Source organism: uncultured Flavonifractor sp. (assembly GCF_944385615.1).
GTDB lineage: Bacteria > Bacillota > Clostridia > Oscillospirales > Oscillospiraceae > Flavonifractor.
Genome location: NZ_CALWXV010000011.1, coordinates 1 through 55393, shown reverse-complemented (window position 1 = coordinate 55393; position 55393 = coordinate 1). Strand labels below are relative to the sequence as shown.

Genomic DNA, 55393 nt, shown 5'->3' with positions numbered 1-55393 from the left:
GAGGGCATATTGGCGCCCTCGGCCACGGCGAAGCAGCCGTGCTCCACCAGAGCCTTGGCGCCCTCCAGGGGCAGCTCATTCTGGGTGGCGCAGGGAAGCGCGATACCGCAGGGGACGGTCCAGATGCCCTGGCAGCCCTCGTAGTACTTGGCGGTGGGAACATAATCCAGATAGGTCTTGATGCGGTCCCGCTTGACCTCCTTGATCTCCTGGATGACCTTGTAGTCGATGCCGTTCTCGTCCACAATATAGCCGTTGGAATCGCTCATGGCAATGACCTTGCCGCCCAGCTGGGTGGCCTTCTGGTTGGCGTAGATAGCCACGTTGCCCGAGCCGGAGATCACCACGCTCTGGCCCTGGAAGGACTTCCCGGCGGCCTTGAGCATCTCGTTGGTGAAGTAGCACAGGCCGTAGCCGGTGGCCTCGGTACGGGCCAGGGAACCGCCGTAGCTCAGGCCCTTACCGGTGAGCACGCCGTTGAACTCATTGCGGATGCGCTTATACTGGCCGAACAGATAGCCGATCTCACGGGCGCCCACGCCAATATCACCAGCGGGTACGTCGGTATCGGGGCCGATGTGGCGCTGCAGCTCGGTCATGAAGGACTGGCAGAAGCGCATGACCTCGTTGTTGCTCTTGCCCTTGGGGTCAAAGTCGGAGCCGCCCTTGCCGCCGCCCATGGGCAGGCCGGTCAGAGAGTTCTTGAACACCTGCTCAAAGCCCAGGAATTTGATGATAGACAGGTTGACCGAGGGATGGAACCGCAGGCCGCCCTTGGAGGGACCGATGGCGGTAGAGAACTGCACCCGATAGCCCCGGTTTACCTGAACATTGCCCTTGTCATCCACCCAGGAAATCCGGAACAGCAGGCTGCGCTCAGGTTCTACCATGCGCTCAATGACACCGGCCCGGGCCAGATCGGGCTTCTGATTGAACACAGGTTGAAGGGACTCCAGCACCTCGCCCACAGCCTGAAGGAACTCGGGCTCATGTGCGTTTTTGGTGCAGACGTTCTCATAAATGCCCTGCAGGTACGAATTGGTAAAAGTAAATGCCATGTTGCCAAACCCCTTTGCCTGGCGGCCCATAGTGGCCGGACCAGCCTGATTTTGTCACATTGAACGCGGTATGGAAGGATACGCGCCGTCATGTTGGTGCTATTATAATGCGTTATCCCAAAAAATGCAAGAGAAAAATGCGAAGTTGCAAAAACCGCCGAGTATTTTCGTGAAAGCTGGCAACTATTGCACCAATCTGCACTTTAGCGTGCAACGGAATGACGGAATGTAACCTTTTTCCCGTTGGAGCGTTATATGGTTGAAAGGGGGGAGAACATTGGAGCCCCATCGGTTGGAAGAGCTCTACCAAAGGTATGCCGGGGAGCTGTATCTCTATGCGTTTTCCCTCTGCCAGGAGCGCGCCCAGGCCCAGGACCTGATGAGCGAGGCCTTTTGCCGGGCGCTTCTCTCCCTGGAGGGAACGGAAGACGGCTGGCGGGGATGGCTCTTCAAAGTGTGCCGCAATCTGTGGCTGGATCAGCTCCGCCGCTGGAAGCACCTGACCGGGGAACCGCCTGACCCGGACCGGCTGGCGGGGGACGGGGATCTGCTGGCGGACTTGATCCGGGAGGAAACACGGCGGACGGTTTACCGGGCGGTTCAGGATCTGGCCCCTCTGGACCGGGAGGTCATCACCTTATACTACTATGGTGAGCTATCTCTGAAGGAAGTGGGAACGGCTATGGGCATCAGCCCCGGAGCGGCCCGGACTATGCTGTGCCGGGCCCGGAAAAAGTTAAAAATCAGATTGGAGGGAGCACTATGACATTCCGGGAATTGCTGGAGAAATACAAAAACGGCACCGCTACGGAGGATGAGCGGGCCCTGGTGGAGGAAGAGCTGGAGAAAAGCGAGGCCATTGCCGACTATCTGGCAGAGGGCCTGGAGGAACTGGAGGAAGGCGGAGGCTCCCCGTCCGCCGCCAGCGCGGAGGTCAGACAGGTAAAACGGACTGTAAACCGCAGGCTGCGCCGCACCGCTCTGTGGGCGGCGGCCGTGGTGCTGGCAGCGGTATTGGTGGTGCAGTTGGTGGTCAACCCCCTGGTGTCCTCCTTCTATTACCGGCCCAATGCCCAGACGGTGGGCCAGAACGAGGTACGGGAAGAACAGGTAGACTTTGTAATCGACAAAACCTCTGTGGCTGTCGATCAGACCATCACAACGGTGGACAACGGCAGTGATGTGGAGGTGGACCTGCCCGCTCTCTATGAATTGATGATGCCGGGCCTGACCCCCACCAATATTCAGACCGAGGCCGAGGGTTTTGGGCGATACACCATTTCCTATGATGCGGTGGATGGGCTGACCGGGACCGCTGAGCCTGTAACCCGGAAGCTGGGGCCCGGCTCCTACAGAAGCGAGGCACAAAGGCGCTGGGGGGACTATACGTTGTCTATGCTGGATCACACAGCCCCTGCCTTGAACCCGGAAGAAGATGGACGCTCCAATTCGACCACCCAGGCCGTGGAGCACCTGACCATGCTGCCAAAGACGGCCTTTGTGGCGGCCTGGGTCCACTTCCCGGAGGATCTGACCTGCGTCCAGTTTGCCAAACTGGCGGACTCCTATGAATCAGGCGGCAGCAGTGAGATTTTCTTCCGTTGGGCGGGTGTGCGAGTCTCGGATTGGAATGCATCCACCGGCAGTTTGGCGCAGTTCCTGGGGATTGTTCCGGAGGATGCGGCCATGGAGTGTGAGCGGGTATCCCCCTCCTGGGAGGAATACCCCATGTTTGATTACTGGCAGTACCTGGCCGAGGGCGGAAGAAGTTCCTTCGGAGACAGGGCCTATATGCATACCGGCGCATTGGCGGAGGAGCACTTCAAAAGCGTACTGGCCTATGCGGCCGACCGGACCGAGGCGGTCCAGGCACTGGTAGGACCCATCCAGGAAGGCAAACTGTGGGACTTTGGTACTGCCCAGAGCTATATAGAGGAGAACGGCGTGCGGATCGGCGGCGCACTGGTTTACAGTGAGCCCCAGGCTCTGCTCAGACTGTATGAGAACGGGGAGATCGACAACCTGTCCCTGGAACAGGTCCTGCCCTCCCGCTACTCGGCCAGGCCGGAGTTCCACCGGTAAAAAGTGCTTTGACGAATGCCTCCAACTGTATTATACTAAAGTCAGGATAGGAGGTGTCCTTATGAAACACATCGTCATTACCATCGGCCGTGAATATGGCTCCGGCGGACGGCTCATCGCCAAAAAGCTGTCCGATGAGATGGGCATCACGTTCTACGACAAACAGCTGATTACCGACGTGGCGAAAAAGACCGGCTTTTCGGAACATTTTATCCGCAACGCCGAGCATCAGCGCCCCACCAACAGCTTCCTCTACGATCTCTATACCAGCGTGCAGACCCCGTCTATTCCGGACCAGGTCTTTATCGCCCAGGCCAAGGTCATCAAAGAGGCGGCTGCCCGGGAATCCTGTGTCATTGTGGGCCGCTGCGCCGACTACATTCTCCGGGATCAGCCCAACTGCCTGAAGGTGTTTGTCAACGCGCCTTTGGATCAGCGGGTCCGCCGGGCCCGGGAGGAATACGGTGTGCAGGAGAACAATCTGGAGAGCTTTGTCCTCCGTCAGGATAAGGCCAGAGCCTCCTATTATAACTACTTCGCCACCGGACGCTGGGGCCAGAGTCGGGAATATGACCTATGCATCAACAGCCGGATCGGCATTGACGCCTGTGTGGCAGTCATCCGGTCCGCCGCCCTGGCCATTACGGAAACTTGAGCTTCTTGAAACGGCCTGTACCCGCTGTGCCGCAGCGGGTACAGGCCTCTTTATATAGGCAAAATCAGATAAATTGTAAACAAATATTGTGGATTGTGTGAATATTAGCACTCTCTGCTTGACAGTGCTAATATCAGTGCTATAATAAGGGTGTCCTTGAGAGAGGGGGCCGAAAGGAACCCCATCCAGAGACGATGTACCATATCAGATGTCCGGCCGACACACCATTGGCCGGGAACAGGTAACAAAAGCTCGCCACCGCGAGGGTTCTTCCCCTCAGCTACGAGCCGTCGAGAATGAATGGAGGTATGACTTATGTTACCTAGCATTTTTGGTGAGAATCTGTTCGATGACTTTTTCCAGGACCCCTTTGATATGATGCCTGCCTTTCCCTCCCACAACCCGCTGTATGGGAAGCACGGCAAGAACCTGATGAAGACCGATGTGCGGGAGACCGAGAGCACCTATGAACTGGACGTGGATCTGCCCGGCTTCAAGAAGGATGAGGTCCAGCTGGAACTGAAGGACGGCTATCTGACCATCAGCGCCGCCAAGGGGCTGGATAAGGACGAAGAGGAAAAGAACGGCCGCTATCTGCGGCGGGAACGCTATGTTGGTCAGTGCAGCCGCAGCTTCTATGTAGGCAAGAGTGTGGAGCCCAAGGATGTGTCGGCCAAGTTTGAAGACGGCATCCTGAAGGTCACTTTGCCCAAGGTGGTGCAGCAGCAGCTGCCGGAGAACCATACCATTGCGATTGAGTAAGCGGTCGATCCAAGCGCCCGCCGCGAACCTGCGGCGGGCGCTTTTCTTATAAATTCCGAATTTTGTAAAAGCAACCTCTTGAACACGCCATTCCCATTGTGTTATGATAATTTTGTCTTTGATTCGCCTCCGCAACCAGCGGTTGCGCAACTCTCTTTTTAGCTACCATCAATACGCATTATTTTAATGTAATCTCTACTTATTTGAGAACTATTTTTCTTGTATTTTATGCCGCTATTTTCTCGTGTCAATTTGCTTTAAGGGAAAAAATAAGGGAAAACAAAAGGGTCTTGCCGACGCAAGGCCCTTTTCCTTTAGATCAGGCAGAGGCCTACTCCTGAAAGTTACACTCGCCAGGGATCACCACCCGCTCGTTTCGCTGGTGTAAAAAACGGACGCCACCAGTTCACCGGGGGTCCATGCATCGCTCTTGGAGCAGGAGTAAACACGGGACCGCCGCGCCGATCAGCGCGGCCAGGGGCACTGTAGCCCCGCCCCTGGCCGCCTGGGCACATTATTCCAACCCTTGCGCCCGATCTAATTATGTGGTATTCTGACTTTGGCGTTGTCGGATAGTAGCGGTCAGCCCTCTTGATGGAGGGCAGCTTCTTTGTCCTCCAATCTTCGGAAAGGAGGGCTGCCCAATGGTTACATATTCTGACCTTATTCAGATTGGTATTCTCATTGTTGGTATTATAGGCCTCTTTATGAGCCGTAAAAAGAAATGACCGCCGGCACCCTGACAAGTACGGCGATCACTTCAAACTACTCTAAGGGCTGACCGTATCCGGCAACGCCTCTTTCTATTTTCATTATAGGCCGATATTGCCATACTGTCAAGCCCCGGGCCTCGCCAGGGGCCTTTTCTTTGCCCCTGGTAGGCATCCACTGTCCCCACGCTACCCTTCTGGAGCGGGACAGGTTGAGAGATACCCGCATGGCCCAACAGCACCGCCAAGACGGCCAGGAGCCCGCCACGGGAAACTTCCACCCAGTCAGCCCCGGGCGCTATGTCTGGTGCATTTCCTTTTCTCTCTGCCCGCCGCCAGCAGCAGCCACAGAAGCGGCGTTGTCCCGCTCCATGGTTTCCCCTATGGCCCTGTTGATAAAGCCGTTCACACTCTCGCTGTGGGCCTCTGCATGGGCTTTAATTTCATCTTTTCGGCCTTTGGGGACGGTCAGGTTTATGCGGTCGTAGGTTTTCTCAATCCACTTGTTCGTTGCCTTCTGCTGTGCCTTTGATACAGTCATGATACACCTCCTTTTCATTGTACTATTACACATATTATATTTCGTTTGTATACTTGCGTAAATATATAAAATCACCAAATATACTTGCGCAATTATGTATATTGTGCGCATTGATATAATTACGCAAGTATATTATACTTTATTGTGTCAGAAGGGCAACGCCCCCCAGACAAAAAGCCCGCCCCACCTGCTGGCACAGGGGAGCGGGAGAAAGGAGGCACACCATGAACACGTTGAAGCGGTTCGGCGGCACATGGTACGCCAACGGCAAGCCCTATATGGACTTGCACAGCGCTGTAATCACCTTACACGGCTAATACAGCGGGCCGGGGGAGCAATCCCCCGGCTACTCTTTGATTTTATCAGAAGCCAATCAAAAATGCAATAGGAAGGACTATACATGAACATTGATGAAACCCGGGTGGAGATTTCCGCACTGCTGGAGCGGGCCAACCTCCGGCAAGTGTCCCTTGTACTCCGCATTGTACGTTCTATCGTTGGAAAGGGGGCGCAAGTATGACCCGTGTGGATAAAATGCGCCGCTATATTGAACTTACCGGGGTTACATACAGCGATTCCACCCCGTATCAAATGAACATTGCAGAAATGATGGACCTCCGCGCCCTGGTGGAAGAGGCCCCTATGGACGCCTTGTGCCTTGCGTTTACCTATGGTCGGGCCAAAGGGGAACGCCACGCAAGAGCGGAGAGGCGGGCCTAAACTGTACACTTTCGATTGAGCCGTTCCGGCCTTGTGGCTGGGGCGGCTCTGTTTTTTATTCCCACTGGTCTGTTCTTCCAAGGAGATAGTCCGTTGATACCCCGAATACGTCCGCCAGGACGCACACAGTTTTTGTAGACGGATCAGCGTCTCCCCGCTCGTACAGTCCTATCATGTTTCGGCTAAGGCCGCATAGCTGAGAAAGGGCGCTCCTGGATACATGTTTTCTTTCCCGCAACTCCTTAATTCTCCTTCGCAAGGTTCTATTCACAGACCTACCCCCATTTTGCATTTGCCGAAAATTCTAAATTCCCAAGCGCTTGGCATTTTCTCCGAAAAGCAGAACGGCCAGCAAAAGCATCCTCACGGGCAGCGCTGCGCGGCCTAGATCACCGCCCGCTCGTTCTGTCAAAGAGCTGGCCGCTCAGCAGCCGTACGAGGCCCAGGTTGCACCCAGCGGCCATTCCCCCCACCAGCGAGCGGGGGGCCATGCTCCTGGCCTTCAGAGGTCCACTCGGGGCAATGCTGCGCAGCCAGGAGGCCACCGCCCGCTCGCTCTGTCAGAGAGCCGACCGCTCAGCAGCAGCCGTATAGGCCCCCCACGCTACACTCCAGGAGGGGAAGTCCACCAACCTCCACCGGTAAGCTGGCACCCATGTTCAGGGCCTACCAGAGCTCAGCCCGGGGCAATGTGGCACGGCCAGGAGACCGCTGTCCGCTTGTTCTGTCAGAGAGCCGACCGCCCAGCAGCCGTACAGGGCCCCCATGCTACACTCCAGAAAAGGGAGCCCACTACTCCCACCCGGCGAGCGGGCGCCTACCACCAAAACCCCGCCCCGAGCAGCTTGCGCGGCCAGCAGCACCACCAGTTATTCACAGGTACTCCCGTAACCCCCGGGACACGGCGGGCCGTCTCAGCGCCCGCAAGGCTTCGCGGTGTATCTTTGGATCAACAGGCAGCCCGGCCCAATAGCGTAGGATTACCGCCCGGCGCTGGTCCTCTGGCAATCCCACCAGGGCCTGCCGCACGGCTGCCCGCCTACGCTCTACAAAGTCCCGCTCCACCACCTGCTCCACATCCCGCTCCGCCGATTTATCCGGGATCACATCCGCCAGGGAAATTTGTTTCCCATCTCCGTCCTGTAGCGGCATTTCAAGTGACATACTTGTTTGCAGCGGGTCCATTCTGTCCCGCTGGGTTCTCTGTCCTGACGACGCGGTAAACGCCGCTTTTAACCGCATGGCATACCAGGTGATAAAGCGCCCTTCTTCGCTTTTCCAGCTGCCCAAGGCGTCCAGCATGGCTAAAAAGCCCACCTGGGCGTAGTCCTCTATTTCCATGCCATGGCTGTGGTATGCTGCCCACTTTTTACCCTGCTGCCATGCAAACCGCCGTACCTGTCCCCACAGTTCCAGAACCTTGCCACGCTCCCCGCTCTGGATCATGCTTGCGAGTTCTTCATTGGTCATGTAGATGCACCCCGCCTTTTCAAAACTCCCGTGTCCAAACAGCCCCACGGCGGCCCCTTCGCCCTCCAAAGTGTGAGGGTGCGACGCCGCCTGACTGCATCTTAATACGAGCGGGATTCCGGGGGCTGCCAGCTCAACGGCGGCCAGGATCACCGCCCGCTCGCTTTATCAAAGTGGAGACTCCGGCTCCCATAGGTGGGCCGTAGTCTGCTCCCTGGGCCCGCTGGAGGGCCACCCGTGGTATGCGGGGCGGCCTAGGCAATGCGCAGCACCAGGGGATCACCGCCCAGCTGCCGCCGGATAGAGGCCCACGCTACCCCACTGAAGGGGAAGGCCACCACCCTCCACCAACGAGCGGGTTCCCATTCCCTTGGCTCACTCCGGGAATACTGGGCCGACAGGGGCGCAATACGGCCAGAATATTGCCAGACATCTGCCACTGGCTAGATGCCTGTAGGCTGCCTTGCTAAGGCGTTTCCTGGATTTCTGCACCTGGCCTCAGATGAACCGCGCCCGCGCACCTCCGCGCAAGGGTCTTAGCAAATCTTATCCTGTTTACGCCTCTAGCATAGCGCATGGTGTAGCGGCAAATCAATGCCCAAACCACCGATTCTACATGCCCTGTTCTAAAGTTATATCTTATTATAAACAAGACATAAGAGGCCACGGCTCGCTTTTTTGCGGGCGTTCCTCTCCCCAGTATTTAGGTGGAATATAATATTTGATGTAGCAGTAGCTCCCGAACTCTGTAACCTTTTCCTCCTTCTCCAGCACATGCGCACCGATGGGCGCGGTCAGTGTCTCATCGTTGTCCACATAGCTGTATGTAACCTTCGGTTTTTCCAGATTTTTGCTTGAAGTCCACAGCTGCGCCCCGACCTGGCGGCCTTCTACACCCTCTTTTGTCATGTACTCTGCCCAGGTCACATATTCCCGGCACCCAAGGTATTCAATATCAATGACATCCCCATAAGGCCACAGGCTGCGGATTGTCTCAATGTCCCGCTCGGTGGCATTCATGATGATATGATGGTGTAATTTACCGTCTCCGTGCTTTTCCTCCGTGACGTAAATATATTTAAATGGAATCCCTACGGATTTCCTGTATTCCCTCATGTTCCGCAGGAATTTGCGCACATTGATTACCGCTCCTTTTCGATTGGCCGGAAGATCTTTTGGGCGATAGGTCAAGGTAAGGAAAAGATCACTCCGCTTGAAGGCGGCCGCAATCTGCATTTCCAACTTCCCCCGCGCGGTTTTATCGTTCATGGCCTTCTGTGCGGCGCTGGTCATACGGGACTTGGCCGCCCGTACCCGGGGGCCGTCCCTGGGCTCCGGAGCTGTATAAATCACGGTCTTTATCAGGTCGCCGGCCACTATGGTCTTTTTCCGCTTTGCCATATGCTGCCCCTTTCTCTGGTGTACCGGTGTCCTGGCTCTGGCATACTTACTTGAAGAAAGATAAGTCCACGCCGTCAACAGGGAAACGGTAATATCTGCCGGGAATCCCCCAAAACCACGCACCCCGCTCTATTCCTTCAGGGCCAAGAATCACGATGCTTTCATCGTGCCCGTCCACAATTCCGGCTGATCCGGCGGAATATTCGGGGTGTTCCAGGTATACTGCCCGTCCGTGCATCCGCTTCAGATGTTCCCTGGTCAGAGGCGGGTTTTCCATCCGCAGGGCCGCATATCTGGCCGCCTCCAATGCTGCTGCCAGTATGGCCCGTTCCCGTTCCTGCGCTTCTCTGCTGCGCTGGTTGTCAAAGGGGATATTTTGCATAATCTTTAGTGCTTTTACCGTGTTGCGGTAATCCTCTGCCGTGTATGTCAGGTATTGGTCCATGCTCATTCTGTCCTCTGTTTAAACGTCTGCGGGGGTACGGCGATCTTCCATACCCCCGCAGATTTCTCGTTTCTCCTATTTTGTGGCTCTGTTCTTGGTTGCTCTCACGCCCTTTGCCCGCCCATACTCAAAAGCAAGGCACAAGGCGTCCATAGGAGCCTGTTCCGCCAGAGCGCGGAGATCCATCATTTCTGCAATGTTCATTTGATACGGGGTGGAATCGCTGTATGTAACCCCGGTGAGCTCAATATAGCGGCGCATTTTCTCCAGACAGGTCATACTTGTGCCACCTTTCCCACGATAGAACGTACAATGCCGAGCACAAGGGACAGTTGCTTGGCATCTGCCCGCTCGGTCAGGCAGGAAAGCTCCGTCCGGGTTTTATTAGTGGTCATGTGCGATAACTCCTCTCTTCAACTTCCAGCTGGTATGGGGGGCTCTCTGGATGGGCTTAAAATCCCCATTATCGCCGGATTCCCTTTACAGTGTCAAACTTCCCACCGGAAGCTGGTGCGTGCTCTAGCTGGTTCGGGAGCTCCGCATAGTGCTGTTCCTGAAATGGCCTGCCCGGTGCTCACAACGCCGGACAGGCTCTTTTGCGTCCTCACAGTCGCAGCGTTCACCCGGATCCAGATGCGCCCCACAATTCGGGCATACTTTGAAGTACATGGAAAAGCCTCCTTTTTTGAAATTCACAATCGCTTGGCAATTTGCCAGGCCCACACACAGGTACGCCGCGCCTACCAGGGCTAGCCGGCAACCATGCGCTCCAGGGCGGCCCGCCTCATGGCTGTGCTTCCACCTGAGCCTCCAGCCACCGGGCCAGGCTCTCGCAGGGGATCAGGATTCGATTGCCCACCCGCACCGCCGGGAATCCGGCAACGTGGGCCAGGTTATAGACGGCCTGCACGCCCACGCCCAGCACTTCCGCTGCCTCCGGCACCGAATACGCCAGTTTTTCCATGACTTACGCCTCCTCTTCCAGAATCTCCTGCCCCAGAACGGCGGCCAGCTTCTCCGCTGTCGTTCTGGCACACGATTTTCCGTGTTTTACGCCGCTTATTGTTACCCTGGATACTCCTGATAATTTCGCTAAGCGAAGTATGTTAATATCCTTCTTGGCAAGAGCGGTCGCAAATTTTATTCGATCAATTCTCATGTCTACACCTCACAATCATTTCCTTGTGTCCATAACTATAACACAAGGAAAAACTTTTGTCAATTTGTTAAAACAAAAGGTTTTCCTTGTGTTTTGCTCTTTCAAATGTTATTATATTTGTGGGGTGATTTTAATGACCACCGGACAAAAAATAAAGTCAGCAAGATTAAAAGCCGGTATGACGCAGGCAGAACTTGCAAAAAAGCTTGGTGTTTCCTATCAAAATATAGGACAATTTGAGCGCGATATACGGAAACCAAAGATTGACACTTTGAACCGTATTGCTTTCGCACTTGGAGTTTCTTATGTAGAACTTCTTTCAGATGAAGATAGTAATCGCCTTGATTTAATTACTTCTGAAATAAACGCATATACCAATGCTATTGAGCGGTCAGCCAGTATTATTGATAAGTGCGTCAACGAGCTTAACAGTCTTATGGGGAGAAGTGCTGATACATCTTCTGAGCCCCTGATCAAAGAAACAGGTCTCGCCGGTGATGATGCATTTAATCATCTTGGCGCCGCACAGCAGCGTTTAGATGATACCCTCGAATCTATATCAACGTATATCAATACCGAGCTGGACAGTAAGAATCCAGAAGATAGGGACGCGTTTATAAAGATGGTAGTTCCCATTCTTGAAGAATGTAAAAAGATCATCACTTCCAGTAAGCCTCAGTCCAAAGATCCCGCCATCGATCCCACAGGCAGTAAAGAATGACAGACATGAAAAAAGCCGCCCCTGGTGCTGGAACACCAGAGGCGGCAAGAGCGATTATGACCCCTCACAAGAATCAAAACCGCGCCCATATTGTACCATAGAAGGACGAGCGGGCGCAAGTGGCAAGTGGAAAGGAGAGCCGTATGAGCAGAAAGGCAGCGTCGGGCGCTGGCACCATACGCAAGAAAACTGTGACCCGCTCGGGAAAGGAATATACCTATTGGGAGGCCCGCTTCACCGTTGGCCGTGACCCCGGCACCGGCAAGCAGATCCAGCGGAGCATAACCGGGAAAACACAGAAAGAGGTAGCCCAGCGCCTCAAAGCAGCCACTCTGGCTGTTGACCAGGGCACCTATACCACACCCACAAAAATGACCGTTGGAGTGTGGCTGGACACATGGACTGCGGAATACCTAGGAGGTGTGAAGCCCGCTACCGTTCAGGTGTACAAGAATAATGTCCGTCTGCATATCAAGCCGGCCCTGGGCGCGGTGGGGCTTTCTGAGCTGCGGCCTCATATGGTACAGAGGTTTATCAACGGCCTGGAGCTCTCCCCGGCCTCCGTCCGGCTGGCCTATAAGGTACTTCATCAGGCGTTGCAAAAGGCCGTGAAGCTGGACTATATACCCAGGAACCCGGCGTCTGATTGTCAGCTCCCCAGAATGGAACAAAAGGAAATTTGCCCGCTGGATGATGAGCAGGCCGCCGCACTCCTTCTAGCTGTCAAGGGTGGCCGCCTGGAGCTGCTGATATCTGTCGCCCTGTTTACTGGCTGCCGCCTTTCCGAGCTGCTGGGTCTGACCTGGGATTGCGTGGACTTCCAGAAAGGGACGATTCTAATCTGTAAGCAGCTGACTCGGCCCGAGCACCGGGCGGAAAGCGGCCTGTTTATCTCCCCTAAGAACGGCAAAAGCCGGACGATCACCCCTGCCCCCTTTGTTTTGAAAAACCTGAAAGAGCAGCGGCGGCGGCAAGCCGAAATGCAGATCAAGGCCGGCCCTTTGTGGGATAATCCCCACAACCTAGCGTTTACAGATCAGATTGGTGGGCCGCTGCTCCAGCAGACTGTGGAAGGGTGGTTTTCCGCCGCCATTAAGGCCGCCGGTCTGGATAGTGTGAGATTCCACGACCTCCGACATACATACGCCGTCAATGCGATTCGAGCGGGTGACGATATCAAGACAATTCAAGGCAACTTGGGCCATTCCAGCGCGGGCTTTACTCTGGACAGATACGGTCACTTTACGGAGCGTATGAAGCAGGACAGCGCTGCCCGCATGGAGGGCTTCATCAAGGCGGTTTTCAGCTCGTAAGGGAAAACATAAGGGGAAAACAGCCCATATAGAGGCTAAAAACATCCGTGTAAGCATTGCAATTACTAGACTTCCTTCTTTTATTCATTCGCAACCAGCGGTTGCGGAAATTCCAGCCAAACTTGATGGTAAGAAACCGCCTGGTCTGATAGGCTGGACTCATCCGGAAGGGCCGGAAGAAAGGAAGGCGAACCAAAATGACATTGGGAGAACGGATTCAAACACACCGAAAACGGGCGGGCCTGTCTCAGGAGGCGCTGGCGGAACAACTGGGGGTATCCCGGCAGGCAGTCAGCAAATGGGAGGTGGACGCCGCCCAGCCGGAGCTGGATAAAATAGTGGTTCTGGCCAGGGTATTTGGAATTACCACCGACGAGCTTCTGCTGGGAGAAGCGCCGGACCCTCAGCCTGCGGAGGGGGGCGCTCCTAAAAGCAATCCGCCCCGCTGGTATCTGTTGGGGATCATTCCCCTGGCACTGGGGATCTGGATGCTGGTGCGGGGGATCATGGGCCTGATTACCATGATGAGCTTTTTACAGATGACACAGGTACCCATGGGATAAGGAGGGACAGAAGATGACTGTTGGTGGTATTGATACGAGCTACATGACGTTCGCTCTCTCTATCCCTGTCTTTGGGCAGATTGTGATGGGAGCCATCCTGGCAGGGGTAGGCATTTCGATCCTGGTGCTGGGACACCGGAAGTATGGCCGCCGGAATAAGAGGTAAGACGGGAAAAACTTTTCCCAATTTTAAAAAAGGGCTTGACGAAAAAGTTAAGTTGTGCTATCTTAATATCAGAAATGATAATCATTACTGATTAGCACTTCCGCTAACCCTAGATACATGAAAATTTAAGTAAAATTAGGAGGAAAAACACATGAAAAAGTGGGTCTGCTCTGTTTGCGGTTATGTTCACGAGGGGGATTCCGCCCCTGATTTCTGCCCCATCTGCAAGGCTCCCAAGGAGAAGTTCGTGCTCCAGGGCGGCGACAAGACCTGGGCTTCTGAGCATGTGGTAGGCGTGGCCAAGGGCGCTCCCGAGGAGATCATCCAGGGCCTGCGCGAGAACTTCCAGGGCGAGTGCTCTGAGGTCGGTATGTACCTGGCTATGGCTCGTGTGGCTCACCGTGAGGGTTATCCCGAGATCGGCCTGTACTGGGAGAAGGCCGCCTACGAGGAGGCTGAGCACGCTGCCAAGTTCGCCGAGCTGCTGGGCGAGGTCCTGACCGACTCCACCAAGAAGAACCTGGAGATGCGTGTGGACGCCGAGAACGGCGCTACCCAGGGCAAGACTGATCTGGCTAAGCTGGCCAAGCAGCACAACCTGGACGCCATCCACGACACCGTCCACGAGATGGCCCGCGACGAGGCCCGTCACGGCAAGGCTTTCGAGGGCCTGCTGAAGCGTTACTTCGGCTAATTTGTCAAGCAAAGGGTTCCCCGGTCCATTGGACCGGGGAACTTTTTTGCCATTGGGCTTTGAAAGTGCCCGTACTTTTGATATACTGCAACTTGGCGATTACAAGCCTTCCCATTACAAACTGGTAGAAATCCCTTCAATTCTGAATGACGAGGTAATTCTATGCTCCGGATTCAAAATATCCCCCTGCCTATTGACGGCGGAAAGGGTCAGTTGAAAAAGAAGGCCGCCCGGATTCTGGGGATCAGGCCTGATGCGATCCAGAGTCTGACCCTGGCCCGGCAGTCCATTGATGCCCGCAAAAAAAGCGACGTCCACTATGTCTGTACCGTGGACGTTACTCTGGCGGATGAAGCCAAGGTCCTCTCCCGGTGCCGGGACAAAAACGTCAGCCTGTTCCAGCCTCAGCCCTATGTCTTTCCAACCGTGCGGCGGATTTCTCCCCTGCCGCCGGTGGTGGTGGGCATGGGTCCTGCCGGCCTGTTTGCCGCCCTGTTTCTGGCCCGGAACGGTCTGGCCCCCATTGTGCTGGAACGGGGCCGCCCGGTGGAGGAGCGGACGGCGGACGTGGAGCGGTTCTGGTCCATCGGCGTGCTGGACCCTTCCTCCAATGTCCAGTTTGGCGAGGGGGGCGCGGGCACCTTCTCCGACGGCAAACTGACCACCGGCACCCACGATCCCCGGATCTCCACCGTGTTCCGCACGCTGGTAGAGGCGGGGGCTCCGGCGGACATTCTCTACCAGCACAAACCCCACATCGGCACCGACATCCTGCGGAACGTGGTAAAAAATATGCGGCAGGAACTGCTGCGGCTGGGCTGTGACGTGCGCTTCGGCCACAAGCTGGCCGGGCTTACCCTCCGGGGTGAGGCAGTGGCCGGGCTTACTGTGGAGGGCCCCCAGGGCCCCTACGACCTGCCCTGCGACGCCCTGGTGCTCTCCCCCGGCCACTCCGCCCGGGATACCTTCCAGATGCTCCTGGAGGCTGGGGTACCTATGGAGCAGAAGCCCTTTGCCATTGGGGTGCGGATCGAGCACAGACAGGCCGCGCTCTCTCTGGCCCAGTTTGGCCCAGCTTGGGAAAGTTTACCTGCCGCCGACTACAAGCTGGCCTGCCACCTGCCCAATGGCCGCAGCGCCTTTACCTTCTGCGTCTGCCCCGGCGGGCAGGTGGTGGCCGCCGCTTCGGAAGAGGGGCGGCTGGTGACCAACGGTATGAGCTGCCGGGCCAGAGACGGTCAAAACATCAACGGCGGCTTTTTGGTTGGCGTAAATCCAGGTGACCTTGGCTCCGATCACCCTCTGGCGGGGGTGGCCTTCCAGCGCCGTTGGGAGGAAGCCGCCTTCCAGCTGGGCGGCGGCCATTATCATGCCCCCGCTCAGACGGTCAAGGACTTTTTGGCCCGGCAGGCATCCAAAGCCCTGGGGGCCCTCTCCCCCACCTACCTGCCCGGCGTCACGCCTACCGATCTGGACCGGTGCCTGCCCGGCTATGTTACCGATACTCTGCGGGGCGCTCTGCCGGTTTTTGACCGAAAGCTCCACGGCTTTGCCGCTCCGGACAGTGTGCTCACCGGCGTGGAGACTCGCTCATCCTCTCCGGTGCGTATACTCCGCGGAGAAAATTATCAATCAGTCATCACCGGACTCTATCCCTGCGGAGAGGGAGCCGGGTACGCTGGCGGCATCACTTCTGCCGCTGTAGACGGTATCCGGGTCGCCGAAGCGGTAGCTCAGGGATGAAAAAAGCCGCATCCATACGGATGCGGCTTTTTGCTCTGTTTAGCGGTTCTCCATGGGCACATAGTCGGCATGGGTGCCCACATACTTATAGGCAGGACGGATGATCTTGCCCATGTTGATCAGCTCCTCGATGCGGTGGGCGCTCCAGCCCGCCACACGGGCCATGGCAAAGATGGGGGTATACAGCTCCAGAGGCAGGTCCAGCATGTGATACACAAAGCCGGAATAGAAGTCCACGTTGGCGGATACGCCCTTGTACATCTTCCGTTCGTCGGCGATAACCTCGGGACCCAGCCGGGCCACCATGGAGTAGAGCTCGTATTCCTCGTTGCGCCCCTTCTCCCGGGACAGCTTTTCCACAAAGGATTTGAAGATGTTGGCACGGGGATCGGACAGGGAGTAGACCGCGTGGCCCATACCGTAGATGAGGCCCGCCTTGTCAAAGGCCTGCTTGTTCAGCAGAGCCCGCAGGTAGTGGCGCACCTCGTCCTCGTCCTTCCAGTCCCGCAGGTGCTCCTTCATGTCCTCAAACATCTGCACCACCTTGATGTTGGCGCCGCCGTGCTTGGGGCCCTTCAGAGAGGCCAGAGCGGCCGCCATACAGGAATAGGTATCGGTGCCGGAGGAGGTGACCACATGGGTGGTGAAGGTGGAGTTGTTGCCGCCGCCGTGCTCGGCGTGGAGGGTCAGGCAGATATCCAGCACGTGGGCCTCCCAGAAGGAGTAGGAGGAGTCGGCCCGCAGCAGAGAGAGGATATTCTCCGCCGCCGACAGCTCAGGCCGTGGGGCGTGAATGTACAGGCTGCTGCCGCTCTTGTAGTTCCAGGCCTGATAGCCATAGACGCTGAGCATGGGGAACAAAGCGATCAGCTGGAGGCACTGGCGCATCACATTGGGCAGGGAGATATCATCCGCCCGGTCGTCATAGGAGGCCAGATTGAGCACACTCCGGGCCAGAGAATTCATAATATCATGGCTGGGCGCCTTCAGGATCACATCCCGCACAAAGTTATTGGGCAGGGAGCGGTAATAGGACAACTGCTTGGTAAAGCCGTCCAGCTCCTCCTTAGTGGGCAGCTTACCCAGCAGGAGCAGATAGGCAGTCTCCTCAAAGCCGAAACGGCCCTCCTTCAGAGCGCCGCCCACCAGCTGCTCCACGTCCACGCCACGGTAATAGAGCTTGCCCTCGCAGGGAACTTCCTGGCCATCCACAATCTTCTTGGCAACAATGTCGGAAACCTCCGTCAGTCCGGCCAGAACGCCCTTACCGTTCAGATCCCGCAGGCCCCGCTTGACGTCATACTTTACGTAATCCTCCGGATCAATCCGGCTGTTTTCTCTTGCCAGCCCCGCCAAAACTTCAATTTCAGGCGTAATATCACAATAGTTGGGATTGCTTGCCATGAATAACCTCCGTTCTCTTTACCATACCCAGGGACCGGGGCCCCTTTGCCAATTCGTTCAATGCTAATGATTATGCCATAAAAATGTTACCACAGTATGAATCAGATTGGATTTTTCCAATAAAATTTTCTCCGTTAAAGTAGTAAAGACCCGCCGCGGGCAAGCCGTGCGGCGAGTCAATGGCTTAAAACAGATCCTTCTTCTTCAGGATAACGCCTGTCACCACAATGACGCCCAGGGACAGAACCAGCGGGAACCACCAGAATTGATCCAGAGGCAGGTTGGCCACATTCATGCCGTAGAAGCTGAAGAAGATATTGGGGATGGTGAGCAAAATGGTGATGGAGGTCAGCACCTTCATGATGACGTTCAGGTTGTTGGAGATGACGGAGGCAAAGGCGTCCATCATACCGGAAATAATGGAGGAGTAGATGTTGGCCATCTCAATGGCCTGGCGCACCTCGATGAGCACGTCCTCCAGCAGGTCGTGGTCCTCCTCATAAAGGGTGATGATGCGGCCCCGGAGGATCTTTTCCAGCGTGACCTCATTGGCCTTCAGAGAGGTATTGAAGTAGACCAGCGACTTTTCCAGGTCCAACAGCTGGATCAGCTCCTTATTCCGCTGGGACTTGTAGAGCTGGCGCTCCATATAGTTATAGATCTTATCGATCTGCTTCAGGTATTGCAGGAAGCGTTTGGCCACCTGGAGCAGCATATAAAGGATGAACTGGGTCCGTTTCTGGGTGTCGGCATTGCGCACCAGCCCGTCCTGAAAATCCTTGAGGATAGAAGTCTCCTTCAGGCAGACGGTAATGATGTGCTTCTCGGTCACAATAATACCCAGAGGGAGGGTGGAGTACACCACCGCGTCGTCCTTTTCCACCGAGGGGGCATCGATGATGATCAGGGTCTGACCCTCCTCGGTGTCGATACGGGAGGTCTCCTCCTCATCCAGAGCAGCCCGCAGGAAGGTGGGCTCCACGCCCAGGGTCACCGCCACTGAGTTCAGCTCGTCCTCGCTGGGGTAGGTCAGATTGACCCAGCAGCCGTCCTGTACCGCGTCCAGCCGGGTCATTTTTCCGTTGATGGTCTTGTGAATTGAAAGCATTCTCTCACGCCTTTCCGGGCGCAGGGGTCAAAAAGGCATAAAAATCCCCGCACACCTATTGTCTCGCTGGTCCGCCCCTGCTATACGGGTGGACCAAAAAAGGGCACAGGCGTGCGGGTGCTGCCGGCGGGGCCGGTCACACACGGAACAGATACGCCGTGCCAGTTACGCTGCATTCTCGACTCAGAGGGTCACCGCTCACGGCGCATATCACTCCCTTACGGATCAACATTTTGTGGTCAGACCGGCCGCCTCTTCCATCGGCCGTCGAACCGTCCCCTATTATATGCTATTTCCCGCCGGATTGCAAGCCTGGAGGCATAGAAAAGGAGGGTCCGCCGCGTAGCGGCGGCCCCTCCATGAGAACCTCAGTGATTTCGGTTAAAGATCTTGAAGATATCCTCAAAGGGATCGTCCTCAACAGGAGCGGCAGGCTGGGGCTGTCCGCTTGCAGCCGTCTGAGGCTGCTGGGCCACCGCCTTCTTCTCCGCCGCGGCGGTGAAGGGCTTGTTGGGCATGGCCCCCTCCAGCTCCTCAAAACCGGTGGCAATAACAGTGACCCGGATCTCGTCCTCCAGGGTGTCGTCGAAGGCGGCGCCGAAGATGATGAGGGCGTCGGGATGGGCGGCCTGCTGTACCAGGTTGGCAGCGGTCTCCACTTCCTCCAGGCCGATGTCCACAGAGCCGGTGACGTTGACCAGCACGCCCTTGGCGCCGTTGATGGAGGTCTCCAGCAGGGGGCTGGAAATGGCCATCTTGGCGGCCTCCTCGGCCTTGTTCTTCCCGGCAGCCCGGCCCACGCCCATGTGGGCCATACCGGCGTTCTGCATGACGGCGGTGACGTCGGCAAAGTCCAGGTTGATAAAGCCGGTATTCTTAATCAGGTCGGAGATGGACTGCACCGCCTGGCGCAGCACATCATCGGCGATTTCAAAGGCATTCTGGAAGGTGATCTTCTGGTCAGTGGCAAATTTCAGCCGCTCGTTGGGGATGATGACCAGGCTGTCCACTCGGGTACGCAGCTCCTCAATGCCCTTTTCCGCCTGCATCATCCGCCGGCGGCCTTCAAAGTTGAAAGGCTTGGTGACCACGCCTACGGTGAGGATCCCCATTTCTTTGGCGATATCGGCCACAATGGGGGCCGCGCCGGTACCGGTGCCGCCGCCCATACCGGCGGTGATGAACACCATGTCGGCGTCCTCCAGGGCCTTGGAAACGGCGCTGCGGCTCTCCTCAGCGGACTTGCGGCCCACCTCGGGGTCGCTGCCGGCGCCCTGACCGCCAGTCAGCTTTTCACCGATTTGAATCTTCAAAGTAGCGCTGGAAACGGCAAGCGCCTGCTTGTCCGTATTCACAGCGATAAAATCAACACCCTTTGTTCCGGTCTTTACCATGCGGTTGACTACGTTATTACCGCCGCCGCCAACACCGATTACCTTAATGGTAACCACGTTGTCCGGCCCGGTATCCAGTCCAAACGCCATAACTGCTCCTCCTATGTAGAACGTATTCGTGAAAAGGCACGTAGAAAAAATCCCTCTTATTTCTGGTCTTCCTGGCTGGAAGATACTATATCTAGTTGATTTATTGTATCTCTCTTTTGCTTCGAGGTCAATAGTTCCCGCCGGATTTTAGCAAAGTTTTGAAACATGCGTGCGCCAAAAACGACCACCGCGGCCAGGTACAGCGGGATGCCCAATTTCTGTCCCAGCCAGGTAAGAAAAGCGGCAATGGCGGCATTTCCGATGATACCGGACAGAAATACCGGCAGGTGAAACTCCCCTTTGATCCGGGCGCAATACCCGCCCAGGGCCGAGTCCAACGCCGCCAGCAGCCCGGCGGCCACATAGAGGGAGTACTGGCTGGGGATGGTCCATGGGACCAGGCTGCCCGCCGCCAGACCCACCAGCAGTCCAATCAACTCCAGCATTTACTCTCCCCCCTCTTCCTGCGGCTCCGGCGCGGCTGTTTTGGCATAGTGATACTCCACCGTACCATTGTACTTGGGGATGAGCAGCAAATCGCTGGTGGTCACCTTCACCGAGATTCCCCACTGGCTGAGCACATCCACCACCCCATTGCGCATGGTCAAGGCGCTGTACAGGGTATCGCTGTCTCCGATGGCGAAGATCACATAGGGGGCGGCGTACCGCCGCCCGTTGACTGTCACCACCGCGCCGGTACAGCGGATCTCACTGGTGGCCAGCAGCCGCTCTCCGTTGAGGGAGATGGCCTCCGCTCCCGCCGAGCGCAGTTCGTTGACCACCGAGAGCAGGTCGCTATCATGAATCAGATAATCGGCCTCGTCGCCGGTCACATTGGTCTGCGCGGAGTCCTCCAGGATCACGGTCACGCCCGGCCCCTCCACATCGGTATACCCGGCGGTGATCTCCAGCTGCTCCACCTCCTGGCGCAGGGCCTCACTGCCCGAATCGCCGGAGGCGGCCTGATCCCGGTAATGGCTCAGTTCGCTTTGCAGCTGGGCCACCTGGTCCTCCAGGGCGTCCTTCTGTTCGCTCTGCTCATTATAGAGCTCCTGCAAGGTCTCCAGCCGGCTGGCACTGGCGGCGTCTGCCGCACCGGTGAGCCGCACGCTGCGCAGCTGCGCCGCCAACAGGTAGCCCACAATGATGCACACCACCACTACCGCAAATTCGCCTTTGCTGCGTCGTCTCTTTCCCGTCATAATCCGCTCCTCGCTGTTATTCCTCCGTCTCGGGCGCCTGCTCCGGTACCTCAGGCGTTTGGACGGGCTCTGTCACCCCGTTTTCCTGGGTTGTGCTCTCTCCCCCGGTCTGCTGCTGGGCGGGCTCGGTGGGGACCTCCAGAGGGCTCCACCCCTCGGGCATCCACCGGTCAGGCAGCAGATGGACCTCCCGGCTTTCATAATTCAGATCCAAGGTGCCGGTGCGGGTGATCCCCCGCTCGTCCATGGTCTCCAGGGTGCGCTTGAGCTCATAAGTGGCGTCATCAAAATCTCCATTCAGCGGAAAGACCACCGTCAGATTTTCTCCGTATCCAAACCGGATCTCATTGCCGGAGCTCAGATCCAGGAAAGCCGTCAGGCTGCCTGTCATGCCCCGGGCCTGGATGGCCTCCAGAAAGGCCTGGAGCCGTTCCAGTTTGTCCTGCTCCTCCGCAGCCACAGTCAGGGTGTTGCCCACCGAGGGATTCACCGGGGTTAGCCCCAGCAGCTGGGGCTTGTCCTTTGTCAGCGTGGCGTCCCCCATCTCCAGCAGTTTACAGCTGCCGTTGAGCAGCCAGTAGGACCCGCCGCTCTCCACCCAAGCCACACCGGCGCTCTCAGTCACCTCAAAGATCAGGGTGTCGGGGAGCTTGCGGCTGATGGTCACATCGTCCACATAGGGCAGCTGGGTCAAGATCCGTCCGGCGATCTGATATTTATTGAGGGTAAACAGGTTGTCCCCCTGTTCTACCCCGGCGGCGGCAATGATCTCCTCCTGGGTGTACCGGGAGTTGCCCGTCACCACCATGGTATTGGCCCGAAAAAAGATGATACAGCCCATCAAAATGGCGGCAAAGATGACCAGAATGGACAACAGCTTATAAAGGCCGCCAAAACGCCCTCGGTTCCGCCGTCGTCTTCCTCTGTTTCGTCTTGCCGCCATTCTGTCGATCTCCTGTTCTTTTTTCTTTATCCTCACACAGAATCGTTGAATTTTTGAAAAGAAATTCTTACGATTTTCTCAAACTTCTATTCATACCCGCCGGATGTCCGCCCCCAGACGCTGTAAGTCGTACTCCAGGGACTGATAGCCCCGGTCGATGTGGTGCAGTCCGGTGATGGTGCTTTTCCCTTCCGCGCCCAGAGCAGCCACCACCAGGGCGGCCCCGCCCCGCAGGTCGGAGGCCAGGACGGAGGCCCCATGGAGCCGGGAGGCCCCGTACACCACAGCCACCCGGCCCTCCACCCGGATGTCCGCCCCCATGCGGATCAGCTCATCCACATGGCGGTAGCGGCTTTCAAACATGTTTTCCACAAAAACCGTACAGCCGGTTCCCCTGGCCAGAGCGGCCATCAGCGGCGCCTGGGCGTCGGTGGGAAAACCGGGATAGGGGGCGGTGCGCACCGGGCGCACCCCCTTCAGAGGGCCGTCGGTCTGGAGGCAGATCCGCTGGTCTTCGCTTTTCACCCGGCAGCCGGCCTCTTTCAGCACCGCCGTCACCGTAGACAGGGTGCGCCAGTCCACCCCGGTGACCTCCACGCTGCCCCCCGCCGCAGCAGCAGCGGTCAGATAGGTGGCGGCCACGATCCGGTCCCCCATGACCCGGTAGGCCCCGCCGTGGAGGGGAACCCCTCCTTCCACGGTGATGACCGAGCTGCCCGCTCCCCGGACCTTGGCCCCCAGAGTCTGTAAAAATCCCTGAAGATCAACGATTTCCGGCTCCCGGGCGGCGTTGGTGATGGTGGTGATCCCCTGGGCGCACACCGCCGCCAGCATAGCGTTCTCGGTGGCCCCCACACTGGGCAGAGAAAGGACGATATCCGCCCCATGGAGCTGCCCGGAGCAGGACAGGCCGCCCCCCTCCTCCTCCACCCTGCCCCCCAGGGCGCGGATGGCGGCCAGGTGCAGGTCGATGGGCCGGGGTCCCAGCTCACAGCCGCCGGGGGCGCACATCTGTGCCTGTCCCATGCGACCCAGAATGGCCCCCAGAAAGATAACAGAGGAGCGCATCTCCCGCATGAGGGCGTCGGGCACGTCGAACCGGGTGGGGGCGGAAGCGTCCACCACCACCGCGTCCCCCTCCCGCTCTGCCCGACAGCCCAGGTGGCGCAGGATGGCCAGGGATGCCTCCACATCGGAGAGGCGGGGACAATTCTGGATCACACAGGCCCCCGGAGCCAGGAGACAGGCCGCCAGGATGGGCAAAACGCTGTTTTTTGCTCCGTGGACCTGTACACAGCCCTGTAACGCCCGTCCGCCCTCTACGATATATGCACACATAGCTTCCATCCTCCGCAGTTAGGATTTAGAGCCCCCGGGCTCTTATGTATGCCATCCTATGCGTCGGAGGAAAGGCCGGTTCATTTTGCCCGCTTTTCCAGCAATTCCTTCAGGGTCTGGTAAATTTTTTCCGCGGCGTCGGGAGAACCCATCTCCCGCAGGGCGCGGCTCATGCTGTCCCGGCGGCTCTGGTCGTCCAGCAGCTGCCCTACCAGATGGTACAGCTTTTCGCCGCTGGACTCGCTCTCCGGCAGGAGCACTGCCCCCCCGGCGTTGGCCAGCACCCGGGCGTTCTTGGTCTGGTGGTCGGCCACCACGTTGGGGGAGGGCACCAGCACCGCCGGCCGGGCAATGGCGGTGAGCTCCGCAATGGTGGAGGCCCCTGCCCGGCACAGCACCAGGTCGGCCGCCGCCATCACCAAAGGCATATCATAGATGTACTGCCGCACCTCCACGCCGGGGTATTGGGTCAGGTTGATCCCCTTCCCCTTCAGGCCGTCCAGCACCTGCTGGTAATTGCGGCCCGCCCCGTGGATATGCCGCCAGGGAGCGCCGTTCTGACACTCCAGGGCGATGCACTGGGTGATCTGGTCGTTCATCACCTTGGCTCCCAGACTGCCCCACACCGAAACCACCAAAGGCCGGTCGTCGGTGAAGCCCAGCTTGGCCCGGGCCTCCTTCCGGTTATAGCGGAAGAAGTCCTCCCGTACCGGAGTGCCGGTGACCACCACCTTGGAGGGGTCGTCGTAGTGGCTGCGGCTCTCCTCAAAGCCTACCATCACCACGTCCACCACCTTGGACAGGGTCTTGGTGGTAAGACCGGGGACAGCGTTGGACTCGTGAACGGCGGTGGGGATGCCTCGGGCCGCCGCCGCGTTGACCACCGGATAGGAGGCGTAGCCTCCGGTGCCCACCACCAAATCGGGCCGGAACCGGTCTAGAATGGCGTTGGCCTGCTTTTTGGATTTATTCATGTTCAGCAAGGTTTTGAGGTTGTGCCCGATGGCCGCCGGAGTGAGGGAGCGATGGAAGTTGGTGATGGTCACCGTCTCAATGGGGTAGCCCTCCTTGGGCACCAGCCTGGTCTCCATGCCGCCGTCCGCCCCCACAAAGAGCACCTCACACCCCGGATTGCGGGCCTGAAACATCTGAGCCAGGGCCACGGCGGGATTCACATGGCCTGCGGTCCCGCCGCAGGTAAAGAGGATTTTCATTGGCGTTTTTTCCCCTCCTCATAAAGTAGGGACGGTCTCCGACCGCCTGCGGATAAAAGAAATTGAAATTCTGTCTTTCCGGGAATTCACTTCCCGGAAAGACACCTCGACCCGCGCCACAGGGCGCGAAACCGGGGGTATTGAGCCAAGTCGCCGGCTTCGCCGGCACGCAGGCTCATATCTAGGGGGCATTGGATGCCCCCTAGATTGTTCTACTCCTGTTTGGGCGCTGGGATTTGCCTGGATACGGATAGCACCATCCCCATCTCCGCCAGCTGGATCATCAGGGCCGTACCGCCGTAGCTGAAGAAGGGCAGAGAGATACCGGTGGAGGGGATCAGGTTGGTAACCACAGAGATGTTCAGAAAGACCTGCACCGCCGTCAGGGTGGTGATACCCACCACCAGCAGAGCGCCGAACCGGTCCCGGGCGTGGACGGCGATCCAGTAGCCCCGGATCACCAGAAGGATAAACAGAATAATTACAATGGCCGCTCCTACAAAGCCCATCTCCTCACACCAGATGGAAAAAATATAGTCGTTCTCCGACTCAGGCAAGTAGAGGAATTTCTGTCTGCTCTTCCCAAATCCAACACCCAGCAGACCGCCGGAGCCGATGGCATACAGGGACTGAATGATCTGGAAGCCCTTATCCCGTCCGTTCATGCCGTCGTTCCACGGGTCCTTCCAGATGGCCAGACGGGTGGCCATGTAGCTGGTCTGGGTCATAATGAAGAACAGGCCGGCTGCCGCCAGGGTGCCGCCGCCAACGAACCAGTAGAGCTTGATCCCGGCGGCAAAGAGCACCGACGCCCCGCCCACCAGCACCAGAATGGTACCGGACATGTGGGGCTCCATCAGCATCAAAATAGCCACAACGCCCAAAATCAGAAAATACGGGATGGGCTCCAGCACGCCCTTTTCATCCATCCAGGCATAAAGGCCGCTGAGCGGATGGCGGGGCGGGAGCCGCTTATGCTTTTCGGTGTTGCGCTTGGACAGGCGGGCGGCAAAGTACATGATGACGCCTACCTTGGCGATCTCCGAAGGCTGGAAACCGCCGATGATGGGCAGGCTGATCCAGCGCTGGGCGCCCACGGTGCTCCGGCCATAGCCAAAGGGAAGCACCAGCACCAGCAGCACAATGGAAACACCCAGCACAAAGATGGACAGGCCCCGGAAGGTCTGATAGTTGATCTTGGAGATTAGGTACATGGCAACCAGGCCAACCACACCGAATCCGGCCTGCTTGATAAAATAGTTGGCCGGATTGAGCCCCTCGTTCATGGCGGTAGGGTAGGAGGCGGAGAACACCGCGACCACGCCGATGGCCGTCAGGATCACCACCAGCATCAGAAACGGAATGTCAATGGGTCCGCGGGACAGCTGCTGCAATACGGTCAGGTCCCGCCTGCGTTTTGTCATGGCTCCGTCACCTCCTTACCGGCTTTCCATCCGTTCTCAGCGGTACATGACCCCCCAGAACGCCAGTACGCACATAACCAGGGTGATCCCGGTAAACACGCAGAAGAGCTTCACCTCGCTCCAGCCGCCCATCTCCAGATGGTGGTGGAGGGGAGCCATACGGAAAATCCGCTTGCCGTGGGTGAGCTTGAAGTATCCAACCTGTATAATATCAGATAAAGTTTCCGCAATGTAGATAATTCCCACCAGAATCAGCACCAGGGGAATGTCCAGCGCAAAGGCCAGACCGCACACCGCGCCGCCCAGGAAGAGGGAGCCAGTGTCCCCCATGAACACCTTGGCGGGGTGGAAATTGTAGATCAGAAATCCCAGCAGACCGCCCAGCAGAGCAGCGGAGAAAATCCCCAGCTCGTAGTGTTCCCACCAGCAGGCCACTGCCGTGAAGAAGAGCATCACCGGCATGGTGACGCCGCTGGCCAGACCGTCGATGCCATCGGTGATGTTGACAGCGTTGACGCAGCCCACCATGACAAAGGCGGCGAACACCATGTACAAGGGCCAGGGCACCGACAGCGTCACATTGAAAAAGGGAATGTACAGATCGGGGGTCAGATAACCAAAATTGCGCATCAGCACCGTGAAGAGAATGGCCGCCGCCAGCTGAAGGAGAAACTTCTGGGGGGCGGTCAGGCCGGTATTCTCATGCTTTTTTACTTTAAAATAGTCGTCAATGTAGCCGATAATCCCAAATACCAGAGCAAACACCAGGACAAAGCCGCCGCCAAATCTTCCTGCGGCAAAGTCCTGCCACCCCAGAGCGGCCACCGCCACGATGGCGGCGATGATGAACATAAGCCCGCCCATGGTGGGGGTGCCCTGTTTGGACATATGCCAGGTGGGGCCGATCTCCTTGATGGACTGCCCAGCCTTCATGCGCCGCAGCATGGGAATCAGGGCCTTTCCCGCCAGTGCGGCCACCACAAATCCGATCAGGCAGCTGATGACGATCCTCAACATCTCTTTTGCAACCTCCAAAGCCTCTCACAGCCGATTTTTGTCCGTGTAAATGGACCAACGTGGTATTTTATCACAGACTGTCCCTTGTTTCCACTCTACAAATGCAACAAACTTCCGGCGCTATTTTGTGAAAAAGGCGGAGACTTCCTCCCGCTCATCCAGATGGTATTCCACGCCGTTGATCTCCTGATAGGTCTCGTGTCCCTTGCCCGCCAGCACCACTGTGTCTCCGGTCCGGGCCAGGGACAGGGCCAGAGGGATGGCCTTCCGCCGGTCGGGCTCCACATGGCGCTGAGCCGGGGTACCCTCCATCCCCGCCAGAATGTCCCGAATGATGGCCTGGGGGTCCTCGGTGCGGGGGTTGTCGGAGGTGACCACCGCCACATCGGACAGCTGCCCGGCAATGGCCCCCATCTGGGGCCGCTTGGACCGGTCCCGGTCGCCGCCGCAGCCAAACAGGCAGATCACCCGCCCTTTGGTAAAATCCCGGACGGTGGTCAGGATGTTCTCCAGGGCGTCCGGGGTGTGGGCATAGTCGATGAGCACCGTATAGTCCGCCGGAACGGGCACCACCTCAATGCGGCCCTTCACCCCCTGGGCCTTGGCCAGAGAGGCGGCGATCTCCCCCAGAGGCAGCCCCAGGGTCAGCCCGCAGGCGATGACGCCCAGGGCGTTGTAGATGGTAAAGCCGCCGGGGATGGGCAGTTTTACCCGGGCGATGGCCTGCATGGTCACCGCCTCAAATTCCACCCGGTCGGGAAAAAGCCGCAGGTTTTTGGCGGTAAGGTCCGCCTCGTCCCGGCACTCGGAATAGGTAACGGCAGGACAGGGGACGGTATCGGCATAATACCGTCCCGCCTCGTCGTCTAAATTGAGCACCGCCTGGTCGCATTGCCGGAAGAGCAGCCCCTTGGCCTGGCGGTATGCCTCCATGGTGTGGTGGAAATCCAAATGGTCCTGGGTCAAGTTGGTAAAAATACCGGTTCGGAACCGGATTCCGTCCAGCCGGTGGAGCACCAGAGCGTGGGAGGACGCCTCCATCACCACATGGCTGCACCCGGCGTCCGCCATCTCCCGCAGCAGCTTCTGCACCTCCCAGGATTCCGGGGTGGTGCGGTGGGCGGGGAGCACTTCCCCGCCCACCATGTTCTGGTTGGTGCCGATGAGCCCCACTTTGGCCCCCAGCACGCCCTCCAGCATGGCTTTCAGCAGATAGGTGGTGGTGGTCTTGCCATTGGTGCCGGTCACCGCCAGCACCGTCAACTCTCTGGCCGGGTGGCCGAACCAGTTGGCCGAGACCGCCGCCAGAGCGGCCCGCGGGTCTGGGGTTGCCAGCCAGGGCCCCGCTCCCTCCGGAGGGCGGCGGCAGAGTACCGCCGCCGCCCCCTTGTCCAGAGCGGTCTGGATAAATTTATGTCCATCGGTCTTATAGCCCGGCAGCGCCACAAACAGGCAGCCGGGGATCATGGTTCGGGTGTCATAGCATATGCCGGTGATTTCCACGTCCTGGATCTGCCGGGCGGTGAGGGGCACTCCCGCCAGCACGTCATTCAGCTTCATGCACACACCCCGCTTTCTGGATGGATGATTCCTCAGCAGCCGTTACAGGCCCGCGCCGCTGGCTGTGGAGTCGGTAAAGCGCACCTCGACGGTCGTGCCCCGGTCCACGCTGGTTCCGGCGGCAATGGACTGGTCGTAGGCCACCACATTGGAACCGTACTCTGTGGCTCCGGTGGCCTTCAGATAGAGGCCCAGGGCCGACAGTCTCTGCTTGGCCTGGTCCATGCTCAGGCCGTCCAGGTTGGGCACCGTGACCTGATCGGTGGGCACATCCACACCCATATAGACCACCACTTCGCTGCCGCCGGGAATGGAGGCCCCGTTGGCCGGGATCTGGCCGGTGACGGTATCGCCGTCGCCCACGGTGCGGATAGTCAGATTGTTCTTTTGCAGGGCGGAGGTGGCGTCGGCCAGATTCAGGCCGTTCAGGTTGGGCACCAGCACATCGTCATTGGCGGAATAGCTCTTCTCCACGCCCAGGTGATCCAGAATCTTTTCCAGCAGCTCGCCGGCCTTGATGGCCGCCATGTTGCCGCCGCTGATGTACCATTGATCGGCGGTAACGTTGGCGCCGGGATAGGCGGGCTTGGGATTATCATAGGCCAGCAGAATAACCACCTGAGGATCGTCCGCCGGGGCAAAACCCAGGAAAGAGACGATGGTGTGGTCTGTCTCAGTGGTCTCAGAGGAACCGGTCTTGCCGCCGATGCGGTAGCCCTCCACGGCGGCGTTCTTACCGGTGCCGCCGTCCACCACCTTCTCCAGAATGGTGCGGCACCGCTCACTGGTCCGTTCGCTGACCACTTGCCGTATCTCGGTGGGTTCGGTATGCTGGATCACGTTGCCGTCGGCGTCGGTGATCTGGCTCACCACGTAGGGCTGCATCAGGTGTCCGCCGTTGACCACGGCGGAGGCGGCGGTGATGAGCTGTAGAGGGGTAACATTGAACCGCTGGCCGAAAGAGGCCACCGCCAGGTCCACATTGGTAAAGCTGTCCCGGCTCCAGACGATCTGTCCGCCGCTGCTGGGTTCGCCCTGCATGTCAATGTTGGTGGGCCCCAGGAAGCCAAAGTCCTCCAGATAGTCGTAGAACTTTTCCGCCCCCAGCCGCTGGCCGATGGCAATAAAGGCCGGGTTGCAGGAGTTGGCCACCGCTTTGGCCAAGTCCTGGTCGCCGTGACCGTCCCGGTCGGAGCAGCGGATAGGATCGTCGTATCCCTCCACCATCACGCTGCCGGAGCAGTAAAAGTGGTCGCTCTCGCTGACCACGCCCTCCTCCAGGGCGGCGGCCAGTACAACAGACTTAAAGGTGGAGCCGGGCTCGTAGGAGCTGGTAACCGCCTTATTGGTCCACTGGGCGTTCTGGACCACCCACTTGGCATTGGATATGGAGGCCTCGGCGGCTTCCTCAGCGGAGCACCCCTCCGCCAGCGCCTTCTGATAGGCCGCCTCGTTGGAGGCGGGGTTGCTTTTCACCGATTCCAGATAGGCCTGCAAGACCGGGTCGCTGACCGTCCAGGGATCGTTGGGATCATATGTAGGAGAATTGGCCCAGCCCAGAATGGCTCCGGTGTTGGGGTCCATGGCGATGCAGAAGCCGCCGTCCTGGACGTCAAACTGCTCCACCCCCTCCTGAAGGATGCTCTCACAGTAGGACTGGATGGTGGCGTCCAGCGTCAGCGTCAGATTATCGCCGTCGGTGGCGTCGTAATAGTCCTCAAAGCGGTAGAGCAGCTCGGTACCCACGCCGTCCTTGGCGGTGACCACCCGGCCGGTCTGGCCGGAGAGTTCGCTCTCAAACTGGGCCTCCAGGCCGTAGGCCCCCACATTGTCCAGATTGGGATTGACCCAGCCGATCACCTGGGCCGCCAGACTGCCCTTGGGATAATACCGCTTGCTGGTGGGCATCAGATAGATGCCGTGGGACAGATGGTTTTCGGTGATGAATTCCTGGACGGCGTCCGACTCCTCCGGATCGATCCGGTATTTGATCATCTCATACTGGGAGTTCTTATTCTGCAAATGGTCCAGGACATCCTCCACTTCCAGTTCCAGAATGGCGGCCAGATTTTCCGCGATAAACTGGTCGGTGGGCTCCGGATAGTCGGGCAGCTTGCCGCCGCTCTCCTGGGCCTTCTCCACCGCCTTCTGGTAGCTCTCCTGGGTCTCCACCAGGTCCCGGGGAGAGAGCTGCACGTTGTAGACTGTGGCGCTCATGGCCAGCACCTCGCCGTTGCTGTCATAGATGGTGCCCCGGTTGGCGGTAACGGTGCTGTCCCGGGTCTGCTGCTGGACCGCCAGGTCCTGATAATACTCATGCTGGCTGATCTGGATCTGCCACAGCTTGACAAACAGCGGTATAAAGGCCAGCAGGCCAAAAATCGCCATCAAAAACAGGCTGCGAATCAAAATGGTGCGGTTGGCGCGCCGATCCGGACGCTGCCGGATCACGCGGTTGCCTTTCTTTCTCTGTGCCATAACCGGCTCACCTCGCTTGTGGGATGCTGTGTGTTTATATTTGGACCTGGTTGATAGCCGAAGGGCGTAAGAAAATTTCTTTTCTTACGCCCTCTCTTATGTATCCGTTACAGGGGCGGCCTCTTGTGGGGCAGCCCTCTCTCTATTGTCTGCCAGTGCAGTATATGGCGCCATTCAGCTGAAATATTCCATGATTTCCGTGACGATGGACTGGAGCTCCTCCACAGCGCCACTCAGGCCAGTGGCGCCGCTCTCATTCTCAAAGTAGGTCACGGAATCAGGCTCCGACAGGTCCACGTAGATCACCTGTCCATTCTGAGGCTTGACCATGGTGTTGCCTTCGCTCAGGCCGCTTTCGATGGCGTCCAGATCATAAGCCAGTTCATACTGAGCCCGGAGCTTGGCCTCTTCGGTCTTTAAGGTGGTCAGCTCGGAACGCAGGCTGACCACCTGATCGGAGATCACCGCCAGCTGTACATAGCTGAAGAGCAGAAGCACCGAAAAGGCCGCCACCGCCAGAAAGCCCACCACCGCGAAGGGGGAGACGGCGCCCGCCTCCCGGACCCGGATTCTGGGCCGGGCCAGCGTCCGCTCCCGAGGCCGCACCATGGGGCGGCGGGGCTGCAGGACCTCTTCCTGCCGAAGCTGCCGTACCGCAGAGCCGTCATACAGATCATAGGGTACGGTGTCATATTTAGAACGTTTTCTGCGCTTTACGGCAGTCGCCATGCCTGCTCCACTCCATTCTCATTCGTAAGATCAGCCGCTGGCCCTCAAAGCTTTTCCGCCACCCGCAGCTTGGCGCTGCGGGCCCGTGGGTTTTCTTGCAGCTCATCCGGGCCGGACACAATAGGCTTTCGGGTAATCAGTTTAATCTGCGGCTTCTTCCCACACACACACACAGGGAAGTCCGGCGGGCAAGTACAGCCCTTGGCGTATGCTGCCAGACCGTTTTTGACGATACGGTCCTCCAGTGAGTGAAAGGAGATTACGGCCAGACGGCCGCCGGGATTGAGGCGGGGCACCGCGGCGCGCACCATGCTGTCTACCGCCCCCAGCTCGTCGTTGACTGCGATGCGAATGGCCTGAAAGGAACGCTTGGCGGGATGCTGCTTCTCTCGCAGGGCCGCCGCCGGCATGGCGCTTTTGATGATTTCCACCAGCTCCAGCGTAGTCTCCACCGGCTGTTTCTCCCGGGCCCGCACGATAGCCCCCGCAATGGCGGAGGCGTAGCGCTCCTCGCCGTACTGCCACAGGATACGCCGCAGCTCATCCTGTGGCCATTCATTGACCACCGCCCGGGCGGTCAGGCTGTCCGACTTGTCCATCCGCATATCCAGCGGCGCGTCGGACATATAGGAAAACCCCCGCGCGGCGTCGTCCAGCTGCGGGGAGGATACCCCCAGGTCAAACAGCATCCCGTCCACGCCGTTCAGGTGCAGTCCGTCCAAAATGGCATCCAGCTGACAAAAATTATTGTGGACCAGGATGACCTTATCCCGCCATGGAGCCAGCCGCTCTTCCGCCGCATCCAGGGCCGCCTGGTCCCGGTCCACACAAATCAGCCGGCCGGTGGTCAGCCGCCGGGCAATCTCCCGGCTGTGCCCCGCCCGGCCCAAGGTACCATCCAGATAGAGTCCCTCCGGCCGGATGCGCAGGGCCTCGATACATTCTGCCAGTAAAACCGGCTTATGCGAAAACTCTGTTTCCTTCATCTCAGAACCCCAGCATCTCCATACAGGCGGACATCTTCTCCGGCGTCATTTCTTCCTCCTCCTGGGCCTGCCAGGCCGCTGCGCTCCAGATCTCAGCCCGGTCATTGACGCCGATAATGACCACTTCTTTCTCCAGTCCGGCATACTTGCGCAGCTTCTGTGGGATGACGATACGGCCCTGGCTGTCCAGCTCGCACTTGGCGGCGTTGGCAAACAGCGGACGCATGACCTTGGACTGGCTCATAGGGAGAGAGGAAAATTTTTCTGTAAACTTGTCCCAGGTGGATTGGGGATAGATGGCCAGGCAGGCGTCCACGCCCACGGCCAGATAAAACGTAGCCCCCAGCTCCTCCCGGAGTTTGGCTGGAATGAACAGGCGACCCTTCCCATCGATGCTGTGCTCGTAGGTACCGGTCACGCCATTCACTTCCCTCCATCACAGTGAATTGGAGTGGGTATTTCCCCCATTTCGCTCCACTGACTTCTTCAGTATAAATGTTATGTAACAGAATTGCAATAGTTTTTTCTCTTTTTTAACTGCAAAACTCCCTTATTTTACCGCAAAATTCGTTGTTTTTTGCACCAAAAACATATGTTCGATTCTTTTTCGTTTCTGATCGGCGCTAAAAAACGCCTTACCCGGGAGTAAGGCGCAAAAAAAGTTACCCTTTTATTGTATTATGTAAATATACCGAAGTAAATGGCTGAGGCCTCCGCCGTACGCAGCGGAGGCCTTTGCTGTTTCCTGTCTCAGTTCTCTTTTTATTCGTCCACCGCGGCGTCATAGGGCTGACGTCCTCCCGGAATGGAGCCGCCGCCGGCCACTGCCCGGAACCGGGCGCGGGACTTCTTGATCTCGTCATAAGCCTCGGCCACCGCCTCCTCGGTGCGGCGGAGGGCGTCTTCACAGTAGTCGTTGGCCGCCTTGCGCAGATCCCGGCTGCGCTCCTCGGCGGTACGCATCATCTCGTTGGCCTTCTGCTTGGTCTGGGCCAGCAGCTCGTTTTCCGATACCATCTGGCGGGCCTGATCCTCCGCCTGCTTGCGGATGAGCTCGCCCTCCCGCTTGGCGGAGTTGATATATTCTGTGCGGGCCGCAATGAGCTTTTTGGCCTCGCTCAGCTCCATGGGAAACTGTCCCCGGATCTCGTCCAGCAGGTCCAGCGCCTTATCCCGCTCCAAAATACACTTATCGCTGCTCAGGGGCATATTCTTGGCGTCTTCGATCATCTCATAGAGCATATCCAGCAGTTCTTCCACACCGGTAGCCATCAGCGATCCCTCCCGCTTTCGATTTTTTGCCGGATGTCCTCAATGATCTCACGGGGGACAAAGTCCGACAGGTCCGCCCCATAGCGGGCCATTTCCTTGACCACACTGGAACTGACGTAGGTGTATTTGGCGCTGGAGGGCAGAAACATGGTCTCCAGCCTGGGATTGAGTTTCCGGTTAATGAGGGCCATTTGCAGCTCATTTTCGTAGTCAGATACCGCCCGCAGGCCCTTCACCAAGGTACACGCCTTCTTCTGCCGGGCATACTCCGCCAGCAGGGTGGCTGAACAGTCCACCTCCACGTTGGGCAGCTTGGCCACCACCTTGCGGATCAGCTCTGTGCGCTCCTCCGGGGTAAAGAGCCCCCGGTTTACCTTTTCCGAGTTCACCAGCACGCAGACGATCAGCCGGTCAAAGCAAACAGCCGCCCGCTTGATGATGTTGAGATGCCCCAGCGTGATGGGGTCAAAGCTGCCGGGGTAGATCGCAGTCTTCATAGAGGCTTCACATCCTGTTGCCGCTGGCGCGATGATAAAGGGTGAGTTTGATCTTGCCGTAGCGGTACTCCCGCCCCCGGACATAGGGGGCTTCCAGCTCCGGCAGCGCCGCTTCGGCGGGGCTTTCGCAGACTATTATACCATTCTCCGTCATAATGTCAATCTTGGCGATGGTCTCAAGGGCCTTCTCCAGCATGCCGGTGTTGTAGGGCGGGTCCAGAAATACCAGGTCAAATTTTTCCCGGCAGCCGGTCAAAAAGGCCAGGTAATCCCCCTGGATCACACGGGCGTTGTCGGCCAGTCTGGTATGGGCCAGATTCTCCCGCACCACAGCGGCGGCCTCCTTCCGCAGATCCACAAAGGTGCAGAAGGCCGCCCCCTGGGACAGGGCCTCGATACCCATCTGGCCGGTGCCGGCAAACAGGTCCAGCACCCGCCGGCCCTCGATATCAAACTGAACGATGTTAAACACCGACTCCTTCACCTTATCGGTGGTGGGCCGGGTCTCCAGGCCGGGCAGCTCCTTCAGCTTCCGGCCCCGGGCGATTCCGGTGATGACTCGCATGTGGGTTGGTCCCCCTTCTGATGAAAATAGTCGTAGACCGCCTGGGCGGTGCGTCTGTCCACCACCTCAGCCAGCTGGGCCTGGGTGGCGGCCTGGATCTTCTTTACGCTCTTGAAGTGCTTGAGCAGCTGGCTTCGCCGCTTCTCCCCCACGCCGGGGATCTTGTCCAGCACCGAGCCCTTCACCCGCTGGTTCTGCTGCTGGCGGTGGAACTCGATGGCAAAGCGGTGGGTCTCCTCCTGGATCTGGCCGATGAGGGAAAAGACCGCCTGGTTTGCCTGAATGCCGATCTCCTTCCCCTCGGGCGTCACCAGGGCCCGGGTGCGGTGGCGGTCATCCTTCACCATACCGAAGATGGGAATGGACAGTCCCAGCTCTTCCAGCACTCCCGCCGCCACCTTAGCATGGTTTTGTCCGCCGTCAATGAGCAGCAGGTCGGGCTTGTCCCCAAATTTCTCGTCCCCATCCAGGTAGCGCTTGAACCGCCGCCGGAGCACCTGCTCCATGGAGGCGTAGTCGTCGGGGCCGTCCATGTCCTTGAGCTTGAAATGGCGGTAGTCCCGCTTCAGGGGCTTACCGTTTACATACACCACCATGGAGGCCACAATGTCGTCGGCCCCTTGGTTGGAGATATCATAGGACTCCATCCGCCGGGGCGGGCTTTCCAGGTCCAGCATCCGGCCCAGCAGCTCCATCAGCTTGCTCTGCCGCTCTTCCCGGGTGGTCCAGCGCTCCACTTCTTCTATCGCGTTTTTGTTGGCCAGGCGGATCAGGTCCATCTTGGCTCCCCGCTGGGGGGTCACCAGCTCCACCCGCCGCCCCGCCGCCTCAGAGAACAGCCGCATCAACGGCACCCGGTCCTCCAGCTCGCAGGGCAGCAAGATCTGGCGGGGCAGATTCCCCCGGCCGCCGTAGTACTGCCGTACCAGGGCGGAGAGGATGTCCGCCGTGTCCTCCTCCATGGGGGTGTCGATCAGGTCCCAGTCCTTGGCGGCCAGCTCTCCCTCCACAAAGTGGAGGGCCACAAAGCAGCTCTTGGTGGTCTCTCCCTTGTGAAAGCCCACCACATCGGTGTCGGCCAGAGAGCCAGCCACCACCTTCTGCCGCTTGCCCAGCAGCTCAATGGCCCGGTACCGGTCCCGCAGCTCTGCGGCCTTTTCAAAGCGCAGCTCCTCCGCAGCCAGCTCCATCTCGGCTTTCAGCTCGTCCCCCACCTCCTGAAACTTGCCTTCCAGCAGGCGGACTGCCTGGTCGATGGCCTCCCGGTAGCGGCTCTGGTCCATTTCCTTCCGGCAGTAACCGTCACACTGGCCCATGTGGTAGTTGAGACAGGGCCGCTCCTTGCCGATATCCCGGGGGAACTTTTTGTTGCAGGAGGGCAGCTTGAGGGCGATCCGCAGCGCGTCAATGATATTCTGAGTATTGCCCCGGCTGCCGTAAGGGCCAAAGTACCGGGCCCCGTCCTCCGCCGCCTTGCCTGCCAGGGAAAATTGGGGGTATTCCTCCTTCACCGTCAAGCGGATGTAGGGATAGCCCTTGCCGTCCTTCAGCAGGATGTTGTACCGGGGCTGGTGGCGCTTGATGAGGGAGTTTTCCAGTACCAGGGCCTCAAACTCCGAGTCGGCCACGATAACGTCGAAGTGGTCGATCTGGCTCACCATGGCCCGGGTCTTTTCGGTATGGGAGGCCAGGTTGGCAAAATACTGGCTCACCCGGTTTTTCAGGGCCTTGGCCTTACCCACATAGATGACCACATTTTTGGCGTCCTGCATGATGTATACGCCCGGCTTCAGCGGCAGGGCATGAGCTTTTTCTTTTAATTCGTCAAAAGTCATAAATCAGCAATATGCCCTCCTTTTGCTGGAGTCTGTCATGCCCTGCCGCTGGGAGCGCCAGCGACCCGGCGTTTACGCCGTCCGAGCATTTGGCCACTGGCCAAACCTCGCCGCAGGCGGAATTCACTTCCGCCGAGGATGTCAAATCATCCCCTGGGGGGTCCCCAAAAGCGTCCTCCGCTTTTGGGGGGATGGGGCATGGGCTTTTTCTTTCAATTCGTCAAAAGTCATAGATCAGCAATATGCCCTCCTTACTGCCGAGCCCCACAGGTCAAAAAAAGCGCCGCTGACGCGGCGCTTTTTTCTCTCGCTTTGGTCGCTTACTCGGAGAAATTGGAAGAGATCAACTCGATGAGTGCCTCAACGGCTTCCTTCTCGTCGGGGCCGTCTGCAATGAGGTTGATGGAAGTCCCCTTGACGATTCCCAGAGAAAGCACACCCAGCAGACTCTTGGCGTTGACTCTCCGCTCGTCCTTCTCCACCCAAATGGAGCTCTTGAACTCATTGGCCTTCTGGATGAAGAACGTAGCCGGTCTGGCGTGCAGGCCGACCTGGTTGTTCACAACTGCCTCTTTCATATACATAGCGTTTCCCCCCAAGATGCATTCGCATACTTCGTATAATAGGATAGCAAATTTATCCCAAACCGTCAATGACAAAATGCACAAAATCCACGGAAGAATCTGTTTTGAATGACCAATAGGCCGCGGCTCATTTCCAGCCAACCCTGTATGTTTTCCGTTATCTCAGCTCGGCGATGGTCACGCCGTCTTCGCCTTCGCCGTAGCGGCCGGGGCGGAAGGATTTCACATAGCGGCTGCGCTTGAGGTGCTCCCGCACCGCCTTGCGCACCGCGCCGGTGCCCTTGCCGTGGATGATGCGCACCTCGTTGAGCTTGCCCAGCACCGCGTTGTCCAGAAACAGGTCCAGGGCCCCGATGGCCTCGTCGGTCATCATGCCCCGCAGGTCCACCTCGGGAGAGGCTCCCAGAGCCCGCAGCTTGTGCTCAGCCCGGGCCACCACCTTCTTGGCGGACTTGACGCTCTCGCCCTCTACCACCCGGACCTCCTCCTGCTTGGCGTTGATCTTCAGGATACCCGCCTGGAGCTGGAGAGAGCCATCCTTGTTCACAGCCAGCACCGTGGCCTGGGTGCCCATTTTCACCAGCTCCACCGTGTCTCCCTTTTGGGCGGGACGGGTGGGGGGCGGCGCGGGCTCCTCCGGCCGCTGGCCCAGCTTGTCCTCAGCCTCGTTGAGCCGGTGGCGCAGGCCCGCCCGCTCGTCGTTGATACGCTGCCAGTCCTCTTCCTTCCGCTGGCGGCGGCGCATTTCGTTGAGCTCCTTGAACACCTGGTCGGCGGTGTCTCTGGCCTCGTCCAGAATGGCTCGGGCCTCCGCCTGGGCCTTCTCCACCGCTTTGGCCCGCTCGGCCTCCATCCTGGCCCGGTACTCCCGTACCGTCTTGGAGGACTCCTCCATCTCCCGGCGCAGCTTGGCGGCGGCCTCCTTCTCCCGCTCCATCTCCTGGCGCTGCTCGTCCAACTGGGTGAGCACATCCTCAAACCGGACGTTTTCCGCGTCAATGCGGGCGGCGGCCTTCTGAATGATGGCCTTGGGCAACCCCAGCCGCTCGGAGATGGCAAAGGCGTTGGACTTGCCGGGAATACCGATAAGCAGCCGGTAGGTGGGGGCCAGAGAGTCCACATCAAACTCGCAGGAGGCATTTTCCACCCCGGGGGTGGTCATGGCGTACACCTTCAACTCGGCATAGTGGGTGGTGGCAGCCACCAGGGCCCCCATATCCCGGGCACTCTCAATAATGGCGGCGGCCAGAGCGGCGCCCTCGATGGGGTCGGTACCCGCCCCCAGCTCATCAAAGAGAATGAGGGTGTGTTCATCCGCCTCTTTCAAAATCCCCACGATATTCACCATGTGGGAGGAAAATGTGGATAAGTTCTGGGCAATGGACTGCTCGTCCCCGATATCGGACAGCACCCGGCTAAACACTTTTACACAGCTGCCGTCTCCCACGGGGATGTGGAGGCCGCACTGGGCCATCAGGGTCAGCAGGCCGATGGTCTTGAGGGTCACCGTCTTACCGCCGGTGTTGGGGCCGGTGATGACCAGGGTGTCAAAGTTCTCCCCCAGCATCAGGTCGTTGGCCACCGCCTTGTTGGGGTCCAGCAGGGGGTGGCGGGCTTTGCGCAGATAGAGCCCCTCCTCCGACAGCCGGGGAGCCGCTCCCCGCATCCGGTAGGCCAGCCGGGCCCGGGCGAAGATCACGTCCAGAATGACCAGCAGATCATAGTCCTGGCTGATGTCCTCCTTGTACTGGGCGCACTCGGCGGACAGCTCCGCCAGGATGCGCTCGATCTCCTTTTCCTCCTTGGACTGGAGCTCCTTCAGCTCATTGTTGGCCTTCACCACCCCCATGGGCTCGATGAAGAAGGTGGAGCCGGAGGAGGACACGTCATGGACCAGGCCGGGCACGTCGTTTTTGTGCTCCGACTTCACCGGCACCACATAGCGGTCATTGCGCTGGGTGATGATGGACTCCTGGAGGTATTTGGACTGGTTGGAGGAGATGAGCCGGTTGAGGATGTCCCGTACCTTGGAGGCGGTGGCCCGGATGTGCCGCCGGATGGAGGCCAGCTCCGGGCTGGCCGCGTCGGCGATCTCGTCCTCGCCTACAATGGCCCCGGTGATCTTTTCCTCCAGAAACCAGTTGGCGGTCAAGGAGCGAAACAGGTGGTCGATGCAGGTCTTGGACTGGTCCCCCTCCCCCTCGCCGTACTCCTTGGCGGAGCGGGCTGCCCGCAGCACGGCGGCGATGTCCAGCAGCTCCCGGGTGTTGAGCGCGCCCCCCATGTTGGCCCGCTGGAGGGAGGCCCCCACCGGCCGCACGCCGGAGAAGGATGGAGAGCCCCGCAGAGCGGTCATGTTCACCGCGGCGGTGGTCTCGTCCAGGACCCGCTGTACGTCATCGGCGTCGGTGAGGGGACGCAGAGCCCGGCAGCGGTCCTTTCCCTCCTCGGTCACCGCCTGCTCGGCCAGCTTTTCCAGCACCCGGGGCAACTCCAATGTTTGCATGGATTTTTCAAATAAATCGGTCATGTAGGTTCTCCAAATCGTTAAATTCGTTTCATAAGGCCCAGAGGCCCATCGTTACCCCAACAGCTGACACTGCAAGGTAAGCAAGGCCCTTCCCCCCACCCGGACCTTGACGCCGCCGTTTTCTTCGGTAATGCGGCTCAGAATCTCCGAGGGCTTGCCCATCTTCTCTCCCTGGACAAAGCGGTTTTCCGCCCCGGCCCGGATCAGCCCCCGGCGGTAAAGGTAATAGGTCAGGGCTCCGTTGGAGGTGCCGGTGGCCGCCTCTTCGGGGATGGCATACAGAGGGGCAAAGTTGCGGCAGTGGGCGGCGGCGTTGGGGGTATGTGGGCAGAACATATGGACCCCCACCACGCCGTAGTGCTCCGACAGGCGGGTGACCTCTCCCTCATTCTGCACGGCCTTGTCCAGCGTCTCTAAATCCTTCACCGGCAGCAAAATGTCCAGCAGTCCGGTGCTCACCGCCTGGGGCTCCAGCCCCTCCGGCCGGTCCGCCAGGGTAAGGCCGTAGGCGGCATACAGCTCCCGCTGCTCCTCCTCCGAGAAGATCCGGCCGTCAGTGGGGGAGGCCATATCCATCCAGACAGCATCCGCTCCCACCCCGATCTCCAGATCCCCGGAGCGGGTGTGGAGCGCATAGTCTCCCGGTTCGATGGCCCCGGTGTCCCGCAGGACGGTAAAGGCGGCGATGGTGGCGTGGCCGCACAGATCTACCTCCTCAGCAGGGGTGAAATAGCGGATATGGAAGGATTTTTCCCCGGTTTTGCGAACAAAAGCAGTTTCGGAGTGTTTCAGCTCTCCGGCCAGGGCCCGCATCAGTTCCTCCGCCGGGAAATCGCCCTCTCCCAGCAGGGCCACCCCCGCTTGGTTGCCGGAAAAGCGCACAGTGGTAAAGGCATCGGCTACATACAGGATCATGTTACATCCCCGCTTTCAGTTGTTGATAAAAATCCAGGGTTCGGAAGCCCCGGTCCATCTGGGTACGCAGGAAGCCCTCACATGCCCGGGCCAGGCAGTCCAGCCCCTTTTCGTCCAACGCAAAGGAAAACAGCCGCTTGGGGTCGCCGTAGATAATGTGCCGCAGGGCAGACAAAGCGCCCTCGGTCAAAGGCAGAGACATCCCCTCTCCTACCTCTTTTTTGCAGGCGGCACAGTGGAGCACACCCTCCGCCAGACTGAGCATGGGTCCTTCCGGGTCAGCCCTGCCGCATACGGCGCAGGCGTCGGCCAGGGGTTCATAGCCCTCCAGGCACATGAGCTTCATCTCATAGACCGCCTTCACCAGGGCCTGTGGCTTATTCAGCTTGTCCAGGGCGTGAAGGGAGTTCAAAATCAGGGACATGGCAGCCGGGTCGGGCCGCCCCTCCACCGAGATCACCTCCATTACCTCGGCAAAGTAGGAGCCCAGGGCCAGCAGCTCCACATCGGATTTCAGATGCCAGAACTGGCGGATGGACTCGGCCTCGTTAAGGGTGATGCGGTCCTTGTAGGCGAAGAGGGTCATGTCGGAGTACACCAGCAGCTGGGCGGCAGCGGCCAGGGGGCTGTTTTTCTTCCGGCAGCCTTTGGCCTTCACGGTGCGCTTGCCCCCCTCGGCGGTGAGCACGGTGAGGATCTTGTCCGACTCTTTATAGTTAACCTCCCGCAGCACCAGGCCCTGTGTGGCAATGTGCATTTTACTCGTCCCGATAGCCGAAATTGTGGATCAGATTCAGGTTATCCCGCCAGCCCTCTTTCACCTTGACCCAGGTTTGCAGAAACACCTTGGTGCCCATAAAGGCCTCGATGTCGGTGCGGGCCAGGGTGGAGATCTTTTTCAGCATGGCGCCTCCCTTGCCGATGATAATGCCCTTGTGGCTGGCCTTTTCGCAGTAGATGGTGGCGTCCAGGTCGATGATCTCATTGTCCCGCTCGGAAAACCGGGTGATCTCCACGGCGGTGCCGTGGGGGATCTCCTTGTCCAGGCAAAGCAGCAGCTTTTCCCGGATGATCTCGGCGCACACCTGCCGCTCAGGCTGGTCGGTGACCATATCGTCGGGGAACAGCTGGGGGCCTTCCGGCAGAAATTCCGCCAGCAGGTCCAACAGCTCGTCCACCCCCTCGTGCTCCTTGGCCGAGATAGGCAGGATGGCGTTAAAGTCGTGGGCCTGGCCATAGGTCTGCATCACCGCCAGCAGAGCCTCCTTCTCCACCGTGTCCATCTTGTTGATAACCAGGATGGAGGGTACCCCCAGCTGCTTGATGCGGGCAATCAATTCAGCCTCCGGGCCGCCAATGTGGGGAATGGGCTCCACCAGCAGCAGGATGGCGTCCACGTCGGCCACGCTCTCCTTGACCACCTTCACCATGTAGTCTCCCAGCCGGGTGCGGGCCTTATGGAGGCCAGGGGTGTCCAGAAAGACATATTGACACTCCCCCCGGTTGACCACGGCGCTGATGCGGTTGCGGGTGGTCTGGGGCTTGTTGGAGACGATGGCAATTTTCTCGCCCACCAGGGCGTTGGTCAGAGTGGACTTACCCACGTTGGGCCGTCCCACGATTGATATCATACCGGATTTTTTGATTTCCATAGGTGATCCTCAACTTTCTTGAGCATTATTTTCTCGTTTCTGAGTGGTTTTGTTTCCCTTTCAGAGCCTCATAGAGCCCCCATGTGCAGCCGATCACAATGCCCGGCAGGGCGAAGAGCACCCCGCAGGCCACAAGGGTCAGGGCATTTTCCATAAAACTGCCCAACACCATGCACAGCAGGACACAGACGCCGATGGAGATGGCCCCGCCAGCGGCAGCATACCGCCCAACGTTACCCATTCTGCTCCTCCCGGGTGATCCCCAGCTCTCCCAGAATGGTCTCCTCCCGTTCCCGCATCTGGGCCTTCATAGGGCCGTCGTCCATGTGGTCATACCCCAGCAGGTGGAGTACCGAGTGGACCGCCAGATAGGCCACCTCCCGGCGGGTGCCGTGGCCGTACTCCTCTCCCTGGGCCTGGGCCCGCTCCAGAGAGATCACCATATCCCCCAGCGGCACCAGCCCGGTGCCCGGGTCGGCGTCCTCCTCCCCGGGGTGCTCCCCCGGCTGAAGGTCAAACATGGGGAAGGAGAGCACGTCGGTGGGCCGGTCCACCTCCCGCTGCTCCAGGTTGATCTGGTGGATGCCCTGGTCATCGGTAAAAAGCACATCCACTTCACAGGCTGTCTCCACATGCTCCGCCGCCAGGGCGGCGGGAATCACCTGCCGCAGCAGGTCGGCATATTCTTCCGCCCCGTCTACCTCGGTCTCGATGATGATTTCGTGGTTCATGGTTCTTCCTCCTCCGGCCCATTGATCGGCTCGTCCAGCACCCAGGGCAGCCAGGGTGTCCAGCCCACGTCAAAACAGGGCTCGGGAAAATCCTTTGCCCCATAGGGATAAAAATTCTGATCCCCGCACCACAGCCCGTTCTCTGAACGGGGGCCGTCCTCCGGGGGCTGGGCCGCCAGCCGCCCCGCCACCCGGTAGTGGAGGTCATAAAGCAGCTTCCCGTCCTTATCGTACAGTTCGCTGAGCTCGGTACACTTCTCCGGCGGGATGGACAGCCTGTCCAAAATAGCCAGCAGTTCCTCCGGGAGTTTTCTCTCCCGGGCCAAAGCCAGGAAATTGCGGCAATGGCCGCAGGTGCAGCCCCAATCTTCCGCTTGGGCGTACCAGTCCCGGGTGGCCTGCTCGTCCACCTCTACCGTATAGCCGTACCAGGAAAAGGTGGTCACTTCCGCACCTCACGGTTCTCTTTTCTGGCCCGGCGGTTTTCATCGGCCTCATAAGCCTTGATGATCCGCTGGACAATGACATGGCGCACCACGTCGGATTCGTTCAGCTTGCAGATGGCGATATCCTCCACCCCGTCCAGCACCCGCATGGCCTCCTTCAGGCCGGACACCGTGTCCCGGGGCAGGTCGATCTGGGTGATATCTCCGGTGATGACGATCTTGGAGCCGAAGCCCAGCCGGGTCAAAAACATCTTCATCTGCTCCCGGCTGGTGTTCTGTGCCTCGTCCAGAATGATGAAGGAGTCGTCCAGCGTGCGGCCTCTCATATAGGCCAGGGGGGCCACCTCAATGTTGCCCCGCTCCACATATTTCTGGTACGTCTCCGCCCCCAGCATCTCAAAGAGGGCGTCGTACAGGGGACGCAGGTAGGGGTCTACCTTGCTTTGCAGGTCGCCGGGCAGAAAGCCCAGCCGCTCTCCCGCCTCCACGGCGGGCCGGGTCAGGATGATGCGGTTGACCTGCTTGTCCCGAAACGCGGCCACAGCGGCGGCCACCGCAAGATAGGTCTTGCCGGTGCCCGCCGGGCCGATGCCCAAAGTAATGGTATTTTTCTTGATGGCGTCCACATACCGCTTCTGGCCCAGGGTCTTGGCCTTGATAGGTTTACCCTTGGCGGTGACGCACAAAACGTCCCGGGCAATGTCGTTGATGTGGGACTCGTTGCCCGCCTTCACCAGATTGATGATGTAGCGGACGTTCTGCTCAGTGATGCTCTCCTTCCGGGCCGCCAGGCCCAGCAGGCCCTCCACCGCCTTGACGGCATACATCACATTTTCCGCCTCGCCGGAGATCTTCAGCTGGTCGTCCCGGCTCACCACCGTGACCCCCAGCTCATGCTCCACCAGCTTGATATTTTCGTCAAAAGAGCCGAAGACGTCTACGACATCCTCCATCCGCTCGATGTTGATGGTCTGTTCTATCATGGATCGGCCTCATTTTCTTGTGTAGTAGCGTCGGGCACAAACCGCCCGATCTCTTCCCGGCACTCCGCCTGGAGGGTGATTTTCAGCATCCCGTCCGCCGTTTCCACAGTATAGTCGGTGCCGACAATTTCGCCCTCCCCCACCGTCTCCTCCAGCGCCTCCAGCAGGCGCTCCTTCAGCATGGCCTCCGCCGCCGACTGCTCCACAGCCAAAGTCTCGGTCTCATAGGCCCGGCAGGTCTCCCGGTTCAGGGCCAGGGGCATCTCCCGGCCGCCGGGTAAGGTCAGGGTCCAGGTACGGCTTATTTTATCATACCTGTCAAAAGAAATTCCACCCCTTCCAAAAAAATCAGCCCGCCGGCCCAAAACAGTCAGGGACCACCGGGTGCTCTCCTCCCCGGTGTACCGCTTGACCTGGGCCTCCAGAGGCAGCTGGGCGGTGAGGGTACGCCAGGTACGGGCATACACCCGGCCGGAAGCCCGTACCTGGATTCTCCCGATCTCCGGGTTCTCGCTGTAGGCCGGTCCCTCCAGACGGACGGTACCTGAGATCAGGGTCTCCCCCTCCAGCACCGTGTCTCCCACCTTGACCAGCGCCTCGCCAGTGAGGGCTTCCACCTTGGTAATGATCCCGGACGCACGGGCCACCACGCTGCCGTAATCGCTGGCGTCCACCACCTCGGGGGCCTCCACCGCCTCCCGTACCAGCACCTCCGCTCGGGTACCGTACAGGTTGATGGAGATCCAGGATAGCTGGGGCAGCTGGAGCAGGGTCTTGTTGCCCACCGTCCGCTCGTCCAAGCTGGGGCCGTAGGTTCCAATACTCAGCCCCTGCCGCCGCAGCTCTGTGAGGATCTGGGCGGTGGACACGGTGGTGTTGCCCTTTACCTCAATAGTAAGGATAAAGGAGGAGAGGACACACACCGCCGCCAGAGAGAGGGACAGCCCTACCCAAAAGGCGTACCGCCTGCGGAACCGGGCCAGGAAGTAGGGCATCCCCGCCTGGGCCGCCGGGGTGACGCTACAGAGCACCCGTTCTCCCAAGGGGGTGGCCTGGCGGCTGCCCCGGCGGGTGACGGTGAGCCGCAGGCGGGTATCCTCCAGCCACTCCACATTCCAAAAGAGGATACCCCGCTGGGCGCACAGGTTGAGAAATCGCTCGGGAAACGCCCCTTCCACCTCCAGGCGCACGTTCCCCCGCAGTGCGTTTACCAGCCGTTGCAGCATTTCCCCGCCCCCTTTTCAGGTCAGTTCGATCCCGGCGATGTCGCCGGTGATGAGCAGCTGGCTGGCGTTCATGGCCTTCAGCTCCAAATCGCTGCCCCGTACCTTAATAATCAGCTTACCGCCCGAGATATGGATCTCCTGACTGCCGTAAGCCAGAATGCCCTTGTGGTTTTCCATCCGCAGCTCCCGGCTGCCGGTGAGCTCCAGCCGGGGCAGGCCCGCCACCACGTCCCCGGGCAGATCCAGCACCTCCGCCGTCTTTTCCAGCAGGCCCTCCCGCTTTCGGTTGCGCTCCATGGCCTCGACCCCCTCGTCCTTTATGCTTATGCAGGGAGGTTGTCCGTTTTGCCTAGAAAAAGGGATAAAAAGAAGGGCCCCCGGAACATTGTTCCGAGGGCCCAAAAGTCTGGCAATCTCTTAGTACATGCCGCCCATGTCGGGAGCGGCGGGAGCCGCGGGAGCGGGCTCCTTCTTGTCGGCCACCAGGGACTCGGTGGTCAGCAGGGTAGCAGCGATGGAAGCGGCGTTCTCCAGAGCGGAACGGGTCACCTTGGTGGGGTCCACGATACCGGCGGAGATCATGTCCACATAGGTCTCGTTGTAGGCGTCGAAGCCATAGCCCACCTTGTCGGCCTTCTTCACGTTCTCCAGCACCACGGAGCCATCGATGCCGGCGTTGGTGGCAATCTGGCGCATGGGCTCGGTCAGAGCCTTGGCAATGATGCGCACGCCGGTCTTCTCGTCGCCCTCGGTCTCGTCCAGCAGCTTCTCCACAGCGGAAACGGCGTTCACATAAGCGGTGCCGCCGCCGGCCACGATGCCTTCCTCAACAGCGGCGCGGGTGGCGTTCAGAGCGTCCTCGATGCGCAGCTTCTTCTCCTTCATCTCCACCTCGGTGGCAGCGCCCACGCGGATGATAGCCACGCCGCCGGCCATCTTGGCCAGGCGCTCCTGCAGCTTCTCCCGGTCGTAGTCGGAAGTGGTGGTCTCGATCTGGCTGCGGATCTGGTTGGTGCGGTTCTTGATGGCCTCGGAGCTGCCGGCGCCGTCCACGATGATGGTGTTCTCCTTGGAGACCTTCACCTGGCGGGCCTTGCCCAGCATATCCATAGTGGCTTCCTTCAGCTCATAGCCCATGTCGGCGGTGATGACGGTGCCGCCGGTCAGCACAGCGATATCCTCCAGCATCTCCTTGCGGCGGTCGCCGAAGCCGGGGGCCTTGACGCACACCACGTTCAGGGTGCCGCGCAGCTTGTTGACGATGAGGGTGGACAGAGCCTCGCCCTCCACGTCCTCGGCGATGACCAGCAGCTTCTTGCCGGACTGCACCACCTGCTCCAGGATAGGCAGCAGCTCCTGGATGTTGGAGATCTTCTTATCGGTGATGAGGATGAGGGCGTCGTCCAGAACAGCCTCCATCTTCTCGGTATCGGTGACCATATAGGGGGTGATGTAGCCCCGGTCAAACTGCATGCCTTCCACGACCTCGCTGTAGGTCTCGGCGGTCTTGGACTCCTCCACAGTGATGACGCCGTCGTTGGAAACCTTCTCCATGGCCTCGGCAATCAGCTTGCCCACGGTCTCGTCGCCGGAGGACACGGTGCCGACACGGGCGATGTCGTCGGAGCCGTTGACCTTCTTGGAGTTGGCCTTGATGGCCTCCACAGCGGTGGCGGTGGCCTTGGCAATGCCCTTCTTCATGACCATGGGGTTGGCGCCGGCGGCCAGGTTCTTCAGGCCCTCGCGGATGATGGCCTGAGCCAGCAGGGTGGCGGTGGTGGTGCCGTCGCCGGCCACATCGTTGGTCTTGGTGGAGACTTCCTTCACCAGCTGAGCGCCCATGTTCTCAAAGGGATCATCCAGCTCGATCTCCTTGGCGATGGTCACGCCGTCGTTGGTGATGAGGGGAGCGCCGAACTTCTTATCCAGCACCACGTTGCGGCCCTTGGGGCCCATGGTGATCTTCACGGTGTCAGCCAGCTGATTGACGCCCCGCTCCAGCGCGTGACGGGCTTCCTCACCGTAGCAAATGATCTTAGCCATAACGAAATTACCTCCATACAAATTCCGCCTCAGCGGAATTAAATTCGAAATCTGTCCGAAACAGGACATGCGCCTGCACAGGACACCCTATTACTCAACGATAGCGAGAATATCGGACTGACGGACGATGGTGTACTCCTCGCCGTCGATCTTCACCTCAGTGCCGGAGTACTTGCTGGTGATGACCTTGTCGCCCACCTTCACAGTCATGGTGACTTCCTTGCCGTCCACCAGGCCGCCGGGGCCCACCTCGATGACCTGAGCCACCTCGGGCTTCTCCTTGGCGGAGCCGGTGAGGATGATGCCGCTCTTGGTCTTTTCTTCGGCCTCGACCAGCTTGATGACCACACGGTCGGCAAGAGGCTTGAGTTTCATAATGGGTTCCTCCTTACATGTATGACTATATTTTTTCTTATTAACCAATTCAGAGGGTTAGCACTCATTTTGTCGGAGTGCTAACCACGTGTAAGATAATACCCCTCTCCGCCCAAAAAATCAACCCCCTTTTTTGAAAAAAGGGGGTTGATTTTCAAAAAATTCAATTTCTGTTCACAAACTCACGGGAGGAGTGCTAACAAATCGCTTACATTTGGCTCCAATAGCCTCTGGAACGCAGGACCTCCTGGGTCACTTTGATATCCTCGTTCTTCTCCCGCAGATCCATGCCCTGGCCCACCGTACGGTTGGCCTTGCCGTTGATGCCCCAGACAAAGACGGTCATCAGCACAAAGGCCACATACAGAATCCAGGACAAAAGATCGGTACGCAGGAAACCCAGGAACGGCACCAGGAAGATTGCCGGGAGGTAGAGGATACACAGAACCAGCATCGTCCACTTAACAACTCTGTACATAAAGCCCTCCTTTCCAGGGTGGTGGAACTGTCATCTTTTTCATCTTTATTTTACCATGCCCGCCGGGTGTTTGCAAGACTCCTTGGGCTGCGCACACCCCCAGGAGGCCCCAACGGGATAGAAAAACTGTACCTTTTTGTCCGACAGGCCAATGGAGAGCGCCTCTCCCTCCACCCGCTCGCCGTCCACATTCACGGCGGTAGGCCGGTCGCACCATACCTTCATTACCTTACCCCGCCGCAGGATGGCCTGGGGGATCTCTCCGATCTTGCCCTGGGCAAACTTCTGGATGAGGGCCAGAACGGTAAAGCGGGACACCGCCGGAATTACGATAAAATCCAGCACGCCATCATCAGGCATGGCGTCGGGGCTGGGGTTGAACCCTCCGCCATAATACCGGCCGTTACAGGCGCACAGCAAGGTAAACCGGCTGCCGGGCATGGTCTTCCCATCGATCTCCACCTGATAGGGCAGGTGGATACCCCGGATAATGGTGCGCAGAGCAGAGAGCTGATAGGCTGCCTGTCCACTGACCAGGGGAAGCTTTTTAAAGTCGGCGGCCCCAAAGCCGATGCGGGCATCGAACCCCACCGAGCACACATTTAAAGACTGCCGCCCGTTGCAGTCAATGAGGTCCATGGCAGTCTGGGGGGTATCCAGCAGCTGGTCCAGCTGCCGGAACCGGCCCGCGTCCTGGCCAAACATCCGCAGAAAATCGTTGCCTGAGCCGATGGGGCAGTGGGTCACTGCCACCTGTGGGTGGCCCGCCGCGCCGTTGACCACCTCATTCAGTGTACCGTCCCCGCCGCAGGCGTAGATCCGCAGAGGGTCGCCCTGCCGGGCAGCCTCCTCCGCCAGCTGGGCGGCATGGCCCGGCCCGCTGGTGCGGACCGCCGCCCATTCCTCCCGGCGGCCCGCCATGGTAAAGCGCACCTTCTCCAGCATTTCCTGGCTGCGGTCATACTTCCCCGCATAGGGATTCATGATAAACAGGTGCCGCACAGGCACCCCCCTCTCTCTTCTCAGTTTCGGCCGTCAGAAGCGCCTATCCCACCAGTACGCTGGCGTCATAATCGCCCCAGAGGGTCAGACGCTGCTCGGCCCGCACCATGCGGGACACAATGGCGGCCGCCTCCGCCCGGGTCACGGTGCCGTTTGGCTTAAAGGTCAGCTTACTGTCCACACCGCCAAGCACCCCCTTGGCATAGAGGCTGTAAATGGAGCTCGCCCCCGGTGTGTGGGACGTCACATCTGGGATGGATGCCTTGACCCGGGTCAGGCTGTTCAAATCGCTCATTTCCTTTGCCAGACTGGTGGCGGCGAAGATCTGAGCGATCTCCCGTCGGGTGGCCGGCCGGGCATAGTCCCCGGAGTCAAATGTACCGCTGCGGATGATGCCGCTGGCCAGGCAATAGTTCACCGCCCCGGAGTACCAATAGGGTCCGGTGGAACTGCTGGTGTGAAAGCTGTCGTTTTTATACCGGCTTTCCATGGTGGCCGCCAGCTTGAGCACCTCCGCCACCGTCAGGGTCTGGCTGGGCCCATACCGGTTGCCGCCCACGCCGGAAGTCAGCCCCACATTATAGGCGATATCCACCCATACCGCAAACCAGTCTTTGGGCGATACGTCCCGGAAGGTGGGCAGCTTGCCCCGGGTCAGAGAAAAGCGGGCGGACGGCACCCTCTTCTCCTCCAAAATTTTGGGCAGCTCAAAGACCGGGATCTTGGTGGCCACCCCGTCCTTGGTCAGGGTCAGCACCCGGGTCCCCCCCTGCTCGGTGATGGTGGCGCTGTCATAGACCAGATCATAAAGCAGATTGGTGGTTCCCCCCTGTCCGTCGGAAAAGGGCAGGATACTGGCCACACCCCAGCGGCTCCCCTTCTGCACCACATACAGCCCGCAGTCCAGGGGCAGCAGCGTGCCGTATTCCGGCTGGATCAGATAGGTGCCGTCCTGCCGGATGACCCCCAGCTTGCCGTCCAGATTGACGGCGGCCACACCCAGGGAAAAGGAGACCACGCTGTCATATTGCAGCGGAATGACCACTTTTTTCTGGGCGTCCACAAACCCCCACTTGCCGTTGAGCTCACACTGGGCCAGTCCCTCGCTGTAGCCCCAGACCACCGCTCCCACGGGCGCCGCCAGGGCCTGTCCCCCCAACAGCAGGCAGAGGGCCAGCAACAGGCCGGCCACCCGGTACATCCGCTTCTTTCTCATCCGCTACCTCCCTTTGTTGATCCCATATTGAAATAGGTCGCATTTCAGCATACCGTTGTACAGCTTTCGCTTTTTCTCCGCTGTCCGGCCAAAGGTCCGTTCAAATTCGGTGTGGGAGGAGAGCACACTCACCCGCCACCCCTCCGGCAGGGTACGCACCGCCCGGCCAAAGGCCCTGTAAAGCTCTTCCGCCTCTCGCTTTTCCAGGATGCGCTCTCCGTAGGGGGGATTGGTCACCACCCGGCCGGCAGGGGCGTCCTGGTGGAACCGGGCGGCGTCGGCCACTTCAAAACGTACCACGTCCTCCACGTCGGCCTTTACCGCATTATCCCGGGCGATGGCCACCGCCTTGGGGTCGATATCTCCCCCCCAGATGTCGTAATCCCCGTGGAACTCCTTGTCCATGGCCTCGTCGGCAGCCTGGAGCCACAGTCCGCTGTCCAGCCACCGCCACTTCTGGGCGGAGAAGGCCCGGTTCAGGCCGGGAGCCCGGTTTTTGGCGATGAGGGCCGCCTCAATGGGGATGGTGCCCGAGCCGCAGAAGGGGTCACAGAAGGGGTCTCTGCCCCGATAGCGGGAGAGGAGCACCATAGCGGCGGCCAAGGTCTCCCGCAGGGGCGCCACCACCCCTACCGCCCGATAGCCCCGCTTGTGGAGCCCCGCCCCCGAGGTATCCAGCATCAGGGTGACCTGATCGGCCATAATGGAAAACTGGACCTGATAGAGGGCGCCGCTTTCCGGCAGGGTGTCCATGCCGTATTTGGCCCCCAGCCGGGCGGCCAGGGCCTTTTTCAGCACCGCCTGGATGGCGGGCACCGCGTGGAGCTGGGAGTTCAGGGAGTGGCCTTTCACAGGGAAGGCCCCCTCCCGGGGGATAAAGTCCTCCCAGGGCAGGGCTTTGGCCCCCTCAAAAAGGGCCTCAAAGTCGGCGGCATGATACCGCCCCACCACCAGCAGCACCCGCTCGCCGGTGCGCAGGTTCAGATTGACCCGGGGAATATCCTCTGGCCGGGCCTTACAGCACACCCGGCCATTCTCCGCCTTGACCTGGGGCAGCCCCAGCCGCCGCAGCTCATCGGCACACAGCCCTTCCAGCCCGAACAGGGTGGGGATCAGCAATTCCAGCTCTCTCATGTCTCGCTCCTTATTCCAGTCAGTTTATTGGCACCAGTATACCCTATTTCCGCCCGCTTGGCAAACTGTAACGGAATGTCACTTCCCTTTTTTCTAGAAGTATGCTAGGATAGCGTTAAGAAAGGAGGTCTGTCTATGCCCATACCCAGTATTTGCTGGCTGGTTGCCCTGGTGGCACTGGCAGTGCTGGAGGCCGCGACGGTGACCCTGGTATCCCTGTGGTTCGCGCTGGGCGCGCTGGCTGCGCTCATCACATCCTTCTTTGTGAACAACATTTGGATCCAGTTCGCCGTATTTTTGGTGGTCTCCCTGGCCACCCTATTGGTGATCCGGCCGCTGGCCCGGCGCTATGTGACCCCCAAACAGGTGGCCACCAACGCCGACCGGGCGGTGGGCGCCGAGGGTGTTGTCACCCAGGCCATTGACAACCGCAACGCTCAGGGCCAGGTCACCGTGAGCGGAAACGTCTGGACCGCCCGCGCGGACCCCGAGGAACCCATCCCCAAAGGCACTCTGGTACGGGTCCTGCGGATCGAAGGGGTCAAGCTCATTGTGACCCGGGCGGAACAGAGCTGAGCAGCTCCATCTGTGTGTGTCTGTACATAAGGAGGAATGGAATATGCCGAATATCCCTGTCATCCCCATTATCATCATTATCCTGGCCGTGCTCATTATTGTGCTGCTGGCCGCCAACCTAAAGGTTGTCCAGCAGTCCAGAGCCTACGTCATCGAGCGGATGGGCGCGTTCCACACCGTCTGGGGCGTGGGCGTCCACTTCAAGATCCCCTTTATCGAGCGGGTAGCCAAGGTGGTCTCCCTGAAGGAGCAGGTGGTGGACTTTGCCCCTCAGCCCGTTATCACCAAGGACAACGTGACCATGCAGATCGACACAGTGCTCTACTTCCAGATCACCGACTCCAAGCTGTATACTTACGGGGTGGAGCATCCCATGAGCGCCATTGAGAATCTGACCGCCACCACCCTGCGCAACATCATCGGCGATTTGGAGCTGGACCAGTCCCTCACCAGCCGGGACATCATCAACTCCAAGATGCGGGCCATTCTGGACGAGGCCACCGACCCCTGGGGCATCAAGGTCAACCGGGTGGAGCTGAAGAACATCATCCCGCCCAGAGAGATCCAGGACGCCATGGAGAAGCAGATGAAGGCCGAGCGGGAGCGCCGGGAATCCATCCTCCAGGCCGAGGGCCAGAAGCAGAGCCAGATCCTGGTGGCTGAAGGCGAGAAGCAGTCTCTGATCCTCCGGGCCGACGCCGCCAAGCAGGCCGCCATCATGAAGGCCGAAGGCGAGGCCGAGGCCATTCTGAAGGTCCAGCAGGCCACTGCCGAGGCCCTCAAACTGCTCAACGACGCCAGCCCCACCGACCAGGTCCTGAAGATCAAGGCTCTGGAGGCCTTCCAGGCCGCCGCCAACGGTCAGGCCACCAAGCTGATTATTCCCTCGGAAATTCAGGGACTGGCGGGGCTGTGCGCCTCCGCCAAGGCCGTCTTTGAATCCTCCTCCGACAAAAAGTAAATCTTGTTCATCTGAGCGGCATGGACACCCATGCCGCTCTTTCTCATTCCATCTTGACAACTTTCTTTGTCAGTGATATTCTATGTATGACAATTAAAGTTGTCATTTTGACCTGTATCATTGTCAACAAGGGAGGATGATACCATGCCGCTCTACAACCGGCTCAAGGAACACCGGGCCCGGCTGGGGGTGAATCAGCAGGAGATGGGCCGCATGGCGGGGGTATCCCGCCAGACCATCAGCCAGATCGAGCGGGGAGACTACTCCCCCTCAGTGACTTTGGCCCTCAAGCTGGCAAAACTCTGCGGCGTGACCGTGGAGGACATCTTTACCTATGAGGAGGAAAAAGATCATGAATGACACGGTAAAACGGGACAATCGGAAATCTCTGCCCGGCTTCCTGCTGGTGATTTTGGTGGCCGGGGTGCTGGGCGGCATTGCAGGCTTTTTTACCGCCATGGCGGCGGATCTGGGCACCCTGGATGCCATTTGGGTCAGGCTGGACCAAATGATGAGAACCATCACCCCCTGGGCTATTCCAGTGTGTACTGCCGCTCTGCTCATCCCCGGTTTTTGCCTGTACCGCTCAGCCAAAAAGCGCTATGCCGCCTGGGACCAGGAATCAGATGAGGAGTACCAGATCATGGAGGGACAGCTGAGCTACGCCTTGCTGATGAGCACCCTGGCCATGCTGTTTGACTTCTTCTTTCTGGCCGCCAGCTTTCTCTATGATAGTTCCATTCAAAGCGTTATCTTCTTTCCGATTTCCATGATCCTACTGATTTTGCTCCAGCAAAAGGTGGTGGACCAAACCCGGAGCATGAACCCGGAAAAGCGGGGCAGCGTCTATGATGTCAACTTTCAGAAAAAATGGCTGGACAGTTGTGATGAACTGGAGCGGGCCCAGATGGGCCAGGCATGTTTTCATGCATATAAAATCATGAATATGGTCTGCCCCGCTCTGTGGCTGGTGCTGGTATTCCTCAATTATGTAGCAGACGTGGGCCTGCTGCCCATTTTTGTGGTCATCCTGCTGTGGGGGGTACTCCAAGTGTCCTATGCCATGGAATGTATCCGCCTCAGCAAGCATCGCTCCTGACAGACAAAAAGCCTGTATCCCGTGGGATACAGGCTTCAGCCTGTCGAAAAAGTCCCAGCCTGTCGAAAAAGTCCAGCAAAAGCTGGGCTTTTTCATTTAGATGAGGTAAAATAGAGGAGGTGGTGAGAAGGATGCTGGAACGTGGAAAAATGGATCGTAATGTGATAGAGATGGTGGAAATAG

General features: G+C 59.1%; 60 protein-coding genes. 14 read left to right on the top strand and 46 right to left on the bottom strand.

Annotation, left to right across the window (positions count from 1 at the left end):
* The coding region (gdhA, locus tag Q0J75_RS04905) for an NADP-specific glutamate dehydrogenase (protein WP_297197515.1) at positions 1-1058 on the bottom strand (1058 nt) is incomplete at its 3' end.
* Between the two features lie 292 nt (positions 1059-1350).
* On the opposite strand from gdhA, the gene Q0J75_RS04900 reads away from it, so the two are divergent.
* The 4 genes from Q0J75_RS04900 to Q0J75_RS04885 all read left to right on the top strand — a co-directional run bounded on the left by Q0J75_RS04900 (position 1351) and on the right by Q0J75_RS04885 (position 4557).
* Positions 1351-1824 (top strand): RNA polymerase sigma factor, encoded by a 474-nt coding sequence (locus Q0J75_RS04900; protein WP_297197512.1) that lies wholly within the window; start codon positions 1351-1353, stop codon positions 1822-1824.
* Positions 1821-3140 (top strand): anti sigma factor C-terminal domain-containing protein, encoded by a 1320-nt coding sequence (locus Q0J75_RS04895; RefSeq protein WP_297197509.1) that lies wholly within the window; start codon positions 1821-1823, stop codon positions 3138-3140. The genes Q0J75_RS04900 and Q0J75_RS04895 overlap by 4 nt, the downstream gene beginning before the upstream one ends.
* Positions 3141-3201: 61 nt before the next feature.
* Entirely contained in the window at positions 3202-3795 is a 594-nt protein-coding gene (locus Q0J75_RS04890; RefSeq protein WP_297197506.1) for an AAA family ATPase, read from the top strand.
* Positions 3796-4110: 315 nt separating this feature from the next.
* On the top strand, positions 4111-4557 hold the full coding sequence (locus Q0J75_RS04885; RefSeq protein WP_297197503.1) for an Hsp20/alpha crystallin family protein: 447 nt from the start codon (positions 4111-4113) through the stop codon (positions 4555-4557).
* Between the two features lie 1008 nt (positions 4558-5565).
* On the opposite strand, the gene Q0J75_RS04880 is transcribed toward Q0J75_RS04885, so the two are convergent.
* Entirely contained in the window at positions 5566-5808 is a 243-nt protein-coding gene (locus Q0J75_RS04880) for a hypothetical protein (RefSeq protein WP_297197500.1), read from the bottom strand.
* A 516-nt stretch (positions 5809-6324) separates the two neighbouring features.
* Between Q0J75_RS04880 and Q0J75_RS04875 the strand changes: the two genes are divergently transcribed.
* On the top strand, positions 6325-6528 hold the full coding sequence (locus Q0J75_RS04875; protein WP_297197498.1) for a hypothetical protein: 204 nt from the start codon (positions 6325-6327) through the stop codon (positions 6526-6528).
* Between the two features lie 55 nt (positions 6529-6583).
* Here Q0J75_RS04875 and Q0J75_RS13195 read toward each other — a convergent pair whose 3' ends face one another.
* The 7 genes from Q0J75_RS13195 to Q0J75_RS04845 form a co-directional block, all read right to left on the bottom strand.
* Positions 6584-6820, bottom strand: a complete 237-nt coding sequence (locus Q0J75_RS13195; RefSeq protein WP_363315706.1) for a helix-turn-helix domain-containing protein — start codon at positions 6818-6820, stop codon at positions 6584-6586.
* Between the two features lie 581 nt (positions 6821-7401).
* Entirely contained in the window at positions 7402-7998 is a 597-nt protein-coding gene (locus tag Q0J75_RS04870; RefSeq protein WP_297197493.1) for a sigma-70 family RNA polymerase sigma factor, read from the bottom strand.
* Between the two features lie 642 nt (positions 7999-8640).
* Positions 8641-9399 carry a rolling circle replication-associated protein gene (locus Q0J75_RS04865; protein ID WP_297197489.1) on the bottom strand — a complete coding sequence of 253 codons (759 nt, stop codon included), beginning with the start codon at positions 9397-9399 and terminating at the stop codon, positions 8641-8643.
* A 46-nt stretch (positions 9400-9445) separates the two neighbouring features.
* Positions 9446-9844: a hypothetical protein gene (locus Q0J75_RS04860; RefSeq protein WP_297197486.1), complete on the bottom strand. Its 399-nt coding sequence runs from the start codon at positions 9842-9844 to the stop codon at positions 9446-9448.
* Between the two features lie 75 nt (positions 9845-9919).
* Positions 9920-10123, bottom strand: a complete 204-nt coding sequence (locus tag Q0J75_RS04855; RefSeq protein WP_297197484.1) for a hypothetical protein — start codon at positions 10121-10123, stop codon at positions 9920-9922.
* Between the two features lie 505 nt (positions 10124-10628).
* Positions 10629-10808 carry a helix-turn-helix domain-containing protein gene (locus tag Q0J75_RS04850; RefSeq protein ID WP_297197481.1) on the bottom strand — a complete coding sequence of 60 codons (180 nt, stop codon included), beginning with the start codon at positions 10806-10808 and terminating at the stop codon, positions 10629-10631.
* A gap of 3 nt (positions 10809-10811) precedes the next feature.
* A complete protein-coding gene (locus tag Q0J75_RS04845) occupies positions 10812-11003 on the bottom strand; it encodes a helix-turn-helix domain-containing protein (RefSeq protein WP_297197479.1) in 192 nt (63 codons plus the stop codon).
* Between the two features lie 133 nt (positions 11004-11136).
* Here Q0J75_RS04845 and Q0J75_RS04840 point away from each other — a divergent pair, with 133 nt between their 5' ends.
* The 5 genes from Q0J75_RS04840 to Q0J75_RS04820 all read left to right on the top strand — a co-directional run bounded on the left by Q0J75_RS04840 (position 11137) and on the right by Q0J75_RS04820 (position 16203).
* Complete coding sequence (locus tag Q0J75_RS04840) at positions 11137-11724, top strand: helix-turn-helix domain-containing protein (protein WP_297197476.1); 588 nt, start codon at positions 11137-11139, stop codon at positions 11722-11724.
* Between the two features lie 143 nt (positions 11725-11867).
* Entirely contained in the window at positions 11868-13037 is a 1170-nt protein-coding gene (locus Q0J75_RS04835) for a tyrosine-type recombinase/integrase (RefSeq protein WP_297197474.1), read from the top strand.
* 197 nt (positions 13038-13234) lie between these two features.
* Positions 13235-13600 (top strand): helix-turn-helix domain-containing protein, encoded by a 366-nt coding sequence (locus tag Q0J75_RS04830; protein ID WP_297197471.1) that lies wholly within the window; start codon positions 13235-13237, stop codon positions 13598-13600.
* 317 nt (positions 13601-13917) lie between these two features.
* Positions 13918-14460 carry an NADH peroxidase gene (locus Q0J75_RS04825; protein ID WP_297197464.1) on the top strand — a complete coding sequence of 181 codons (543 nt, stop codon included), beginning with the start codon at positions 13918-13920 and terminating at the stop codon, positions 14458-14460.
* 162 nt (positions 14461-14622) lie between these two features.
* Positions 14623-16203, top strand: coding sequence for an NAD(P)/FAD-dependent oxidoreductase (locus Q0J75_RS04820; RefSeq protein ID WP_297197460.1), 1581 nt, complete (start codon positions 14623-14625; stop codon positions 16201-16203).
* Positions 16204-16242: 39 nt separating this feature from the next.
* On the opposite strand, the gene Q0J75_RS04815 is transcribed toward Q0J75_RS04820, so the two are convergent.
* From Q0J75_RS04815 to Q0J75_RS04640, 36 genes are all read right to left on the bottom strand, one after another.
* Positions 16243-17607: a citrate/2-methylcitrate synthase gene (locus Q0J75_RS04815; protein ID WP_297197456.1), complete on the bottom strand. Its 1365-nt coding sequence runs from the start codon at positions 17605-17607 to the stop codon at positions 16243-16245.
* Positions 17608-17791: 184 nt separating this feature from the next.
* Complete coding sequence (locus Q0J75_RS04810; protein WP_297197453.1) at positions 17792-18715, bottom strand: magnesium transporter CorA family protein; 924 nt, start codon at positions 18713-18715, stop codon at positions 17792-17794.
* Positions 18716-19083: 368 nt separating this feature from the next.
* Positions 19084-20199, bottom strand: coding sequence for a cell division protein FtsZ (ftsZ, locus tag Q0J75_RS04805; RefSeq protein WP_297197451.1), 1116 nt, complete (start codon positions 20197-20199; stop codon positions 19084-19086).
* A 56-nt stretch (positions 20200-20255) separates the two neighbouring features.
* Entirely contained in the window at positions 20256-20645 is a 390-nt protein-coding gene (locus Q0J75_RS04800) for a small basic family protein (RefSeq protein WP_297197448.1), read from the bottom strand.
* The gene (locus tag Q0J75_RS04795; RefSeq protein ID WP_297197445.1) at positions 20646-21401 is read right to left on the bottom strand and encodes a DUF881 domain-containing protein; all 756 of its coding nucleotides are present in this window, start codon (positions 21399-21401) and stop codon (positions 20646-20648) included.
* A 16-nt stretch (positions 21402-21417) separates the two neighbouring features.
* Positions 21418-22344, bottom strand: a complete 927-nt coding sequence (locus Q0J75_RS04790) for a cell division protein FtsQ/DivIB (RefSeq protein ID WP_297197442.1) — start codon at positions 22342-22344, stop codon at positions 21418-21420.
* 90 nt (positions 22345-22434) lie between these two features.
* Positions 22435-23682: a UDP-N-acetylglucosamine 1-carboxyvinyltransferase gene (murA, locus tag Q0J75_RS04785; RefSeq protein WP_297197439.1), complete on the bottom strand. Its 1248-nt coding sequence runs from the start codon at positions 23680-23682 to the stop codon at positions 22435-22437.
* Positions 23683-23762: 80 nt separating this feature from the next.
* Positions 23763-24896, bottom strand: a complete 1134-nt coding sequence (gene murG / locus Q0J75_RS04780) for an undecaprenyldiphospho-muramoylpentapeptide beta-N-acetylglucosaminyltransferase (RefSeq protein WP_297197437.1) — start codon at positions 24894-24896, stop codon at positions 23763-23765.
* 212 nt (positions 24897-25108) lie between these two features.
* Positions 25109-26320 carry an FtsW/RodA/SpoVE family cell cycle protein gene (locus Q0J75_RS04775; RefSeq protein ID WP_297197435.1) on the bottom strand — a complete coding sequence of 404 codons (1212 nt, stop codon included), beginning with the start codon at positions 26318-26320 and terminating at the stop codon, positions 25109-25111.
* A 36-nt stretch (positions 26321-26356) separates the two neighbouring features.
* Complete coding sequence (gene mraY / locus Q0J75_RS04770; RefSeq protein WP_297197433.1) at positions 26357-27337, bottom strand: phospho-N-acetylmuramoyl-pentapeptide-transferase; 981 nt, start codon at positions 27335-27337, stop codon at positions 26357-26359.
* Positions 27338-27457: 120 nt separating this feature from the next.
* Positions 27458-28897, bottom strand: a complete 1440-nt coding sequence (locus Q0J75_RS04765; RefSeq protein WP_297197432.1) for a UDP-N-acetylmuramoyl-L-alanyl-D-glutamate--2,6-diaminopimelate ligase — start codon at positions 28895-28897, stop codon at positions 27458-27460.
* 42 nt (positions 28898-28939) lie between these two features.
* Complete coding sequence (locus Q0J75_RS04760) at positions 28940-31375, bottom strand: penicillin-binding transpeptidase domain-containing protein (protein WP_297197430.1); 2436 nt, start codon at positions 31373-31375, stop codon at positions 28940-28942.
* Between the two features lie 174 nt (positions 31376-31549).
* On the bottom strand, positions 31550-32104 hold the full coding sequence (locus tag Q0J75_RS04755; protein WP_297197428.1) for a hypothetical protein: 555 nt from the start codon (positions 32102-32104) through the stop codon (positions 31550-31552).
* Between the two features lie 44 nt (positions 32105-32148).
* Positions 32149-33090 (bottom strand): 16S rRNA (cytosine(1402)-N(4))-methyltransferase RsmH, encoded by a 942-nt coding sequence (gene rsmH, locus Q0J75_RS04750; RefSeq protein ID WP_297197425.1) that lies wholly within the window; start codon positions 33088-33090, stop codon positions 32149-32151.
* 1 nt (position 33091) lies between these two features.
* The gene (gene mraZ, locus Q0J75_RS04745) at positions 33092-33508 is read right to left on the bottom strand and encodes a division/cell wall cluster transcriptional repressor MraZ (RefSeq protein ID WP_297197422.1); all 417 of its coding nucleotides are present in this window, start codon (positions 33506-33508) and stop codon (positions 33092-33094) included.
* A gap of 344 nt (positions 33509-33852) precedes the next feature.
* Positions 33853-34362, bottom strand: a complete 510-nt coding sequence (locus tag Q0J75_RS04740) for a hypothetical protein (protein ID WP_297197418.1) — start codon at positions 34360-34362, stop codon at positions 33853-33855.
* Entirely contained in the window at positions 34362-34859 is a 498-nt protein-coding gene (gene coaD, locus Q0J75_RS04735) for a pantetheine-phosphate adenylyltransferase (protein ID WP_297197414.1), read from the bottom strand. The genes Q0J75_RS04740 and coaD overlap by 1 nt, the downstream gene beginning before the upstream one ends.
* Positions 34860-34866: 7 nt before the next feature.
* Entirely contained in the window at positions 34867-35424 is a 558-nt protein-coding gene (gene rsmD / locus Q0J75_RS04730; protein WP_297197411.1) for a 16S rRNA (guanine(966)-N(2))-methyltransferase RsmD, read from the bottom strand.
* Positions 35385-37259, bottom strand: coding sequence for an excinuclease ABC subunit UvrC (uvrC, locus tag Q0J75_RS04725; protein WP_297197408.1), 1875 nt, complete (start codon positions 37257-37259; stop codon positions 35385-35387). Before uvrC ends, rsmD begins: the two co-directional genes overlap by 40 nt.
* 320 nt (positions 37260-37579) lie before the next feature.
* The gene (locus tag Q0J75_RS04720) at positions 37580-37843 is read right to left on the bottom strand and encodes an HPr family phosphocarrier protein (RefSeq protein WP_007495691.1); all 264 of its coding nucleotides are present in this window, start codon (positions 37841-37843) and stop codon (positions 37580-37582) included.
* Positions 37844-38000: 157 nt separating this feature from the next.
* Positions 38001-40373: an endonuclease MutS2 gene (locus Q0J75_RS04715; protein WP_297197404.1), complete on the bottom strand. Its 2373-nt coding sequence runs from the start codon at positions 40371-40373 to the stop codon at positions 38001-38003.
* Positions 40374-40424: 51 nt separating this feature from the next.
* Positions 40425-41288, bottom strand: coding sequence for a PhzF family phenazine biosynthesis protein (locus Q0J75_RS04710; protein WP_297197401.1), 864 nt, complete (start codon positions 41286-41288; stop codon positions 40425-40427).
* Position 41289: 1 nt separating this feature from the next.
* Positions 41290-42045 (bottom strand): DNA repair protein RecO, encoded by a 756-nt coding sequence (recO, locus tag Q0J75_RS04705; RefSeq protein WP_297197398.1) that lies wholly within the window; start codon positions 42043-42045, stop codon positions 41290-41292.
* Position 42046: 1 nt separating this feature from the next.
* Positions 42047-42940 carry a GTPase Era gene (gene era / locus Q0J75_RS04700; protein ID WP_297197395.1) on the bottom strand — a complete coding sequence of 298 codons (894 nt, stop codon included), beginning with the start codon at positions 42938-42940 and terminating at the stop codon, positions 42047-42049.
* A 25-nt stretch (positions 42941-42965) separates the two neighbouring features.
* The gene (locus tag Q0J75_RS04695; protein ID WP_297197392.1) at positions 42966-43181 is read right to left on the bottom strand and encodes a hypothetical protein; all 216 of its coding nucleotides are present in this window, start codon (positions 43179-43181) and stop codon (positions 42966-42968) included.
* Positions 43174-43671 carry an rRNA maturation RNase YbeY gene (ybeY, locus tag Q0J75_RS04690; RefSeq protein WP_297197389.1) on the bottom strand — a complete coding sequence of 166 codons (498 nt, stop codon included), beginning with the start codon at positions 43669-43671 and terminating at the stop codon, positions 43174-43176. The genes Q0J75_RS04695 and ybeY overlap by 8 nt, the downstream gene beginning before the upstream one ends.
* Positions 43668-44117 carry a hypothetical protein gene (locus Q0J75_RS04685; protein WP_297197386.1) on the bottom strand — a complete coding sequence of 150 codons (450 nt, stop codon included), beginning with the start codon at positions 44115-44117 and terminating at the stop codon, positions 43668-43670. Before Q0J75_RS04685 ends, ybeY begins: the two co-directional genes overlap by 4 nt.
* On the bottom strand, positions 44114-45100 hold the full coding sequence (locus Q0J75_RS04680) for a PhoH family protein (protein ID WP_297197383.1): 987 nt from the start codon (positions 45098-45100) through the stop codon (positions 44114-44116). The genes Q0J75_RS04685 and Q0J75_RS04680 overlap by 4 nt, the downstream gene beginning before the upstream one ends.
* Positions 45097-46326, bottom strand: coding sequence for a sporulation protein YqfD (locus Q0J75_RS04675; RefSeq protein ID WP_297197381.1), 1230 nt, complete (start codon positions 46324-46326; stop codon positions 45097-45099). The genes Q0J75_RS04680 and Q0J75_RS04675 overlap by 4 nt, the downstream gene beginning before the upstream one ends.
* Before the next feature lie 15 nt (positions 46327-46341).
* Complete coding sequence (locus Q0J75_RS04670; protein WP_297197378.1) at positions 46342-46623, bottom strand: YabP/YqfC family sporulation protein; 282 nt, start codon at positions 46621-46623, stop codon at positions 46342-46344.
* Positions 46624-46743: 120 nt separating this feature from the next.
* Complete coding sequence (gene groL / locus Q0J75_RS04665; RefSeq protein WP_297197375.1) at positions 46744-48369, bottom strand: chaperonin GroEL; 1626 nt, start codon at positions 48367-48369, stop codon at positions 46744-46746.
* Positions 48370-48459: 90 nt separating this feature from the next.
* Positions 48460-48744: a co-chaperone GroES gene (locus Q0J75_RS04660; protein ID WP_297197372.1), complete on the bottom strand. Its 285-nt coding sequence runs from the start codon at positions 48742-48744 to the stop codon at positions 48460-48462.
* Between the two features lie 208 nt (positions 48745-48952).
* A complete protein-coding gene (locus tag Q0J75_RS04655) occupies positions 48953-49222 on the bottom strand; it encodes a hypothetical protein (RefSeq protein WP_297197370.1) in 270 nt (89 codons plus the stop codon).
* A 45-nt stretch (positions 49223-49267) separates the two neighbouring features.
* Entirely contained in the window at positions 49268-50224 is a 957-nt protein-coding gene (locus Q0J75_RS04650; RefSeq protein ID WP_297197367.1) for a diacylglycerol/lipid kinase family protein, read from the bottom strand.
* 43 nt (positions 50225-50267) lie between these two features.
* The gene (locus Q0J75_RS04645) at positions 50268-51440 is read right to left on the bottom strand and encodes a WG repeat-containing protein (RefSeq protein ID WP_297197364.1); all 1173 of its coding nucleotides are present in this window, start codon (positions 51438-51440) and stop codon (positions 50268-50270) included.
* Between the two features lie 3 nt (positions 51441-51443).
* Positions 51444-52574: a THUMP domain-containing class I SAM-dependent RNA methyltransferase gene (locus Q0J75_RS04640; RefSeq protein WP_297197362.1), complete on the bottom strand. Its 1131-nt coding sequence runs from the start codon at positions 52572-52574 to the stop codon at positions 51444-51446.
* 135 nt (positions 52575-52709) lie between these two features.
* Here Q0J75_RS04640 and Q0J75_RS04635 point away from each other — a divergent pair, with 135 nt between their 5' ends.
* The 4 genes from Q0J75_RS04635 (at position 52710) to Q0J75_RS04620 (ending at position 55210) form a co-directional block, all read left to right on the top strand.
* Positions 52710-53150, top strand: a complete 441-nt coding sequence (locus Q0J75_RS04635) for an NfeD family protein (RefSeq protein WP_297197359.1) — start codon at positions 52710-52712, stop codon at positions 53148-53150.
* Between the two features lie 43 nt (positions 53151-53193).
* The gene (locus Q0J75_RS04630; RefSeq protein ID WP_297197356.1) at positions 53194-54111 is read left to right on the top strand and encodes an SPFH domain-containing protein; all 918 of its coding nucleotides are present in this window, start codon (positions 53194-53196) and stop codon (positions 54109-54111) included.
* 144 nt (positions 54112-54255) lie between these two features.
* A complete protein-coding gene (locus Q0J75_RS04625; RefSeq protein ID WP_297197352.1) occupies positions 54256-54471 on the top strand; it encodes a helix-turn-helix transcriptional regulator in 216 nt (71 codons plus the stop codon).
* Positions 54464-55210: a DUF3169 family protein gene (locus tag Q0J75_RS04620; protein ID WP_297197350.1), complete on the top strand. Its 747-nt coding sequence runs from the start codon at positions 54464-54466 to the stop codon at positions 55208-55210. The genes Q0J75_RS04625 and Q0J75_RS04620 overlap by 8 nt, the downstream gene beginning before the upstream one ends.
* On the opposite strand, the gene Q0J75_RS04615 is transcribed toward Q0J75_RS04620, so the two are convergent.
* The coding region (locus Q0J75_RS04615) for a hypothetical protein (RefSeq protein ID WP_297197347.1) at positions 55191-55393 on the bottom strand (203 nt) is incomplete at its 5' end. The two genes, Q0J75_RS04620 and Q0J75_RS04615, sit on opposite strands and share 20 nt — an antisense overlap.

Excerpts from the sequence above, each read along its gene's own strand:
- recO (WP_297197398.1), bottom strand. The coding sequence starts at position 42,045 with ATGCACATTGCCACACAGGGCCTGGTGCTGCGGGAGGTTAACTATAAA.
- rsmH (WP_297197425.1), bottom strand. The coding sequence starts at position 33,090 with ATGAAGGAAACAGAGTTTTCGCATAAGCCGGTTTTACTGGCAGAATGT.
- Q0J75_RS04710 (WP_297197401.1), bottom strand. The coding sequence starts at position 41,288 with ATGATCCTGTATGTAGCCGATGCCTTTACCACTGTGCGCTTTTCCGGC.
- Q0J75_RS04855 (WP_297197484.1), bottom strand. The coding sequence starts at position 10,123 with ATGACCTGTCTGGAGAAAATGCGCCGCTATATTGAGCTCACCGGGGTT.
- Q0J75_RS13195 (WP_363315706.1), bottom strand. The coding sequence starts at position 6,820 with ATGCAAAATGGGGGTAGGTCTGTGAATAGAACCTTGCGAAGGAGAATT.
- Q0J75_RS04760 (WP_297197430.1), bottom strand. The coding sequence starts at position 31,375 with ATGGCACAGAGAAAGAAAGGCAACCGCGTGATCCGGCAGCGTCCGGAT.
- Q0J75_RS04675 (WP_297197381.1), bottom strand. The coding sequence starts at position 46,326 with ATGCTGCAACGGCTGGTAAACGCACTGCGGGGGAACGTGCGCCTGGAG.
- Q0J75_RS04820 (WP_297197460.1), top strand. The coding sequence starts at position 14,623 with ATGCTCCGGATTCAAAATATCCCCCTGCCTATTGACGGCGGAAAGGGT.
- mraY (WP_297197433.1), bottom strand. The coding sequence starts at position 27,337 with ATGTTGAGGATCGTCATCAGCTGCCTGATCGGATTTGTGGTGGCCGCA.
- Q0J75_RS04835 (WP_297197474.1), top strand. The coding sequence starts at position 11,868 with ATGAGCAGAAAGGCAGCGTCGGGCGCTGGCACCATACGCAAGAAAACT.
- groL (WP_297197375.1), bottom strand. The coding sequence starts at position 48,369 with ATGGCTAAGATCATTTGCTACGGTGAGGAAGCCCGTCACGCGCTGGAG.
- Q0J75_RS04790 (WP_297197442.1), bottom strand. The coding sequence starts at position 22,344 with ATGGCGGCAAGACGAAACAGAGGAAGACGACGGCGGAACCGAGGGCGT.
- Q0J75_RS04715 (WP_297197404.1), bottom strand. The coding sequence starts at position 40,373 with ATGACCGATTTATTTGAAAAATCCATGCAAACATTGGAGTTGCCCCGG.
- Q0J75_RS04845 (WP_297197479.1), bottom strand. The coding sequence starts at position 11,003 with ATGAGAATTGATCGAATAAAATTTGCGACCGCTCTTGCCAAGAAGGAT.
- Q0J75_RS04815 (WP_297197456.1), bottom strand. The coding sequence starts at position 17,607 with ATGGCAAGCAATCCCAACTATTGTGATATTACGCCTGAAATTGAAGTT.
- murA (WP_297197439.1), bottom strand. The coding sequence starts at position 23,682 with ATGTGTGCATATATCGTAGAGGGCGGACGGGCGTTACAGGGCTGTGTA.
- Q0J75_RS04775 (WP_297197435.1), bottom strand. The coding sequence starts at position 26,320 with ATGACAAAACGCAGGCGGGACCTGACCGTATTGCAGCAGCTGTCCCGC.
- Q0J75_RS04635 (WP_297197359.1), top strand. The coding sequence starts at position 52,710 with ATGCCCATACCCAGTATTTGCTGGCTGGTTGCCCTGGTGGCACTGGCA.
- Q0J75_RS04655 (WP_297197370.1), bottom strand. The coding sequence starts at position 49,222 with ATGTACAGAGTTGTTAAGTGGACGATGCTGGTTCTGTGTATCCTCTAC.
- Q0J75_RS04740 (WP_297197418.1), bottom strand. The coding sequence starts at position 34,362 with ATGGCTACCGGTGTGGAAGAACTGCTGGATATGCTCTATGAGATGATC.
- Q0J75_RS04850 (WP_297197481.1), bottom strand. The coding sequence starts at position 10,808 with ATGGAAAAACTGGCGTATTCGGTGCCGGAGGCAGCGGAAGTGCTGGGC.
- Q0J75_RS04875 (WP_297197498.1), top strand. The coding sequence starts at position 6,325 with ATGACCCGTGTGGATAAAATGCGCCGCTATATTGAACTTACCGGGGTT.
- rsmD (WP_297197411.1), bottom strand. The coding sequence starts at position 35,424 with ATGCGAGTCATCACCGGAATCGCCCGGGGCCGGAAGCTGAAGGAGCTG.
- Q0J75_RS04825 (WP_297197464.1), top strand. The coding sequence starts at position 13,918 with ATGAAAAAGTGGGTCTGCTCTGTTTGCGGTTATGTTCACGAGGGGGAT.
- Q0J75_RS04830 (WP_297197471.1), top strand. The coding sequence starts at position 13,235 with ATGACATTGGGAGAACGGATTCAAACACACCGAAAACGGGCGGGCCTG.
- Q0J75_RS04680 (WP_297197383.1), bottom strand. The coding sequence starts at position 45,100 with ATGATAGAACAGACCATCAACATCGAGCGGATGGAGGATGTCGTAGAC.
- Q0J75_RS04630 (WP_297197356.1), top strand. The coding sequence starts at position 53,194 with ATGCCGAATATCCCTGTCATCCCCATTATCATCATTATCCTGGCCGTG.
- Q0J75_RS04620 (WP_297197350.1), top strand. The coding sequence starts at position 54,464 with ATGAATGACACGGTAAAACGGGACAATCGGAAATCTCTGCCCGGCTTC.
- Q0J75_RS04695 (WP_297197392.1), bottom strand. The coding sequence starts at position 43,181 with ATGGGTAACGTTGGGCGGTATGCTGCCGCTGGCGGGGCCATCTCCATC.
- uvrC (WP_297197408.1), bottom strand. The coding sequence starts at position 37,259 with ATGACTTTTGACGAATTAAAAGAAAAAGCTCATGCCCTGCCGCTGAAG.
- Q0J75_RS04885 (WP_297197503.1), top strand. The coding sequence starts at position 4,111 with ATGTTACCTAGCATTTTTGGTGAGAATCTGTTCGATGACTTTTTCCAG.
- era (WP_297197395.1), bottom strand. The coding sequence starts at position 42,940 with ATGGAAATCAAAAAATCCGGTATGATATCAATCGTGGGACGGCCCAAC.
- Q0J75_RS04870 (WP_297197493.1), bottom strand. The coding sequence starts at position 7,998 with ATGACCAATGAAGAACTCGCAAGCATGATCCAGAGCGGGGAGCGTGGC.
- ftsZ (WP_297197451.1), bottom strand. The coding sequence starts at position 20,199 with ATGGCGTTTGGACTGGATACCGGGCCGGACAACGTGGTTACCATTAAG.
- murG (WP_297197437.1), bottom strand. The coding sequence starts at position 24,896 with ATGAAAATCCTCTTTACCTGCGGCGGGACCGCAGGCCATGTGAATCCC.
- ybeY (WP_297197389.1), bottom strand. The coding sequence starts at position 43,671 with ATGAACCACGAAATCATCATCGAGACCGAGGTAGACGGGGCGGAAGAA.
- coaD (WP_297197414.1), bottom strand. The coding sequence starts at position 34,859 with ATGAAGACTGCGATCTACCCCGGCAGCTTTGACCCCATCACGCTGGGG.
- Q0J75_RS04765 (WP_297197432.1), bottom strand. The coding sequence starts at position 28,897 with ATGAAGCTGAATGACGTGCTGGCGGGAGTGCCCCTCACCGCCCGGCAG.
- Q0J75_RS04890 (WP_297197506.1), top strand. The coding sequence starts at position 3,202 with ATGAAACACATCGTCATTACCATCGGCCGTGAATATGGCTCCGGCGGA.
- Q0J75_RS04860 (WP_297197486.1), bottom strand. The coding sequence starts at position 9,844 with ATGGACCAATACCTGACATACACGGCAGAGGATTACCGCAACACGGTA.
- Q0J75_RS04645 (WP_297197364.1), bottom strand. The coding sequence starts at position 51,440 with ATGAGAAAGAAGCGGATGTACCGGGTGGCCGGCCTGTTGCTGGCCCTC.
- Q0J75_RS04660 (WP_297197372.1), bottom strand. The coding sequence starts at position 48,744 with ATGAAACTCAAGCCTCTTGCCGACCGTGTGGTCATCAAGCTGGTCGAG.
- Q0J75_RS04865 (WP_297197489.1), bottom strand. The coding sequence starts at position 9,399 with ATGGCAAAGCGGAAAAAGACCATAGTGGCCGGCGACCTGATAAAGACC.
- Q0J75_RS04880 (WP_297197500.1), bottom strand. The coding sequence starts at position 5,808 with ATGACTGTATCAAAGGCACAGCAGAAGGCAACGAACAAGTGGATTGAG.
- Q0J75_RS04640 (WP_297197362.1), bottom strand. The coding sequence starts at position 52,574 with ATGAGAGAGCTGGAATTGCTGATCCCCACCCTGTTCGGGCTGGAAGGG.
- Q0J75_RS04800 (WP_297197448.1), bottom strand. The coding sequence starts at position 20,645 with ATGCTGGAGTTGATTGGACTGCTGGTGGGTCTGGCGGCGGGCAGCCTG.
- Q0J75_RS04625 (WP_297197352.1), top strand. The coding sequence starts at position 54,256 with ATGCCGCTCTACAACCGGCTCAAGGAACACCGGGCCCGGCTGGGGGTG.
- Q0J75_RS04670 (WP_297197378.1), bottom strand. The coding sequence starts at position 46,623 with ATGGAGCGCAACCGAAAGCGGGAGGGCCTGCTGGAAAAGACGGCGGAG.
- Q0J75_RS04795 (WP_297197445.1), bottom strand. The coding sequence starts at position 21,401 with ATGACGGGAAAGAGACGACGCAGCAAAGGCGAATTTGCGGTAGTGGTG.
- Q0J75_RS04720 (WP_007495691.1), bottom strand. The coding sequence starts at position 37,843 with ATGTATATGAAAGAGGCAGTTGTGAACAACCAGGTCGGCCTGCACGCC.
- Q0J75_RS04895 (WP_297197509.1), top strand. The coding sequence starts at position 1,821 with ATGACATTCCGGGAATTGCTGGAGAAATACAAAAACGGCACCGCTACG.
- Q0J75_RS04840 (WP_297197476.1), top strand. The coding sequence starts at position 11,137 with ATGACCACCGGACAAAAAATAAAGTCAGCAAGATTAAAAGCCGGTATG.
- Q0J75_RS04810 (WP_297197453.1), bottom strand. The coding sequence starts at position 18,715 with ATGCTTTCAATTCACAAGACCATCAACGGAAAAATGACCCGGCTGGAC.
- Q0J75_RS04755 (WP_297197428.1), bottom strand. The coding sequence starts at position 32,104 with ATGGCGACTGCCGTAAAGCGCAGAAAACGTTCTAAATATGACACCGTA.